Below are 56,667 nucleotides of genomic sequence, written 5' to 3'. Positions count from 1 at the left end.
TCATCGCGCCCCCGCGATCTGTGCCGGCCCCGCCGGCGTCCAAAGGTGACGGTCCACCGCGGCGAGCACGCCCGGCAGCCGTTGCATCAACGTAGCGAAATCCCCGGGCGACATCGCCTGCTGACCGTCGCACAACGCCTGCTCCGGCCGGGGATGGACTTCAATCAACAATCCATCCGCCCCGCAGGCCGCCGCCGCCAGCGACATGGGCGCGATGAGCGACGGGATGCCCGTGGCGTGTGACGGATCCACGATGACCGGCAGGTGCGTGCGCTCCTTCGCCCACGCCACCGCGGCCAGGTCCAGCGTGTTGCGCATCGCGGTCTCGAAGGTGCGGATGCCGCGCTCGCAGAGCATCACCTGCTCGTTGCCGCCCGCCAGGATGTACTCGGCCGCGTTGAGCCACTCCTGCACCGTGGCGGACAGCCCGCGCTTGAGCAGCACCGGCTTGCGCAGCTTCCCCAGCGCGCGCAGCAGCCCGAAGTTCTGCATGTTCCGCGCGCCCACCTGGAGGATGTCCGAGTGCTGCGCCATGAGGGGCAGTTGCTCGGTTTCCATCACCTCGCTGATGATGGGCAGGCCGTGGCGCCGTCCGGCGTCCACCAACAGCTTCAGCCCCGGCTCCCCCATGCCCTGGAACGCGTACGGACTGGTGCGCGGCTTGAACACGCCCCCTCGCAACAGGTGCGCCCCCGCCTGCGCCACCGCGCGGGCCGCCAGTTCCAGCTGCTCCGCGCCCTCCACCGCGCACGGCCCCGCCATCACCACGAAGCCGGGCCCACCCACCTCCACGGCCCCCACCTGGACGCGCGTGCCGGCTGGACGCGCTGCGCGAAGGACGCGGTGTGCACCCGGGTCACGCCGCCCGGCTGGGTCGTCTGGTTGCTGGCCTCCCACGGCGGCTCCCTCGCTGGAGTTACTGGAATTCAGATCCCATGGAGTTCAAGCGGTTTTGAACTCCTTGGTGCATGTATAGCCGAGATCGCTTAGAAGACAATCGAAGGTGATGTCACTCGCATCCCCCGAGGTTCAGGAGAATGGCTGATGACGCCGCTCAGTCCCGCTGAGGGCCCGCGATGGGTCGCCGGGATGATGCCCCTGCCTGGAGTGGATCCATTGGCCGGGGCGGGCAGCCTCGGCGTTCCTTCCGTGTACTGGGAGCGGCCGGTGGCGCGCGAGGCGGTGGCGGGGTGGGGCGAGGCGGGCGTGCTCGAGGCGCATGCGCCCGGCGAGTTGGCGGCGGTGCTGGGCGCGCTCGGGCACGACAGCGTGCGGTGGCTGGACGCGGTGTCTCCTCGAATGCCGGGCCCCTGGTTCGGAGGCATGCGCTTCAGTCCCACGCAGCCGGTGGAGGGCGAGTGGCGCTCGCATGGACTGGCGCGCTGGACGCTGCCGGAGGTGCTGGTGTGGCGCGAGGGCAGCGCGCTGGCGGTCGCGGTCTTCGCGCCGGAGGGGCCGGGCGCGGAGGACGTGGTGCGCTCGCGGCTGGAGCGCGTGCGAGCGGCCTTCCCTCAGTCCTACCGCCACCCGCTGGGCGCGCCGGTCGCGCTGCGCACGGCTTCGTCGCGGCCGGACTTCGAGGCGCTGGTGGACCGCGCGGTGGAGGCCATTGGCGCGGGCCAGCTGCACAAGGTGGTGCTGGCGCGGGCGTTGGAGGCGGAGGGGCCGGAGCCCTTCGACGTGGTGGACGTGCTGGCGCGGCTGCGTGAGCAGAACCCCAGATGCGCGACGTTCCTCTTCCGCGCGCCGGACGGCACGGGCTTCTTGGGCGCGACGCCGGAGACGCTGTGCCGGGTGGACGGGCGCAGGCTGGAGACGGAGGCGCTCGCGGGGTCCGCGGCGCCGGGCGGCGCGGAGGCGCTGGACGCCAGCGACAAGGACCGGCGCGAGCATGAAGCGGTGGTGCGCTACATCCTCCAGGCGCTGACGCCGGTGGCGGCGAGCGTGTCCGCGGACGCGCAGCCGTCGGTGCTCGCGCTGAAGAACGTGGTGCACCTGCGCACGGGCATCCGCGCGGAGCTGGCGGACGGCGTGGACACCGCGACGGTCGTCACGGCGCTGCACCCCACGCCGGCGGTGGGCGGCACGCCGCGCGAGCGCGCGCTGTCGTTCCTGGTGGAGCACGAGTCGCTGGACAGGGGCTGGTACGCGGGACCGGTGGGCTGGGTGGGCCCCGGGCGTGCGCATCTGGTGGTGGCGTTGCGCTCGGCGCTGGTGCGCGGGGCGAAGGCCCGGCTCTTCGTGGGCGCGGGCATCGTCGCGGGCTCCAGCGCGGAGTCCGAGTGGCGGGAGACGGAGATGAAGAGTCTGGCGATGTTGCGCGCGCTGGGGGGCCGGTGATGTCCCTGGACGCCAACCTCAACGTGCTGTGGTCGCGAGCGCTCCTGGAGGAGTTGGTGCGGGGCGGCGTGCGGCACGCGGTGGTGTGTCCGGGCTCGCGCTCCTCGGCGCTGGCGCTCGCATGCGCGCACACGCCGGGCCTGCGCGTCTGGTCCGTCATCGACGAGCGGAGCGCGGGCTTCTTCGCGCTGGGCATGGCGAAGCAGTCGCGTCAGCCGGTGGTGCTGGTCGCGACGAGCGGCTCGGCGGGCGCGCACTTCTTCCCGGCCGTCATCGAGGCGGCCATGGCCCAGGTGCCGCTGATCATCCTCACGGCGGACCGGCCGCTGGAGCTGCAGGGCTGGGGCGCGCCGCAGACGGTGCCCCAGGCTCGCTTCTACGGCGACTTCGCGAGGATGTTCGCGGACGTGGGCCTGCCCGAGGCGAGCAGCCCCGCGATCGCGCACCTGCGTGCCACGGCCGCCCGCGCCGTGAGCACCGCGTGCCGCGCGCCCCGGGGGGCCGTGCAGCTCAACGTGCCGTTCCGCGAACCGCTGGCGCCCATCGCGCAGGACTTCGGCGCGGAGAAGCTGACGGCGCTCGCGAGGGAAGGGCGGACGAGCGCGCCCCTCATCCGCATCGCGCCCTCTTCACGGGCCCCGGACGCGGCGGTGCTGGAGGACGTGCGCGCGCGCATCGCCGCCACCGAGCGCGGCGCCATCGTGTGCGGTCCCCGCGACGAGGACGACGGCTTCGCGGAGGCCATCACCGCGCTGAGCCTGGCCACGGGCTACCCGGTGCTCGCGGAGGCCACGTCGCAGGCACGCTACGGAGGCGGCCCACTGACCGTGTCGCTCTACGACGCGCTCCTGCGGCATGAGCCGTTCGCGCGGAGCCACACGCCGGAGCTGGTGCTGCGCTTCGGCGGAGGCCTGACGCCCAAGTCGCCGCAGCAGTGGCTGGACACCTCCGGCGCGGACATCACCGTCTTCAGCGACGAGGGCGCGCTGTACGATCCGGCGCACCGGGCCGCGCGGGTGGTGGAAGGCAACGCGGTGCTCGCGTGCCGCGCGCTGACGGAAGGGCTGTCGCGAGGCCCCGGCCGCTGGGCGCAGGACTTCGTCAACGCGGAGCGGGTGGCTCGCAACGCGCTGGAGAAGGCGCTCGGCGAACAGCCCGATGTCCTGACCGAGCCCCGGCTGGCGCGCGAGGTGGTGGCGGCGCTGCCGGCGAACGCGCTCTTCTTCGTGTCCAGCAGCATGCCCATCCGCGCGGTGGATGCGTTCGCGCACGGTGGCGGCGTGCCGCTGCGCGTGCTGGCGAACCGCGGCGCCAACGGCATCGACGGCATCGTGTCCAGCGCGGCGGGCATGGCCGCGGCGGCGGGAAGGCCCGCGGTGCTCCTGTCCGGCGACCTGGCGCTCCTGCATGACGTGGGCGGGCTCGTGTCCGCGGCGCGGGCGCGCGTGCCCCTGACGGTCGTGGTGCTGAACAACGACGGTGGCGGCATCTTCTCCTTCCTGCCGCTGGCGCAGGTGGCGAAGCCGGACGAGTTCGAGGCCCTCTTCGGCACGCCGCACGGCGTGGACCTGTCGCACGCGGCGGCGCTCGTGGGCGCCCGCTTCGAGCGGCCCACGACGCCCACGGCCCTGCGCGCGGCGGTGCGCTCCGGGCTGGAGGGAGGGCTCCACCTGGTGGAGGTCCAGGTGGACCGGACCACCAACGTGGATGCGCACCGACACCTCTTCGCGCGGATGGCCGCCGCACTGGGAGAAGGACCATGGGCGTGACGCTCGCTTATGACATCTGGGGTGAAGGCCCCCATACGCTCCTGGCGCTGCACGGCTTCACCGGCAGCGGCGCTACGTTCGAGCACCTGCGTCCGCTGCTCGGCCGCTCCGTGCGAGTGGTGGCGGTGGACCTGCCCGGCCACGGCCGCACGCCGCTGCCGGAGAAGGCGGGGCGCGACGGCTTCCTGGAGACGGTGGACGCGGTGATCCGCCTGGCCCGCGAGCTGGGGGGCCAGGTGGATCTGCTCGGCTATTCGCAGGGCGCGCGGGTGGCGCTGGGCGCCGCGGTGCGCGCGCCGGAGTGCTTCGGCCGGCTGATCATGGAGAGCGGCTCGCCCGGGCTGCACCGCCGCCAGGAGCGCTCCGAGCGGCGCGAGGCGGACGCGAAGCTCGTGGACTTCATCCGCGCGAAGGGCGTGGACGCCTTCGTGGAGAGGTGGGAAGCGCTGCCGCTCTTCGACGGACTGCGCCGCCTGCCGGAGCCGGAGCAGGCCGCGCTGCGCGAGCGCCGCAAGGCGTGCACGGCGCAGGGACTGGTTGGAGCGTTGGAGACCCTGGGCCTGGGCGTGCAGCCGGACTACTGGCCGGCGCTGCACCGCCAGCGGCTGCCCACGCTGCTGCTCACCGGGGAGCAGGACGTGAAGTTCACGACCCTGGCGAGGCGCATGGCGGCGGAGCTTCCGGTGGTGTGGCGCCACGCGTTCGCGGGGGTCACCCACGCCCCGCACCTGGAGGCGCCGGAGGCGTACGTGCGCGAAGTGCTCTCGTTCCTCCAGACGCCCTGGTACGAAGCGCCGCAGTTCGAACACGCCATCCTGGCGCGAGAGGCGATCCACTCGTGACAACCCTGGTGAGCACCCCTCCCGATGCGGCTCCTCCCCGGCCCACGTTGAAGACGTGGCTGATGGCCGTGCGTCCCAAGACGCTGACGGCGGGCGCGGTGCCGGTGCTGGTGGCCACGGCGCTCGCCTTCGGTGACGGGGTGGGGCGCCTGGTGCCCGCGCTCGCGGCGCTCCTGGGCGCGGTGCTGATTCAAATCGGCACCAACTTCATCAACGACTTCTATGACTACAAGAAGGGCGCGGACACCGAGGAGCGTCTGGGGCCCAAGCGCGTGACGCAGAGCGGGCTCATCGCGCCGGGCACGGTGCTGCTGGGTGGCCTCGGGTGCTTCGCGCTGGCGATGCTGGTGGGGCTGTACCTGGTGGCGGTGGGCGGCTGGCCCATCGTGGCCATCGGAGTGGCCTCGCTGGTGTGCGGTTACTCGTACACGGGGGGCCCGTTTCCGCTGGCCTACCTCGGCCTGGGCGACCTCTTCGTGCTCATCTTCTTCGGCATCGTCGCGGTGACGGGCACGTACTACGTGCAGGCCGGTGTCGTGAGCCCGGCGGCCTGGTGGGCGTCGGTGCCGGTGGGCGCCATCGGCACGTGCCTCATCGTGGTGAACAACCAGCGTGACGCGAGCACGGACGTGAAGGCCCACAAGCGGACGATGGTGGTGCGCTTCGGCCAGGGCTTCGGCAGGGCTGAGTACGTGCTGCTGCTGGTGGCCTCCTACGTCACGCCGTTCGTGCTGTTCGCCAAGGGCCATGCGAGCGCCTGGGTCTTCCTGCCGCTCCTGAGCCTGCCGCTGGTGGTGCCGCCGCTGAAGCTGATGCTGAAGGCCGAGGGCGCGGCGCTCAACCCCGCGCTGGGCGGGACGGCGAAGCTACAGATGGTGTTCGGACTGCTGTTCGCGGTCGGGCTGTACCTGCGCTGAAGGGGCGTCATGCGCATCATCGAAGCGACGCTCATCCCGCTGCACCTCACGCTGGCCCACCCCCTGAAGACGGCCAGGGGGACCTACGCCACTCGCGACGGGTTCCTCGTGCGGCTGAGGGACGAGGACGGCCACGTGGGCCAGGGTGAAGCCATGCCGCTGCCCGAGTTCGGCACGGAGTCCCTGGCCACCACGCACACCGTGCTGCGCGCGTGGCTGAGCTCCCTCAAGGGGCAGACGCTGGAGGACAGCATCGAGGGCGTCGAAGCCACGCTCGTCCCGTCCGCCAGCGAGGAGTTGCGCCAGCGCGGCGCGCGGATCCGCGGCATCGACCCGGAGGAGCCGGTCCCCGCCGCGCAGCACGGCCTGGAGCTGGCGCTGCTGGATCTGGTGGCCCAGCGCAAGGGCGTGCCCCTGTGCTGGCTGCTCGCCGAAGAAGCGCGGCAGGAGGTGCTGGTGAACGCGCTGCTGAGCGCGGAGGAACCGGAGGCCCTGGCCCAGGAAGCGCGAGCGGCGGTGGAGGAGGGCTATCAGACGCTGAAGGTGAAGGTCGCGGGCCGCTCGCTGGACGCGGACGAAGCCCGGGTCCGGGCCGTGCGCGAAGCGGCGGGTCCGCGTGTGCGCCTGCGTCTGGACGCGAACGGCGGTTGGACGGAGCCCGAAGCCAACCGCGCCCTGGATCGCCTGGGCTGGTACGACCTGGAGCTGGTGGAGCAGCCCACGCCGCCGGAGGATCTGCAGGCGCTGTGGCGGGTGCAGCGCCGAGCCCCGTGCATCATCGCCGCGGACGAGACGCTCGCCACGCCCGCCGCGGTGCGCACGCTCCTCACGATGGACCTGGGCGGCGGACCGGCGGTGGGCGCGGTGGTGATCAAGCCGATGGTGCTCGGCGGGCTGCTGCCCTCCATGGTGGTGGCGCTGCGAGCGGCCCACCTGGGCATGCACGCGTACGTCACCAGCTCCATCGACGGCGTGGTGGCCCGAGCGGGCGCCGCGCACCTGGCCTCCGCGCTGCCGTCAGGAGACCTGGCCTCCGGCCTCGCCGTGGGGCGGCTCTTCGCGGACGAACCGAAGGACCATCCGTATCAACCCCGGCGGGGGCTCGTGCGGCTGCGCGACCTGCCCGGGCTGGGACTGAACCCAGACCTGATTTGGGACCGCTAAGCCGTGAGCCGCGGCCGTTCTACTCACGGAGCTGCCTGGCCATGATCTACGACTGCCCCATCAGTGAAGGCGCGCGGCTGCGTCCCCATGCGGAAGCGCTGCGCTTCGCGGGACAGACCTGGACCTTCCGCGCGCTGGACGAAGAGGTGACGCGCTGGACGGGGGCCCTGGCCGCACGAGGCGTGGACCAGGGGCAACGCGTGGCCCTGCTGTCCACGAGCCACCCGGCGGTGACCTTCCTCTTCTGGGCGCTGGGCCGCCTGGGCGCGATATTCGCGCCGCTCAATGCCCGGCTCACCCCGGCGGAGCTGCGCCCCCTGCTGGAAGACGTCGAGCCCCGGCTCACGCTGGCACTTGGAGCCCTTCGCGACCGGCTCCCGGAAGCGGAGGTCCTGGAGACCTTCCCCAACGGAGTGGCGGCCTGCTCCGTGCCCGAGCGCGCCTGGGACGCGGACACGGCCAGGGTCATCCTCTTCACCAGCGGGACGACGGGAAGGCCCAAGGGCGCCGTGCTCATGGAAGGTGCCTTCCGAGCCTCATGCCGCGCCTCCGCCGCGAACCTGGGCGCGCACCCCGCACCGCGCTGGCTGGGCACGCTGCCCCTGTTCCATGTCGGCGGCCTGGCCATGCTCACGCGCACCGCCTACGAAGGCGGCTGCCTCCTCCTGCACGAGCGCTTCGACGCGGACGCCGTCAACCGCGCCATCGACACGGAGGGCGCGTCCCACGCCAGCTTCGTCGCCACCACGCTGGAGCGTGTGCTGGACGCGCGACAGGACCGCGGGCTGCCCGCGACCTTCCAATGCGCGCTCATCGGAGGAGGTCCCGTGCCCACGGCCCTACTCACGAGGGCACGGGCCGCGGGACTCCTGGCCCTCCAGACCTACGGCCTCACCGAGGCCTGCTCCCAGGTCACCACCGAGCGCCCCTCGGAGGCGGATGGCCGCACCGCGGGTCCGCCTCTCCCAGGACTGGAGGTCCGCATCGTCGGGACGGACGGCGAGGCGCTCGGTGAAGGCCAGGAAGGGGACGTGGAGGTCCGCGGCCCCACCCTCATGGCCCGCTATTGGCGCCAGCGCGAGGCCACGCGCGACGCCTTCCATGATGGCTGGCTGCGCACCCGCGACGTGGGCGTCCTGGACGCGAAGGGGCGCCTCACCCTCCTGTCGCGCCGCACGGACCTCATCGTGCGGGGAGGGGAGAACCTCTATCCGGCTGAAATCGAAGCCGTCCTCGCCAACCACCCGGCCATCCTGGAGTCCGCCGTCGTCGGCGTGCCGGAGCCCCAATGGGGCGAGGTCCCCGTGGCCTTCGTCGTCCTGCGCCCCGGCCACGCCTTCCCCGAAGACCTGGACGCCTGGTGCCGCCAGTCCCTCGCGCGCTTCAAGGTGCCCGCTCACTTTGTTGCAATTGAAACATTGCCTCGGAACGCCATGAGCAAGGTGGAGCGCCCCACCCTAAGGAAACTCGCCCGCTCTCATCCCCCGTATCAGTCTGGGTCCTAGCAACCCTGAATTCGTAATGGATGGGGTTCACAGGACTCGCTGAGAAGACCTGTCAGGTTGGGTTATAATATTCCGCTGTGGGGGGATCCTGAGAGGAAGCTCACGGTGAGTACCGCAGTGGAAGCAGTGAAGGTGGAAGGGCAGTCCGAGGCGAACCACATCGATGCGCGCGCAAGCAGCGCCGCTGGTGCCATGAAGTGCCCCCATCTGGGCGCCCAGTACAACCCGTTCGCGGGACCGCATGTCGAGGATCCACATCCGTTCTACGCGGAGCTGAGGCGCGACGCGCCCGTCAGCTACAACCCCATGCTGGGGATGTGGTTGGTGAGCCGTTACGAGGACATCTGCCACGTGCTCAAGGATCCGACGCGCTACTCGTCGGCGGACCTGGGCAACATGGGCTCGGTGCTGTCTCCGGCGACGCTCGCGGTGCTCGCCGAGGGCTATCCCCTGGCGGACAGCCTGATCAACTCGGATCCGCCCGCGCACACCCGGCTGCGCAAGCTGCTGGGGCGCGGCTTCTCCGCCCAGCGCATCACCGCGCAGGAAGCCCCCATCCGCGCCGTCTCCGAGGAGCTCATCCAGGCCTTCGCGCGCAAGGGGCACGCGGACCTGGTGACGGAGTTCGCGTACCCGCTGCCCGTGCGGGTCATCCTGGGCATGGCGGGCGTGCCCCAGGAGGACATGGCGGACATCAAGCGCTGGTGTGACGACTTCTTCCGGATGATCTTCACCCGCGTCCCCGCGGAAGAGCAGCCGCCGCTCGCCCGCAGCTGGGTCACCTTCCAGCACTACGTCGCCCGCCTCATCCGCGACCGGACGGACGAACCCCGCGACGACCTGATCAGCTACCTGGTCACCACCGACGCGGACGGCGAAGCGCTCACGCTGCCGGAGCTGATCATCGCCATCGCCGGAAGCATGCTGGCGGCGGGCCACGAGACCACCACCGCGCTGCTCGCCCAGTGCTGGAAGCAGGCCCTGATCCAGCCCGGCCTCTGGCAGCGGCTGCGCGAGGACCGCTCGCTGGTGCCGCACCTCATCGAGGAGACGCTGCGCTTCGACTCGGTGGCGCACGGGATGATCCGCACCACCATGGAGGACGTGGAGCTCGCGGGCGTCGCGCTGCCCAAGGGCTCGCGGCTGCTGCTGCTCTACGCGTCCGGAAGCCGTGACTCCGCGCTGCTCGCGGACGGCGACCACTTCGACATCTCCCGGCACCACCCGACGCACCTGGGCTTCGGCCGGGGCATCCACTTCTGCATCGGAGCGCCGCTCGCGCGGCTGGAGGCGCTCATCGCCACCAACCTGCTGCTGGATCAGCTCCCGGACCTGAAGCTGGAGGAGAACCCGGACTTCGGCCACACGCAGTCGCTGACCATCCGCACCATCCAGCACCTGCGCGTGAACTGGACCCCCACCGGGGCCTGAAAGCCACCCTTGAGGCTCCCGTCCCGCCCGTGGTGCCCCCACGGACGGGTCGGGTGCTTCAGCCCGCGTCTCAGCACTCCGACGCGGGGTGACCCCAGGGGTTGGTGCGCGGATACTGGCGCAGCAGCGTGCACAGGCGGTGCGCGGCGACCATCGTCGCGGACGGCCGCGGCGGCTCGGCGTGCATCGCCGTCTGGCCCAACCGGGCCGCCTGCAGTGCCAGCGCGTGCTGGACTTCGGGTGACCAGCGCTTGAATTCGAGCCATTCCATGAGCCTTCTCCTCGTTGAAGGAGCGGCCATTGAACCCCCTCCAAACCCGGAAATCACGACGCCCCGCGTCGGCCCGGGGCGTCAGTGACCTCCTGCTGACAGGCCACTCAGGCCTTCGAGGGGGTGGCGGGTCGGCCAATGAGCATCATCAGGCCGAAGGGGTTCCCCGGGTTGGTGAGCCGGTCGATTTCCCAGATGTAGTCGTCGCTCAGACCGTGGGTGAGCTCGCGCATCTCCTCCACGGAGTACGTGCGCAGACAGGACACCACGCCGTCGAACGCCGCCGCGATGGGGATGAGCGGCATGAGGTAGGTGAGGGCGAGCCGGTCCGCGCGCACGGGGCGGATGAACGGCGTCGTCAGCGGAACGTTGATCAGCGCCGCCGCCGTCATCGCGATGGCCGGCCCGCGCCGCTCCACCAGCTCCATGATGGCGATGCCCCGGCGCTGGGCCACGGCGTCCGCCAGCACCTTGCGCGCCAGGTCCGGCGGCAGGTGGTGGAACGAATTGCACATGATGCGGAAGCCCTTGTAGGTCGCGGGCACCGCCGTCGCGTCCACCGGCGTCGTCACGTAGTCGATGCGGCCCGGGTTCGCCGCCTTCGCCTTCTCGAACGCGGAGACCTCCGGGTACAGGTCCGTCAGGAGCGCCGTCGCCTGGTAGCCCTCCTGCGACTCCAGCATCTCCAGCAGCTTCGGCACCGGCCCCGCGCTGCCCGACGCCATGTCCAACAACTGCGTCTCGCCCATCGCCGCCATCGCGCCCTTGAGCCGCTTCACGAACTCCGAATAGCGGTCATCCGACAGGCTCCACACGTACGCGAGGAAGTCCGTCACCCCCCGGCGCAGCACCTTCGGGAACCAGGGCTGATCCTCTAATTCAAAAAGTTGCAGTCTGGGCATAATCGCTGGGCGCTCCAAGGGGCTCAGGGGGAGACAACTCCCGCACTGTCCCGCAGTCCCGAGCGACGTACAAGGGGCGCCTTCCAGGGGCATTGGCACACATCCGCAGTACGGGGAATCTGAACAAGCCCCTGTTTTCCTGCCGCCGCCGCGAAACTTTGAAGCCTTGCAGGAAAACACTGCGCGAAAAGCATACAGCGGACCGCGAGTGCTGATCAGCCCTGCAAGGTTTCTGGAGGGGTGCGTTTGATTATCAGGCGGTCGGAATGACGCAGGCCGGGTGTTTCTGACTCGGGGGGGCAGGCAACCAGGAACGCGTTGAAACAGCGTATCTGGAGTGGGGTTGCCGGAGATTATAGGTATTATTACTTACGACCGAGGGGGGCTTCGGTCGCTCGGTCGCTCGGTTCAAAACGGATCAGCTGGCACACAACGGGAGGGAGTAATGGCTCCGGAATCTGTTGATGTGATCGTTGTCGGAAGCGGCCCGGTGGGTGCCATGGCAGCGAACCTGCTCGGCCAGTACGGCCTGCGCACCGTGGTCATTGAGAAGGAGACCACCGCGCACACCCAGTCCCGCGCCATCAACGCGGACGACGAAGCGCAGCGCATCTTCCAGGCTGCGGGTCTCACGGGGGAACTGGGTCCGGGCTTCCACCCGTGCCTGAAGATGACCTACGTGGACGACGAGATGCGGATGCTCGCCGAGGTGGACTTCACCAAGGTGGAGCGCCCCAACGGCCACTACATCGGCGCGCTCTTCAACCAGCCCCGCCTGGAGGCCTCGCTGCACCGGGGCATGGAGCGCTTCGCGCACGTCAGCATGTGGCGCGGCCATGAAGTCGAATCCTTCATGCAGGACGACGAAGGCGTGTCCGTGCGCGTGAAGGACAACGTGTCCGGCCGCACGATGACGGTGCGTGCGCGCTACCTGCTCGCGTGCGACGGCGCCAAGAGCGGTATCCGCCGCCGGCTGGGCCTGAAGCTGGAGGGCACCACGGCGCTGGAGCACGCGCTGGCCGTCTCCGTGGAGACGCAGTCGTCCGCGCCGGACTTCACCTACTACCCCTGCGGCCCGGAGCGCGTGGGCATCGTGACGCGCACCGCGCACGACGAGATGCGCTTCGACACGGTGATCAAGCCGGGGCAGGACCTGGAGTACGTGAAGACCCCCGAGTACGTGCGCAGCATCATCGCGCCCTTCATCGACCCGGACACCGTGAAGGTGAAGAGCGTCAACCTCTACGCCTACCACAGCCGCATGGCGGAGAAGTGGCGGGTGGGGCGGGTGTTCCTGCTCGGAGACGCGGCGCACCTGATGCCGCCGTTCCTGGGGCAGGGCCTGTGCTCCGGCCTGCGTGACGCGGCGAACCTCACCTGGAAGCTGGCGCACGTGCTGGGCGGCGCGGCGGACGCGTCGCTGCTGGACACCTACGAGGTGGAGCGCCGGCCGCACGCCGCGGAGATGATGCGGATGTCGGACTCGCTGGGCTCGATGCTGGCGTCGGGCGGCCCGTTCATGGCCCGCGCGCGCAACGCCTTCATCAAGCTGCTGTACCACATGCCCGTCACCGGACCCTTCATCCGCGAGTACAAGATGAAGCCGAACCTCTTCCACGCGGAGGGGTTCCTCTTCGGAGGCAAGCGCGGCAAGTCCAAGCAGGCGGCGGAAGGCGCCTACTTCCCGCAGCCGCGCGTGGAGCACGGTGAAGAAGGGGAGCGCCCGCTGGATGACATCATCGGCCAGCGCTTCGCGGTGCTGACGCGGCCGGGTGCGCCCGCGGACGTCCAGCAGGCCGCCAAGGCGATGGCGGAGGACATCGGCGGTGTGTGGCTGTCCGTGGCCCCGGCGGCGCGCTCCGGCGCGGGCCGCTCCGGCGAGGTGGTGGACCTGGAGGGCAAGCTGGGCGAGTGGTTCGCCCAGCACGGCTCGGACCTGGTCGTCCTCCGCCCGGACCGCTACGTCTACGCGGCCACGAACAGCGCGGCCGTCGCGCAGGTCCACGCTTCCCTGAAGCAGGGCATCCGCCCGCTCACCCGCTGGGGCAACCGCGGCTCCCGGCGGGCGGCGCAGCTCGGGGCCTGAGGCCTCTCAGGCGGCGGCGGACTGGAGCAGCTGCTTCGCCTTCGCCATGCAGTCGCCGTAGAAGCGCAGGTAGATGTCCAGGGCACGGGCGCCCGTCTTCGCGATGGTCGCCGCGTGCTCGGGCTTCTGGCCGAGCAGCTTGTTGAGCATGACCTCGTTGAGCGCCGTGTGGCCCACGTCCAGCTCCACGTGCTCCTTGATGAACGACAGCGAGTTCATCACGTCCGGGCCCAGCACGGCCTTGCACTGCTCGATGAGGCGGGGCGCGAACACCACCGACAGGTTCTCAATCTCGTACTCGATGGCGACCTGGCCGCCCGGCATGGGGCCGGCGATGGTCTCCTCGTGGATTTGCCGGTACTCCTGCATGGCCTGGGTGGGGGCCTGAGCCATCAGGGCCTCCGCGTCCAGCTTGGGAAAGCGGCGCGCGTTCCAGCTGGCCACCAGGTTCTTCGTGTCCTCCACCATCATCAGGTGGTGACCGGCCTCGTGCTTGGCGTGGGTGATCAGCTTCTCGCCCACGTCCACCATCCCCGCCTTCACACACGCCTCACCGGCGCGGCGGATCCACCCGTCCACGGGCTCCGTCATGTAGACGCCCAGGGCACACAGCTGGATGAGGAAGGCCTCCAGCAGGGCGGGCTCCACGTTGGGGTCCAGCAGCGTCGTCACGTGGGGACCGGTCGCCAGCAGGTGACGGACGTCGGTGACGTGGGGGAGGTACTGCTCTTCGACGAGGGGCTTGGTCATGGGGGAATCCTCAACGGGAGTGGGCACCACGGCGCCCGATGGTGAGTTCGCTGATGTGCTCCAGGAAGTCCGGGACGAGCTTGGCGGAGATGATCCACAGGTAGGGATCCGGCCCGTCGTGCAGGCCGCACTCCTGCACGTAGTCGCCACCCTCGTCCTCGCGCAGATAGAGGAAGGAGGGGCGGTTGCGCGCGGCGTACCAGCGGCGGGCCGCGTCCAGGAGCGCCGAGTACGCGCGCGTTCCATCCCCCAGCAGGGAGAACAGGCGCGTGTTGTCCAGCAGGCGGAAGAGGTTCGCGCCCAGCTGGCCCAGCTCCACCACGGCGGCGGCGTGGGGGACGCCATCACGGCGGGCGACCAGGACGGTGCGCTCGCGCTCCATGCCGAAGCTCTTCCACTTCGCCGTGACGGGCCCCATGTCCAGCCGGTCGCGGGTGAGGTCCAACGACTGCACGTAGCACTCGGGGAACTGCTGGGCGATGGTCGCCGCCAGCAGGCTCAGCTCGCTCGCGGTGGCGGGACCCACCGTGTACGGGTGCACGCGGCCGGTCAGCTCGTTGCTGAAGGCCTTCATCTTCTGGATCTTCCGCGTGAAGGCCAGGGACGAACCGGCCTCCATCTGGCGCTGCGCGTACTTCACGTGCGCCTTGTTGATCCACGGGTTGAGGGCCTCCACGTAGGCCACCACCCAGTGGAAGTCCGGGTCGCTCTGCGGGTGCTCGAAGGTGCGCAGGTAGAGGTCGCGCATGATGGCGCCCGCCTCCTTCAACCCCTCCGGCGGCTTGCCGGGCCGCTTCGCCACCTGGTGGCCCAGCCACGCGTTGCGGTACGGCTTGGTGAAGGACAGCGTCGCTTCAATGCCGCGCTCGGACGGCCACACCGCGTTGCAGAACAGCTGCGGCACTTCCGCGGCGCGCTTCGCGAGCGACGCGAAGTTCTGCTTCAGCTCCTCGAACTCCGCCGGGGTGCTGCCGCCCAGGCTGAAGAAGCCGGAGCGGTTGAACAGGTCCCACAGCTCATCCACCAGGCCCTCGCTGGTGCGCGTGGCCGGGGACATCGTCTGGGACACGAAGCGCACCCAGCGCGCCTCGTCGGAAGAGTAGGGCAGCACGCTCAGGCCGCACAGCACGGTGCCGTCCGCGCGCAGGCCGCTGACGTAGCGGATCTCCCCGCGCACGCTCACCCGCTGGCCGTCGCCCAGCTCCAGCTCGATGAGGGGCGGCAGCAGGCCGGGGAAGAGCAGGTCCTGCGGCTGGCAGCGCATGCACAGGCCGGAGAACGACAGATCCAGCACCTCGCGGCGCATCAGCCCCTGCTCCCGCCAGAGCGGGTGGTGGAACCGGGCGTGCACGCCCTCGGGGGCGGTGACGCGGCGGTGCCAGCGGTGACGGATGCGGAACAGCTGCTCGGGCAGGGGCGTGAAGAGGCGGTCGCCCTCGGTGCGGCCAGTCTCCACGCGCAGGCGGTACGCGGAGTTGTAGCCGATGACGTCGATGTCGTACGCCGGCTCGCCGAAGTCCGGCGTGGACTCCTCCGTGCGCCACTCCAGCTGACCAGAAGAAGAGTGGAAGCGCTCCAGCACCATGCGCACCACCCGGCCCTGGCGGCGCAGCACGCCCTTGTTCCCGGACGCGCAGATGGCGGTGAAGATGGAGCGGATCCGCTCCGCGTCCGTGATGATGTCCTGCACGGGCAGCGCGGAGGCCGCCGGCACCGCCACGCCCTGGCGCAGCGCGTCCGACAGGAAGCCCAGGATCTGACGGCCCTGCTCCAGCGTCACGCCCACCAGCTGCAGCCCCACCGGCGCGTTCGGGACGTCCATGTCCGTCCGGATGAAGGCGCCATTGAGCGGACCAATCGTGGCGCCGTTGCACGCCAGGTACACCGGGAAGGTGCGCGACTCGGTCGGGTCCGCCAGCGGCTGCCGCGGGGCCACCCACACCACCGTCGGGGACAGCCGCGTCACTTCACCCAGCACCGCGTCCGGGCGGCCCACCGCGCAGGTGATGGCCGTGGGGCCGCTGCCGTGCAGCGAGTAGCCCGAGTCATCCAGGGCGGCTTCAGCGGGGGGAAGGGGAATCACGTTGCGCAACGCGTCGCCACTGCCGAATTCGATCGCATGCCGGAACTTCGAGGACGCCGGGATCCCTCCATCCATCGTCAGGACTCCCCTCTTGCGGGCAGCGCTACCGTTCGTGGTCGGCGATGTTGCGAGCACAACACTTCCTCCCTGATTCACTGGAGACGCTGACGGCTCTGGATTCTGGGAAGACATATTGAAGATCTCGGCCGTAACAGTCAAATCGAATTTATATGCCTGGGCTGTTTTTCTGTCCCCGCCCCTGACTCACCCTGGGTCGTAGTTGACCGGACGTATACGGGTTTTCCGAGGAGCAATACGGACCCAGCGTGCGCATCATTATCAGCAATGTGGCGCAGGGCTGTAACCCTCCTTCACGTGAATAAGTGGTGGCGGCCCGGGGCTGACGGGCAATGGACCCTGTCAGGGGGGGCCGTTATGGTCGGTACTTCTGGGACTGGCTGGGGAAGTGAGCCGCGAATGAGCGCAGCGCTGGATGTGAAGGGATCGCCGGCGGACGCGGGAGCCTCGTCCGGTGGCCAGGGGCTCGAGTCCGTGGACCTTCCAGACGTCTTCCAGGTGGACGTGGCGGTGTGCGTGCGGGACGCGCTGGGGCTGCTCGGCGCGACGCGGCGGCTGCGCGGCATGGAGGTGGCGCTGGAGCTCCCCGAGGATCCGGTGATCGCCCGGGTCAGCCGGCGCCGTCTGGAGCAGGTGCTCCTGTTGCTCGTCGCCCACGCGGCGGACGTGGCCCCGCCGACTGCGCCTTCCGTGCGCGTGGTGGTGGATCCGCCGGACGACTTCGGGGATACGGGCCCGCGCTTCCAGGTGGTGATGCCGGGCGTGAGCCTGTCCGAACGGGAGACGCGCTCGGTGGTGCTGTCGCCCCTGCGCGTGGGCGGCACCCAGCGGCGGCTTGCCCGCGCGCGGGAGCTGGTGGACGCCATGGGTGGCGAGCTGGCGGTGGATCGCCTGGAGGAGGGGACGGCCGTGAGCGTCGTCCTGCCGGCGCCCGGGCTCGCGAGCTTCTAGCCGCGCGTCCAAGTCCGGAAGAACGATCCTGCTTCCGGACCATTGGCTGCGATAAGCGCGGGACCCCCCGGGTGCGTCCAACCCAGGGGGACGTGCGGCCAAACTCCTTGACGACCGGGGGCGGGTTCCCGACTATCCGCCGCCTCTCAAGACCCCGGTCTCAATCAGGAGTTTGCGTTCATGGCGCCTCCCTCTGGCGAGAAGATCACCCTGCAGAACGGCAAGCTGACCGTTCCGAACAACCCGATCATCCCCTACATCGAGGGCGACGGCACTGGCCGCGACATCTGGAAGGCCTCGCAGGCCGTGTTTGACGCGGCGGTGGAGAAGGCCTACGGCGGCAAGAAGAAGATCTCCTGGTACGAAGTGCTGGCCGGCGAGAAGTCCTTCAAGCAGGTGAACAACTGGCTGCCGGACGAGACGGTCGCCGCGTTCCGCGAGTACCTGGTGGGCATCAAGGGCCCGCTGACGACGCCGGTGGGCGGTGGCATCCGCTCCCTGAACGTGGCGCTGCGCCAGATGCTGGACCTGTACGTCTGCCTGCGCCCCGTGCGCTACTTCAAGGGCGTGCCCTCTCCGGTGAAGCAGCCGGACAAGGTGGACATGGTCATCTTCCGTGAGAACACGGAAGACATCTACGCGGGCATCGAGTTCGAGGCCGGCACCGCGCAGGCGGAGAAGTTCCTGGGCTGGCTGAAGCAGGAGTTCCCCAAGGAGGCGGGCAAGATCCGCTTCCCGGCGAACGTGGGCATCGGCATCAAGCCCGTGTCCCAGGAAGGCACGGAGCGCCTGGTGCGCGCGGCCATCCAGTACGCGGTGGACCTCAAGCGCAAGAGCGTCACGCTGGTCCACAAGGGCAACATCATGAAGTTCACCGAAGGCGCGTTCCGCAAGTGGGGCTACGACCTCGCGGCGCGTGAGTTCGGTGACAAGGTCTACACCTGGGACCAGTGGGAGGCCACCAAGGCCGCCAAGGGTGAGGACGCCGCCAACGCCGAGCAGAAGGCCGCGGTGTCCGCCGGGAAGGTCATCATCAAGGACTCCATCGCGGACATCACCCTGCAGCAGGTGCTGACCCGTCCGGACGAGTTCGACGTCATCGCCACGCTCAACCTCAACGGCGACTACCTGTCGGACGCGCTCGCGGCGCAGGTGGGCGGCATCGGCATCGCGCCGGGCGGCAACATCAACTACGTCTCCGGCCACGCCGTCTTCGAGGCCACCCACGGCACCGCGCCGAAGTACGCGGACCTGGACAAGGTGAACCCGGGCTCCGTCATCCTGTCCGGCGAGATGATGCTCCGCCACATGGGCTGGCACGAGGCCGCGGACCTGATCATCAAGGGCATGGACAAGGCCATCGCCGCGCGCACCGTGACGTACGACTTCGCGCGCCTGATGAAGCTGGAGACGAAGGAGACCGTGTCCGAGGTGAAGTGCTCGGAGTTCGGTCAGGCCATCATCAAGCACATGTAGTCCCCACCCCCAAAGCAGGAGGGCGAAACCATGGCTCACAAGAAGAAGAAGATCGGCCTCATCGGTGGCGGTCAGATCGGCGGCAACCTGGCGCTGCTGGCGGTCCAGAAGAACCTTGGCGACGTGGTGCTCTACGACATCCCGGCGGCGGAGGGGTTGGTCAAGGGCAAGGCGCTGGACATCAACCAGTTGTCCGCGGTGGATGGCTACGACAGCCGCGTCACCGGCTCCACGGACTGGAAGGACGTCGCGGGCTCGGACGTGATCATCATCACGGCCGGCGTGCCCCGGAAGCCCGGCATGTCCCGCGAGGACCTGCTCGAGGTCAACCTGAAGATCATGAAGGACGTGGCGGGCAACATCAAGCAGCACGCCCCGGACGCCTTCGTCATCAACGTGGCCAACCCGCTGGACGCGATGGTGTTCGCGCTCCACAAGATCGCCGGCCTGAAGGACAACATGGTCGTGGGCATGGCGGGCGTGCTGGACACCAGCCGCTTCAAGTGCTTCGTGGCCGAGGCCCTGGGCTGCTCCATCCGTGACGTGGAGGCGCTGGTGCTCGGCGGCCACGGCGACGACATGGTCCCGCTGGTGCGCCACAGCACCGTGGGCGGCGTGCCCCTGACCCAGCTCATCGCCAAGGACAAGCTGGACGCCATCATCGACCGCACCCGCAAGGGCGGCGCGGAGCTGGTGGGCCTGTACAAGACGGGCAGCGCCTACTTCGCCCCGGCCTCCTCCTCCATCGCCATGGCGGAGAGCTTCCTCTTCGACCGCAAGCGCGTGCTGCCGGCCGCCGCCCTGCTCAAGGGCCAGTACGGCATCAACGACTTCTTCTTCGGCGTCCCCGCCCAGATTGGCGCGGGCGGCGTGGAGAAGATCATCGAGGTGGAGCTGAACGACGCGGAGAAGGCCGAGCTGAACAAGTCGTTCACCTCCGTCAAGGGCACCGTCGACCTCGTGAAGCTGTAGTCCCCGGTCGTCGGCAGGGCCCGCCGGATGCTGCTGGCGGGCCCCGCCTGATGCCGTGAATGATCCGGGCTTATCCCCCGGCCCACCGTCCTTGCGGCGGTATTTTTCCAAGTTAACTAGCGTGTTGGACTCGCACCTGGCACGGGAGCGGGGCAGCGTCGCGAAGCAGGACTTCAGCGGCCCCCCGTGAAGGCACCCCCCCGGCTGCCGGTGGTCAAGGAGACGATGATGGCGGCAGCAGCGCGATTCACGGTGGTGGGCGGCGGTCTCGCCGGGCTGATGACGACGATCAAGCTGGCGGAGGCGGGTCACCAGGTGGACGTGCTCTCGCTCGTCCCCGTCAAGCGTTCCCACTCGGTCTGCGCCCAGGGCGGCATCAACGGCGCGGTGAACACGAAGGGTGAGGGCGACCACCCGGACATCCACGTGAAGGACACGCTGCGCGGCGGCGACTTCCTCGCGGAGCAGGTGTCCGTGAAGGGCATGTGCTACGCGGCGCCCGGCATCATCTACCTGCTGGACCGCATGGGCGTGACGTTCAACCGCACGCCGGAAGGCCTGCTGGACTTCCGCCGCTTCGGCGGCACCCTGCACAACCGCACCGCGTTCGCGGGCGCCACCACCGGCCAGCAGCTGCTCTACGCGCTGGACGAGCAGGTCCGCCGCTACGAGGCGGAGGGCAAGGTCACCAAGTACGAGTACTGGGAGTGGCTGGGCACGGTGAAGGACGAGTCCGGCCGCTGCATCGGCAGCGTGGCCATGGACCTGCGCACCATGGAGATCCGCACCTTCCCGGCGGAGGCGGTGTGCCTTGCCACGGGTGGTCCGGGCATCGTCTTCGGGCGCTCCACCAACTCCATCATCAACACCGGCACCGCCGCGGGCCGCGCGTACATGGAAGGCGCGCTGTACGCCAACGGTGAGTTCATCCAGGTGCACCCCACCTCCATCCCGGGCGAGGACAAGCTGCGCCTGATGAGCGAGTCCGTGCGCGGCGAGGGCGGCCGCGTCTGGGTGCCCAAGAAGAAGGGTGACACGCGCAACCCCCGGGAGATCCCGGAGAGCGAGCGCTGGTACTTCCTGGAAGAGAAGTACCCCAAGTACAAGAACCTGGTGCCGCGCGACGTGGCGACGCGCGAGATCTTCATGGTCTGCCGCGACCTGGGCATGGGCCTGGGCGGGCGCGACGGTGTGTACCTGGACGTGACGCACATCCCGGCCAAGACGCTCGACGCGAAGATCAAGGGCGTGATGGAGATCTACGAGAAGTTCGTCGGAGATGATCCGCGCCACACGCCCATGGTCATCTTCCCGGGCATGCACTACTCGATGGGCGGCCTGCACGTCTCCTTCGAGGCTGACTCGCGCACCCAGACGCCGCTGGACGGCAGCCCGGTGAACCAGAGCACACGCATCCCCGGCCTGTATGCGGCCGGCGAGGCGGACTACGCCTTCCACGGCGCGAACCGCCTGGGCGCCAACTCGCTCCTGTCCTGCATCTACTCCGGCATGATCGGCGGCCCGGCGATGGTGGCCTTCGCCAAGAACCAGGAGACCAGCGCCGCGGCGATGCCGGAGAAGTACTTCGCGGACGCGAAGAAGTACTGGCAGGACCGCTTCGCCACCATCAAGGCGATGAACGGGCAGGAGAACCCGTACCAGATCGCCAAGGAGCTGGGCGAGGTGATGACGGAGAACTGCACCGTCGTCCGTTACAACGACCGCCTGAAGAAGACCATCGAGCGCGTCCGCGAGCTCAAGCAGCGCTGGAACAACGTCAACGTGCTGGACACGGGCGTCGTCGCCAACCGCGCGCTCTCGTACACCAACCAGGTGTGGAACATGCTGGAGCTGGGCGAAGTGATCGCCACCAGCGCGCTCCTGCGCGACGAGAGCCGCGGCGCCCACTACAAGCCGGACTTCTCCCTGCCGGAGCCCAAGGTGAAGGACCCGACCAAGGATCCGGAGTGGATGGCCCTGTGGCGCCAGCGCCACGAGAAGTGGGCGAAGACGACCATCGCCACCTACGCCGCCCAGGGCCCGCAGATCTCCTACCAGGACCTGCCCACGCCGGTGCTGGAGCCCGAGCCCCGGTGGTACGCGTAAGGCGTTCGTTTTCTTTCCGGGCCCGCGTGCTTCCAGGCGCGGGTTTCCGCCACCTGATTTGGCAGTGAAGGGAAGGGCAGCCGCACCATGGACACCGCACAGGCCAGCGCCGTCAGCTCGAAGACCATCTCCTTCCGCATCTGGCGGCAGGATGATCCGAACAAGCCCGGCCACTTCGAAGAGTTCAAGGTTCCCTATGCGAAGGGCGCCAACGTCATCTCCTGCCTGATGGAGATCCAGCGCAACCCCGTCACCGTGGAGGGCAAGAAGGTGGCCCCCGTGGTGTGGGACTCCGCGTGCCTCGAGGAGGTGTGCGGCAGCTGCGCCATGAACATCAACGGCCGGGTGCGCATGGCGTGCTCCGCCCTGGTGGACAAGCTCCAGCAGCCCATCACCCTGGAACCGATGAAGAAGTTCCCGGTGGTGCGTGACCTCACCGTGGACCGCGACCGCATGTTCGAGTCGCTCAAGCGCGTGAAGGGGTGGATCCCCGTCGACGGCACGTACAACCTGGGCCCCGGCCCGCGCCAGTCGCAGAAGGACCACTCCGTGATGTACGTGCTGTCCACGTGCATCACCTGCGGCAGCTGCCTGGAGGCGTGCCCCCAGGTGACCCTGGACAACGACTTCATCGGCGCCGCCCCCATCAGCCAGGCCCGCCTGTTCAACATGCACCCCACGGGCAAGCTGAACGCGGAGGAGCGCACCCGCGCCCTCATGGGCCCTGGCGGCATCCAGGACTGCGGCAAGGCGCAGAACTGCGTGAAGGTCTGCCCGAAGGAGATCCCCCTCACCACCTCCATCGCGGTGATGAACCGCGAGGTGAGCAAGCTGATCATCAAGGACATCTTCTTCAAGGAAGAGGAGCAGAAGGCCTCCGCCGGCCCGGGGTAACCCTCCCGGACGCCGTCCTGGCTTGCTCGCGGCCCCGTGCCTGCGCCCCCTGTCGCTGGGGTGCCGGGCGGGGCCGTGGCCATTTGGATGAAGGCCGCCTCATTCGCCCGGACACCGGGTGTTATTGCTGAGGGGCGGAGCCTGTGTCCCGTCGCGACGCTGGAGGCCAAACGGCCTTGCCATCCGTCGTTTTCTGCGCAATGAGGGCCCGCGTTGACGCCCCGTGTAGGGGTTGTCCTCGTCTCCCCTCGTCCCACCCGGAGATTCGATGAAGATCCACGAGTACCAGGGCAAGGAACTCTTCCGGAAGTATGGCGTGCCCACGCCGCGCGGCATCCTCGCGCTCTCTCCCGATGAGGCCGAGGCCGCGGCGAAGGAGCTCGCCACGCCTGTCGTCGTCGTGAAGGCGCAGATCCACGCGGGTGGCCGCGGCAAGGGCGGCGGCGTGAAGCTGGCCAAGAGCCCCGCGGAGGCCAAGGCGCTCACCCAGCAGATCCTGGGCATGATGCTCAAGACCATCCAGACCGGCCCGGAAGGGCAGAAGGTCCACAAGGTCTACATCGAGGAAGGTCTCGACATCGGCCAGGAGCTGTACCTGGGCGTGACGCTCGACCGCGCCACCAGCCGCGTCACCTTCATGGCGTCCACCGAGGGCGGCGTGGAGATTGAAGAAGTGGCGGAGAAGCACCCGGAGAAGATCCTCCGCGCCGTCGTGGACCCCGCGGTGGGCTTCGCGGACTTCCAGGGCCGCGAGCTGGCCTTCGGGCTGGGCCTGTCGGGCCCCACGGTGAACAAGTTCGTCCAGTTCTGCTCCGCGCTCTACCGGATGTACATGGAGACGGACGCGTCCCTCGTGGAGATCAACCCGCTGGTCATCCGCAAGAGCGGCGGCGTGGTGGCGCTCGACGCGAAGGTGACCTTCGACGAGAACGCGCTCTACCGGCACAAGGACCTGCTGGAGTACCGCGACCTGGCGGAGGAGGAGCCCCGCGAGACGCAGGCCAAGGAGTACGACCTGGCCTACATCGCGCTGGACGGCAACATCGGCTGCATGGTGAACGGCGCGGGTCTGGCCATGGCCACCATGGACACCATCAAGCTGGTGGGCGGCGCTCCGGCCAACTTCCTGGACGTGGGCGGCGGCGCGAGCAAGGAGAAGGTGACGGCGGCCTTCAAGCTCATCCTCGCGGATCCGCAGGTCAAGGCGGTGCTCGTCAACATCTTCGGCGGCATCATGAAGTGTGACGTCATCGCGGACGGCATCATCGCGGCGGCGAAGGAAGTGCAGCTGAAGATCCCGCTCATCGTTCGCCTGGAAGGCACCAACGTGGAGCAGGGCAAGGAGTTGCTCCGCAACTCGGGCCTCGCCATCACCCCCGCGGACAACCTGCGCCAGGCGGCCGAGAAGGCCGTGGCGGCCATCAAGTAGGGCCTTCGCTCCCTCTTTCCTGAAAGAACGCCATGAGCATCCTCGTCAACGAGAACACGAAGGTCCTCGTCCAGGGCATCACCGGCTCGGCGGGCTCGTTCCACGCCAAGCAGATGCTGGAGTACGGGACGAAGATTGTGGGCGGTGTCACGCCGGGCAAGGGCGGCACCTCCTTCGAGGGCAAGGTCCCCGTGTTCAACACGGTGGCCGACGCGGTGAAGCAGGCGGGCGCGAACACGTCCGTCATCTTCGTGCCGCCGCCCTTCGCCGCTGACTCCATCATGGAGGCCGCGGACGCGGGCATCTCCCTCATCATCACCATCACCGAGGGCATCCCGGTCAACGACATGGTACGCGCCAAGCGCTACCTGCAGGGCAAGCCGGGCGTGCGCCTCATCGGCCCGAACTGCCCGGGTGTCATCACCCCCGGCGCCAAGTGCAAGATCGGCATCATGCCGGGCCACATCCACAAGCCGGGCCGCATCGGTGTGGTGTCCCGCTCCGGCACGCTGACCTACGAGGCCGTGCACCAGCTGACGCAGCTGGGCCTGGGCCAGTCCACCGCGGTGGGCATCGGCGGCGACCCCGTCAATGGCACCAACTTCGTGGACGTGCTGAAGCTCTTCCAGGCCGACCCTGAGACGGACGCCGTCATCATGATCGGTGAGATCGGCGGCAGCGCGGAGGAAGAGGGCGCCGAGTACGTCAAGCGCGAGTTCACCAAGCCCATCGCCGGCTTCATCGCCGGTCAGTCCGCGCCCCCGGGCAAGCGCATGGGCCACGCGGGCGCCATCATCTCCGGCGGCAAGGGCACGGCCTCGGAGAAGATCAAGGCGATGGAGGCCGCGGGCATCCTGATGGCCGCCAGCCCCGCCGAGCTGGGCACCACGCTGCAGGAGGCCGTCAAGCGCGGCCCCCCGAAGCGCTAAGCCGAACCTTTCACACGACACACACACGAGGAGCCAAACACCATGGCCATCGAGCGCACGCTTTCCATCATCAAGCCCGACGGAGTGAAGAACAACCACGTCGGCGAGATCATCGCCCGGTTCGAGAAGGCGGGCCTGAAGCCCGTCGCCATCCGCCGGCAGCAGCTGTCCCAGACCGAGGCCGAGGGCTTCTACGCCGTCCACAAGGCCCGGCCGTTCTTCAAGGACCTGGTGTCCTTCATGATCTCCGGCCCGGTGGTCCTGATGGCCCTGGAGGGTGAGAACGCCGTCCTGAAGAACCGCGACCTGATGGGCGCCACGGACCCGAAGAAGGCCGACAAGGGCACCATCCGCGCGGACTTCGCCCAGAGCATCGACGCGAACACGGTCCACGGCTCGGACAGCCTGGAGAACGCGAAGAACGAGATCGCGTACTTCTTCCGCGAGACCGAGATCCAGGGCTGAGCAGCTTCCAGCCTGGTGACAGCGGCCCGGTGTCCACGCCCCACGAGGCGCGGACCCGGGCCGTCGTCTTTTCCGCGCTCCGTATCCGGTTGCCCCGCCGGACGGTCCTTGCTATCGATAATGAAAATCACAATCGGCAAGGAAGCACGCATGAGCGGCGATTCGGAGCGCGTGGCCCGTCGTGGGCCGTTCCCGGTGAAGTTGCGGTTGCTGGAAGTCCTTCGCGTGACGCGGCTGTCGCCGCACATGGTGCGCGTGACGCTGGGTGGCCCGGAGCTGGAGGGCTTCACGTCCCCTGGCGCGGATGACCACGTGAAGTGCTTCTTCGCGAAGCCTGGCGTGAAGAAGCCGAACATGCCGGTGGTGGGACCCAACGGCCTGTCCATGCCGGAGGGGCTCGAGAAGCCGGCGTCGCGCGACTACACGCCGCGCCGCTTCGACTCGAAGGCCGGGGAGCTGGACATCGACTTCGTGCTGCACGGAGAAGGCCCCGCGTCTCAGTGGGCGCAGCAGACGAAGCCCGGCGACTTCATGGGCATTGGCGGTCCGCGCAGCACGCACGACGTGGCGGACGACTTCGACTGGTACCTGCTCGCGGGGGACCAGAGCGCGCTGCCGGCCATCGCGCGGCGCCTGGAGGAGCTGCCGGCGGGCAAGCGCGCGTTCGCCTTCATCGAGGTAGCGGACGCGGCGGAGGAGCAGCCCCTCGTCAGCAAGGCGGACGTGCAGGTCACCTGGCTGCACCGGGGCACTGCGGAGGCTGGCTCCACGAAGCACCTGGAGGACGCGCTGCGCGCCTGGACCCAGCCCGCGGGGGACGGGTTCGTGTTCGTGGCGGGCGAGTCCACGTCGCTCAAGCCCATCCGGGAACACCTGGTGAACGAGCGCGGTCTGAACAAGAGCTGGATGCGGGTGACGGGCTACTGGAAGCGCGGCGTCGCCGAGCACCACGACTCGAAGGGGTAGGCAGGGAAGGGGGCGGGCACTCCTTTGACTTGCCGTGCCTTCTTGTGGGAAGCACGCCCCATTGCCTTCCGTTAGCCCCGACTGAACGATGTCCGAGCCTACCGCCACCGCCCTCCCTGTCACCGAGCCCCTGCCGGTGCCGGCCCCCGCCAAGCTGGTCGACGTGGGCAGCCTGTCGCGCGAGAAGCTCGCGCTGTTCCTGAGCGAGCAGCTGGGCGAGCGCCCGTTCCGCGCGGCGCAGCTCTACCGCTGGCTGCACCAGCGCGGCGCCACCTCGTTCGACGAGATGACGGACCTGTCCAAGGCCCTGCGCGAGAAGCTCAGGGTCAAGGCGGAGATCGTCCCGCTGGTGAAGGACCTGGAGCAGCGCAGCGTCGACGGCACCATCAAGTACCGATTCAAGACGCGCGACGGGCGCTTCATCGAGTCCGTCTACATGCCGGCGGAGGACCGCAAGACGCTCTGCGTGTCCACGCAGGTGGGCTGCGCCATGGCCTGCTCGTTCTGCATGACGGGCACGCTGGGCCTCAAGCGCAACCTCACGGCTGGAGAGATCGTCGCCCAGGTGCACGCGGTGAACCGCGAGGTGCGCCGCAACGAGAGCCTGGAGACGCTCCGTCCGCTCACGAACCTGGTGTTCATGGGCATGGGCGAGCCGCTCCACAACTTCGAGAACCTCAAGACGGCGCTCGCCATCCTCCAGTCGGAGGAGGGGCCCAACTTCAGCCACCGGCACATCACCGTCTCCACCGTGGGCCTGGTGCCCATGATTGAGCGCTTCGGCCAGGAGACGGACGTCAAGCTGGCCATCTCGCTCAACGCCAGCACGGACGAGCAGCGCAGCCAGACGATGCCGGTGAACCGCAAGTGGAACATCCAGGCGCTCCTGGATGCCTGCCGCAAGTTCCCCCTGCGCCAGGGCCGCCGCATCACCTTCGAGTACGTGCTGCTCAAAGGGTTCAACGACAGCGACGAGGACGCGCACCGGCTGAAGGAGCTGTTGCGCGACATTCCCGCGAAGGTGAACCTGATCCCGTACAACGAGAACCCCGGCCTGGGGTTCCAGACGACGGGCGAGCAGCGGGCCGAGGAGTTCCGGGCCATCCTTGCCGAGGCGCACGTCGCGGCATACATCCGGAAGAACCGGGGCCGGGACATCGCCGGGGCCTGTGGCCAGCTCGCCAATCGCGACGAGACGGCCGCGGAAGCCCCGACGTGACATAAGCACCCGAGCTTCCTTGACAATCCAGTCGGCAGAGCGCTAAGAGCGCCCCCCTCCGCACTGTTACCGTAGAAGTCACACGATTTCGCTGGAGCGATCCATGGCCGTTGTCCTCCGTCTTGCCCGCGCGGGCGCCAAGAAGATGCCGTATTACCACGTGGTTGCCACCGACTCGCGCAGCCCGCGTGACGGCAAGTTCCTGGAGCAGGTCGGTTCCTACGACCCCAACCACAGCCCCGCGAAGGTGCAGTTCAACGAGGAGCGGCTGAACTACTGGCTGAAGAGCGGCGCGCTGCCCTCCGAGACGGTCGCGGACCTGATCAAGACGGCGAAGAAGCAGGCCCCGGCGACCACCGCCTGAGCACGCCCCCGTCTGGACAAGACGTGGAGCCGCTGCTCACGTATCTGGCGAAGGCCCTGGTTGATCAACCCGACCAGGTCACTTTGCGCATCTCCGAGGCGGATGGCGGCCGGCTCTATGAGCTGAAGGTCGCCCCCGAGGACGTCGGCAAGGTCATCGGACGTGATGGGCGCACCGTGAACGCCCTCCGGACGCTGATCAACGCCGCCGCCCAGAAGCTGGGCCAGAAGGTCCGCCTGGAGATACTCGACGATCGCCGCGCTCCGGGTTCTCCCCCGGCGCCGCCTGCTCCGGACGCCGCGCAGTGAGCGCGCAGGCCTGTCTGGAGTTGGGCTACGTGGCCCGTGCGCACGGGCTGCGCGGCGAGGTGGCGGTCAGAAGCTTCGACCCCGCCTCGGAGACGCTCGGCACCGTCGAGCGTGTCTGGTTGCGCCTGCGCTCTGGCGAAGAGCGCGAGTACGCCCTGGAGACCTTCCGTCCCGCCAACAAGGAGGATCTGGTGTTCTTCGAGGGCGTGGCGTCCCGCACGGCCGCCGAGGCATTGGTGGGCGCGAAGGTGTTCGTCTACCGCGAGGACCTGGAGCCGCCCGAGGAGGGCGAGTTCTTCCAGGGCGACCTCGTGGGGTTGAACGCCGTGGACGAACAGGGCGCCTCCCTGGGCACGGTGGAGGAGGTCTGGGCCACCGGTGAAGTGCCCAACCTGGTGATCCGCGCGAAGGGCCGGCCGGAGCTGGTGGTGCCCTTCGCGGATGAGTTCGTGCCGGCGGTGGACGTGCCCGCGGGGCGCATCGTGATCCGGCCTCCGGAGTACCTGGATGCGGACGAGCCGCCGGAGGAGTCTGGAGACGGCGGGTGAGCTACCGCGTGGAGCTGCTCACGCTGTTCCCCGGGATGGTGTCCGGCTACCTGGGTGCGAGCATCCTCGGGAAGGCCCAGGAGAAGGGGCTGCTCTCCGTCACGCTCACCGACGTGCGCGACTACGCCGGGGGCAAGCACCGCGTCACCGACGACGCGCCCTACGGCGGCGGCGCCGGCATGGTGATGAAGCCCGAGCCGCTGGTGGCCGCCATCGAAGCAGCCCGGGCCCGTCAGCCCGGAGCGAAGGCGCTCCTGATGAGCCCCCGGGGGCCCACGTTCACGCAGGCCACGGCGCGGGAGCTGGCGCGGCACGAAGCCGGGCTGATCCTCGTCTGCGGCCGGTATGAAGGCGTGGACGAGCGGGTGATGCCCTTCCTGGACGGCGAACTGTCCCTGGGCGACTTCGTCCTCACTGGCGGCGAAGTGGCGGCCATGGCGGTGGTGGACGCGGTGGCGCGGCTGGTGCCGGGCGTCCTGGGCAACGAGGCGTCCTCCGTGGCGGAGAGCTTCGAGGAAAACCTCCTGGAGCACCCGCACTACACCCGGCCGCCTGTCTTCCGGGGGGCCGAGGTGCCTGCTGCCCTCCAGTCCGGCGATCACGCCCGCATTGCCCGGTGGCGCCGGTGGAAGGCCATCAAGCTCACGCAGGAGCGGCGGCCGGACCTGTTCGCGCGGCTGGTGTTCAGCAAAGCGGATCAGAAACTGCTCGCCAGGGAAGAAGAAGCGTTGTAACCCTGCGTGTTCTCGCGGAACCTTTTGTTGCAGGCTTGTTCGTCCCGGCGCTCTCTGCTAGGACGGCCCGCTCTTTTCCACGCGTCCTACGCGTCAAGTTCCGCTTTCTGGAGTCCGTCATGCGCCGCAGCCTCATCGAGCACGTCGAAAACAAGTTCCTGCGCAAGGACATCACCGCGTTCCGCACGGGTGATTCCGTTCGCGTCCACTGGAAGGTCAAGGAAGGCGAGAAGGAGCGCGTGCAGGCCTTCGAGGGCGTGGTCATCCGCAAGACCAAGGGCACGAACCGCGCGACCTTCACCGTGCGCAAGATGTCCTTCGGCGTCGGCGTGGAGCGCATCTTCCCCATCCACAGCCCGCGCTACGAGAAGATCGAGGTCCTCACCCGCGGCGACGTGAACCGCAAGCGCCTGTTCTACCTCCGCGAGCTGAAGGGCAAGGCCTCGCGCGTGGACGTGCAGGTGGATCCTGAGAAGGCCGCCGCCAAGGCCGCCAAGGCCGCCGCCGCTCAGGGCTAGTAGGTCCGCAGAAACCCTCTCGCGGCCTTCGCGGCCGCGTGAGAGAAGGAGCGTCCTTCATTGGACGCTCCTTTTTTCGTTCGGGCTAGACTGCGCGCGCCATGCACTTCGTCGAGGTCGCCATCCAGAACGTCCGTGGGTTCTCTCCCACCGGACGCTTCCCGCTGAAGACCGGGTACCTCATCCTCAAGCCGCCCACCGCGGACATGTTGCCGCTCGGGAACCTGGCGCTGTCCCTGCTGTTCGCGGATGGCCGGGGTGGGGACTCGAGCCTGGTGGGCTCGGCGGGGCGCTCCGGCAAGGCCGCGCTGACGTTCGTGGGGCAGGACGGGATGACGTACCGGATATTGCGCGAGCTGGGCGGCTCCGGATCGCTGCACCGGCTCAACCCGGCCACCAGTCAGCCGGAGCTGGTCTCCACGGACGTATCGGAGATCAACCAGTACCTGCGTGGCCAGGCGGGCCTGCCTCCGCGCACCACCTTCGAACAGGTGTACTGCCTCCAGCTGGTGATGCTGCCGTCGCGCCGGCCCCGCAAGAGCATGGCCAAGGCCGCGGCGGCCGCGGGCGCGAAGGCCTCCGGGGCCACGCCGTCGCTGGCGGCCGCCACCCAGGTGCTGCCGGCGGAGGACGTCCCGGCCGCCGAAGCGAAGGTGAAGGTGCTGGAGAAGGAGCTCGTCACCGCGAAGGCGGTGGATCAGCTCCAGTTCAAGGTGGACGAGCTGGCGTCGCTCATCTTCGAGGCGGACTCGAAACTCAAGGGCGGTGAGGGGCTCAAGGAGGCCATCTCAGCGGCGGAGACCGCCTGGCGCGCGGCGCCCTCGCCGGAGTCGCTGGGCCTGCCGCTGGACATCCTCTCGCGCGTGAAGCGCTACCCGAAGGCGGTGGCCCGGCGGGACGAGGCGCTGGCGCGGCTGGAGACGGATCGTGATCCGGAGCTGGAGGACGCGTCGCTGAAGGTGCCGCCGCTCACGAAGAACCGCTACTTCTGGGGCGGCCTGGGCGCGGGCGTGCTCTTCATGGGCCTGAGCGTGGGCCTGGGCATCGCAGCGGCGCAGCCCATGTGGCGTTACCTGGCGCTGATCAACATCCCCGCCTTCGGCACGGCCGCGCTGATGGCGCTGCGCTACGTGGACGACCTGCAGCACGCCACGCGCAAGGGCTCCAAGGACAACCGCAAGGACGCGCGGCAGAAGAAGATCCTCGACGAGTTCGAGCTCGAGGACGCGCCCGTGCGCATGGCCGTCAAGGCCCTGAACCTGGAGGACTACACGGAGATCCCCGGGGCGCTGGAGCAGAAGGATCTGCTCGGCATCCGGCTGGGGGAGCTGCAGACGCAGCTGGAGGAGTTCGAGGCCTCCGCCGAGTACCAGGGTGCCCTGCGCGATGGGCAGGAGATGCGCGCGCAGCAGGAGGAGCTCAACGCGGAGCTGACCGCCAAGGGCACCTACGTGCGCGACCTGCGCGAGGTGGAGCGAGAGCTGTCCCGGCTGAAGGAGTCCATCGCGCTGGCGAAGGCGCCCCCGGTGCAGGTGGTCGCGGCCCCCGGCCAGACGCCGGCACCGGTGGATCCGCTGGAGGACCCGTCCCCCCTGGTGCTGTCGCAGGCCGCGGACGTGCTCACGCTCGACATGCTGTCGGTGCAGGCGCTCCTGAAGGACCGCTGCGTGCAGTACCTCACCGCGCTCACGGACAAGCGCTACCAGGGCGTGGAGTGGGACCGCGAGGGCAACGCCTTCCTGCTCGCGCAGAACAGCCGCATCCCGGTGGGAGAGCTGTCCCCGAAGGACATCGACCTCTACTATCTGGCGCTGCGCCTGACGGTGGTGGAGAAGACGTGCGCCCGGGTGAAGCGCCCCTTCCTCCTGGATGACGTGCTGACGGGCATGGACGAGGCGAAGCTGCCCCTCGTCGCCCGCATGCTCAAGCACCTGGGCACGCTCACGCAGGTGCTGCACGTCACCGCCCACCCCGGCTTCGGCCAGATGTCGGACGGCACCGTTAACGTCTAGCCGCCGCGAAGAAGCACGAGGGGCGGCGGGGGCGGAATGGGGACGCGGCGGGACGTGGGGGACTTGGCGGAGGCGGAGGGCGTGCGCCTGCTGGAGTCGCAGGGCTTCCGGGTGGTGGCGCGCAACTGGACGTGCCGCTACGGCGAGCTGGACATCGTGGCGGAGCAGGGGGAGCTCATGTGCTTCGTGGAGGTGCGCATGCGCTCCACGGCGGCGTGGGGAGACCCGTCACACACCGTGTCCTTCGCCAAGCAGCGCCGGGTGGTGAAGGCCGCGCTGCACTACCTCTTCCAGAACGGCATCGACGGGCGCATGGTGCGCTTCGACGTCATCTCCGTCGTGGGCCAGGGCGAGCACGCCCGGGTGGAGCATCTGCCCGCCGCCTTCGACGCTGGCATGTAAAGGAATCCGTCCCTTGGCTGGAACGCTCTACCTCGTGGCCACGCCCATCGGGAACCTGGGGGACGTCACCGCCCGGGCCCTGGAGACGCTGCGCACCGTGGGCCTCCTCGCGTGCGAGGACACCCGGCACTCGCGAATCCTGTTGGACCACTTCGGTATCACCGGGAAGGACCTGGTGAGCCTGCCCGCCTTCGCGGAGGGGCAGCGCGCCGGGCGCATCCTGGACCGCATCGAAGCAGGGGAGGACTGCGCGCTCGTCACCGACGCGGGCAGCCCCGGCATCAGCGACCCGGGAGAGAAGCTGGTGGCGGAGGCGCTGGAGCGCGGCCTGAAGGTGGAGCCGGTGCCCGGGCCCACGGCGCTGGTGGCCGCCCTGAGCGCGTCAGGCCTGCCCACCGGGCGCTTCCACTTCCTGGGCTTCCTGCCGCGCAAGGGGCCGGAGCGCCGGGCCATGCTGGACGAGGTGGCGCCCCTGTCCGCCACCTGCGTCCTCTACGAGTCCCCGCGCCGTCTGGCGGAGACGCTGGTCGACCTGCAGGAGGCCTGGGGCGACCGCCGCGCGTGTGTGGCGCGCGAGCTGACCAAGCTGCACGAGGAGTTCGTCCGGGGCCCGCTGTCCGCGCTCGTGGCGCGCTACGCGGGCGAGGAGACCCGGGGCGAGGTGGTGGTGCTGGTGGAGGGCCGTACCGGCGAGCAGCGCTGGAGCGAGGACGAGCTGCGCCGGGCGCTGGAGTCGGGCCTGGCTCGCGGCGAGAAGCTCAAGCCGCTGAGCACGGAGCTGGCCCGCCGCGCGGGGTGGCCCGGCCAGGAGGTGTACCGGCTGGGCCTGGGACTGAAGCAGCGGTAGGGGAGGCCCGCCGCTGCTTCAGGCGGGACTTCAGAAGCTGAAGGTCGCGCCCAGGTCGAAGCGGAACGTGGTGCTCTGGATGGCCCGGAAGCGGCGGGACACCAGGTCGTAGCGCCAGTCGAACGTGGGGTTCAGCTCCGGCGAGCCCACGGCGGTGTCCACGGTGCCGTCGCCGTTCAGGTCCTGGCCAATGGCCTCGGACGTGAGCAGGTGGTCCGTGTTGTAGAGGAAGTTGCCGGAGGCGCGGATGGTGAAGGCCTCGGCGGCGCGGGCGATGACGCCCACCTGGCCACCCACCTGGAAGTAGTCGTCGGAGGTGAGCAGCTTGCGCAGCGCGGAGCTCAGCTCGTTGTAGTACCGGCCGCGGCCCACGTAGTTGCCCAGGAGCCGCACGTCCAGGGCGAACTTTTGGGACCTCGCCGCGTTCTCGAAGGGCACCAGCTCCATGCCGAAGGTGAGCGCCGTCTGCGAGGGGGCCTTGATGCCCGTCTCCTGGCGGGTCCACGGCTCTTTGTAGCAGTTGTACGGCGCACCCAGGTTGGGCCGCCCGCTGCCGAAGTTGGGCGGGGGAGTGACGGACTGGTCGCAGTTGGAGTACGCGCCAGGGCCGCGCACCGGGATGGTGTGGGACGCCTTGAAGTACGGCTCCGCCCTGCCCATCTTCCGGGAGAAGGTCGTGTAGAGCTGGTACTTGTGGACGCGGTCGCCCACGTTGCCCTTGTCGCCGTCCGGGTCCGTGTTGTCCAGGCTCGGGTCGCGCTGCTTGGCGGTGGGGGCCTCGTAGTCGATGCCGATGATCCACGTGGGCTTGGTGTCGTCCTTCTCCTGGTTGAAGAAGGCGTACGCCAGGCCGAAGTGCACGTTGCCCAGGCCGCCGCGGTAGCTCTCCTGGGGCACCTGGAACAGCCGGCCCACGCAGCCCTCGGCGGAGTAGGGCGAGCCGTCCGCGTTGTAGCAGCTGTTGGTGATGGTGGAGTTGCCCTGGTTCGTGCCGGACACGAAGTTCCAGGTCTCGTTCTGCTGGAAGACGATGGGCAGCTTGAAGCTGAACTCCAGGTCCTTCCACAGGCCGAAGGCCACGGCCAGATTCAGCCGCGCGTCCACGCCCTTGTACCAGAGCTCGTTGACCTCCGAGACGTTGGTGGCGTCACCGCCGCGAAGCTGCTCGCGGACTATCTTCGCGCGCGTCTGCGTGCGCTCGAAGCCCACGTCGAGGAAGAGGTCGAACGGATCATCATCCTCGAACGAGGAAGCAATCCGGGTGATCTCCGCCGCGCTGGCGGCGAAAGGCACGCCCAGCGTCAGCGCGGCGATGACGGCGCGAAACCTGTGCATCCACTACCTCCGACGACCACGGCCCAGGGCTGCCAGCTAGCCGTGCCGTCGGAGGAGTGTCAAGAAATGGGTGGGGCTTTACTTCCCCGCGACGGAGGTTCCCAGCAATCCATCCAGCCGCTGGACCTCGGTGTCGAAGGCGCCCTTATGGGCGGCCGCCAGGGACGCGCGGAAGGTCTTGTGCTGGTCGAAGGGGTCCAGGACCCGGTTTTCGCCCAGCATGAGCTGGTAGTGCAGGTGGGGGGCGAAGGAGTGGCCCGTGTTGCCGCTCTGGGCCAGCACCTGGCCCGCGTTCACGCGCATCCCGGCCTGGATGCTCTTGGGCAGCTCCGCCAGGTGCAGGAAGAGGGCGCGGCGGCCCTTGCCCCCGGTTTCCACCAGCTCGATGCAGTTGCCGTTGCTGCCAAAGTTCCAGTTCTTGCGCTTGATGACGCCCGCGAAGGGAGCCCGGACCGTCGTGCCCACCGGCGCGCGGAAGTCCACGCCCTTGTGGCCGCGGCCGTCGCGCAGCAGCGAGGTGATCTGCTCGTAGCTGTCGATGGGCGACTTCTCCATCCGCAGCTCCAGCTCGTCGCCGCCGGGCAGGTAGTAGCGGGCGTTCACCTCACCCGCGGGCGTGAAGCGGTAGGCGCGGTGCGTCTGGCCCGTCTTGCCGCTCACGAAGCGCACCGCGTACACCAGCGGCTCCTCGTTGGGGCGGCGCTGGAAGAGCACGTCCAGCGTGTCCCCCCGGAGGATTTCGCCGGGTACGCGGACCCACCACACCAGCGTGCGCGTCACCACCTGCGCCAGGGCGGGGCCCACGGTGGTGTCGGAGGCCTGGACGAGCGCCGTCTCCAGCGGGCCCTCGATGCGGATGGACACGCGCTCCAGGCCCGCGGCCTTCACGGGGTCGGTGGGCGCGGGCGGGGCCACGGGGGCCTGGGCCACGGTGCCGGCGTCCAGCGCGGACGCGGCCTGCGAGGCGACGTCCATGGGGACATCCGCCATGCGCTGTTTCCACCACCACACGCCACCCGCGGCCGCGCCGAGGATGACGGAGACGGCAACCACCGGTCCGAAGGGATTGCGCTTCGGTGGTCCACCGAGGGTGGGAAGATTCGGCCGCATTCAGGCTCCCTGAGGGTAAGAAGGTACGCGGGGGCCGAAACCGCCGGCGAAAAGGCGATATTTCGGCCCCCAGGCTACTCGTCCGGGCCGTCTTCCTGACCGTCCGGGGTGGTGTCGCGCAGGCCGAACTCCTTCATCTTCGTCTGGAGCGACTTGCGGCTGATCTGCAGGAGGCGCGCGGCGCGCGTGACGTTGCCGCCGGTCTCCTCCAGCTTCTTGACGATGAGGTCCCGCTCCAGCTCCGCGGCCTTCATGCGCACGATGTCCTTGAGGCCCACCTCGCCCACGGGGACGTCCAGCGTGCCCAGCGAGGCGGCGACCTGTGCCCCCGCCTGCACGCCCGCTCCCCCGCGCACCGGCTCCGGCAGGTCCTTCGCGGTGATGAGGGGGCCATCCGCGAAGAGCAGCACGCGCTCGATGAGGTTCTCCAGCTCGCGGATGTTGCCCGGCCACGCATACGCCTGGAGCAGCGCGAGCGCGTCGTCGGCGATGCCTTCGATCTTCTTGTGGAGCCGCCGGTTGTACTTGTCCACGAAGTGCTGGGCGAGCATCGGGATGTCGCCGCGGCGCTCGCGCAGCGCGGGCAGCGCGATGGGCACCACGGCCAGCCGGTAGTACAGGTCCTTGCGGAAGCGGCCTGCTTCGATCTCCGCCTGGAGGTCGCGGTTGGTGGCGGCCACCAGGCGCACGTTCACGCGCGTCGTCTTGATGCCGCCCACGCGCTCGAACTCGCCCTCCTGGAGCGCGCGCAGCAGCTTCACCTGCATCTCGACGGGGATCTCGCCAATCTCGTCCAGGAAGAGGGTGCCCTCGTCGGCCAGCTCGAAGCGGCCGGGCTTGGACGTGACGGCGCCGGTGAAGGCGCCCTTCTCGTAGCCGAACAGCTCGCTCTCCAGGAGCGTGGCCGGGATGGCGGCGCAGTTGATCTTGATGAACGGCTTGTCGCGGCGGCTGGACGCGCCGTGCAGCGCGGTGGCGATGAGCTCCTTGCCCGTGCCGCTCTCTCCGGTGATCAGCACCGTGGAGGGCGTGTCCGCGACCTTGTCGATGACCTTGTAGACGTCTTGAATCTGCGGCGACTCGCCGATGATGGCGGACCGGGCCTTGTGGTCCGCGCGCACGGAGCGCTTGGCGCTCTCGTTCGTCTTGGCGGCCTTGGCCACGACGGAGGACAGCTCCGCCTGATCGAAGGGCTTGGTGATGTAGTCGAACGCGCCCGCCTTGATGGCCTCCACCGCGGAGTCCACGGTGCCGTGCGCGGTGATGATGATCACCGGCACGTCCGGGTTGGCGCTGCGCACGGCGGCGAGGACCTCCATGCCGCCCAGCTTGGGCATCACCAGGTCGGTGACGACGATGTCCGCGCCGTTCTTGTGGAACTCGGCCAGGCCCTGCTCGCCGTTCTCCGCCACGGTGACGTCGAACCCGTCGCGGCGCAGCAGGGCGGCCAGCACCTTGCGCAGGTTCGTCTCGTCATCGATGACCAGGACCTTGGCCATGGGTCTTTCGCGCGGAGACCGCGACTTAACGGCGCGCCGGAGGAGCGGCCGGGGTGGCGCCTTCCAACGTGCAGATGGCGTCCGGGTGCTTGATGCGCAAGAGCAGTGACTCCAGCACGCGGAACGGGTGGTTCATCTTGCTGGCGCCCAGGTAGGCCGCGACCATGTCCATGGCCACCGCCAGGTCCATGTTCTCCCGGCCCGTGGACACCACCACGCCGGACTCACCGCGCAGGCGGTTGGACTGGTAGACGCCGTCGGCCGCGAGCTGGCTGATGGTCTGGATCTCCAGCACGCCCGTCTTCTCGTAGATGCGGTGCAGCTGCGAGTACAGGCGCGGCGACAGCACCACGGCGTAGGGCCCGAAGTGGCCGGCCTCGTTGAGCTTGCGCGTGGCCTCCACGATGGTCTGGAAGCCGCCGCCCGGCGCCGTCCAGTCCCCCAGCGTGGCGGTGAGGCGGCCGTTGGCCGTCATCAGGCCCTCGTAGCCCAGGCGCTGGTCGCCGTAGAAGATGAGCTCGTCCTCCTGCTGCGCGCACAGCGCGGCGGCGCCGGCGGCGGCGGACACGTCCAGCGGCATGTTGTGCGTGCGCGCCGCTTCGATGTCCCGCCAGTGCAGCAGGAAGTCCTTGTAGATGATGGGGATGGTCTTGAACTTGCGGACGTCGGTGAAGACCATCGCGGTCTCCTGCTCACCGACGATGTCCACCGCGCCCGGGGACACGCCCTGGAACTCGTCGTAGGCCACCGTCTGCACGCCCGCGCCCAGCGGCCCGTAGATGTCCAGGATGCGGCGGCCCACCAGCGAACGGCGAGCCACCTGGATCACCGTCTCGTTGAGGCGCGCCCACTCCTCTTCGCGCAGCGGGTTCTCGGCATGTCCAAGGAAGTCAGGCATCTGTGTCTCCGTCACGAGCGGCGGCAGAGGAGGGGAGAGGAGAAGGCAGGAAACAAAAGGGTTCTAACGACCGCCACCGGAGCCGCCGCTTCCACCGCCGCGGCGCAGGCTGCCGATGGTGAGCGGATGGCCGTTGGCGGAAGGCGGCGGCGCGGGGACGCCATAGATGAGCCGCTGGGGCGGCAGGGACGTCAGGGGCTCGTTCGCCAGGCGGCCCAGCGCGGGCGGGGCGGGTGGCGCCGCATGCACGGGTTCGGCGGCGGGCAAGGCGGGCTCCGAGGGGACACCCCCCACGGCGGCCTGGAAGTGGCCGGGGACGAAGGGCTTGGCGAAGTGCGCGTCCTGCCCCTTGTCGAGCATGCGGAGCATGTGGGTCGCCTCGGACACGTGCTCCTTCTCCTCCGCCGCCAGGTGGAGGAAGAAGGCCTTGACCTCCGGGAGGGAGGAGTCCTCGGCGAAGGCCTCGTACTCGTTGATGGTCTCGAGTTCGCGCGCCAGGACGGCGCGGATGCGCGCGACGTCGGACCGCTCGGTGTCGGACTTTCCGGCCATTGGGGGCGGACCCTCGCAACCCGTGGGGTGACCGTCAAGTGAAACAGCGGTCGAAGGGTTTCCTGCTGCATGCCGAAGAACGCCGGACGTAGAGTCCGCGCCTTCGTGACCGCCCCCGCGCCCGCCTCGCCCCCTCCCGCCGGCTCTCCGGCAGCCCCTCTTCCGTCCAGCCCTGAACGCAGCGCGGGAGGCCGGGGCGCGATGCTGGTGGGCATTGGCATCCTGGCGTCGCGGCTGATGGGGCTGGTGCGCGAGCGGGTCTTCGCGCACTACCTTGGCAACGCGGAGGCCGCCGCCGTCTTCAAGGCCGCGCTGCGCATCCCCAACTTCCTCCAGAACCTCTTCGGCGAAGGCGTGCTGTCGGGCTCCTTCATCCCCGTCTACGCCCAGCTCCTGGGCAAGAAGGACGCGGACGAGGCGGACCGCGTCGCGGGCGCGGTGTTCGGCCTGCTGGCCATGGCCACCGCCGTGATGGTGGCGCTGGGCATGCTGGCCACGCCGCTGTTCGTGGACCTCATCGCGCCGGGCTTCACGGGCGGCGAGCGCGACCTGGCCGTGCGGCTGGTGCGAATCCTCTTCCCGGGCACGGGCTTCCTGGTGCTGAGCGCGTGGTGCCTGGGCATCCTCAACAGCCACCGGCGCTTCCTCCTGTCCTATCTGGCGCCCGTGGTGTGGAACGTCGTCATCATCGCCACGCTGCTGGTCGTGGGCAGCCTGCACGGCACGTCCGGGGGGCGGGCCTCGGAAGAAGCCGTGACGGAGTGGCTGGCATACGGCGTGGTGCTGGGCAGCTTCCTCCAGTTCGCGGTGCAGGTGCCCACGGTGATGCGCCTGTTGGGGCACTTCCGCCCGGTGGTGTCGCTGGCCAGCGCCTCCGTGCGCCAGGTGATGAAGAACTTCGGCCCGGTGGTGCTGGGGCGCGGCGTGGTGCAGTTCAGCGCGTGGGTGGACACCGCCTTCGCGTCGCTCATCTCCAACCGCGCGCTGTCGTCGCTCCTCTACGCGCAGACCATCTACCTCATCCCGGTGAGCCTCTTCGGCATGGCGGTGTCCGCCGCGGAGCTGCCGGAGATGGCGCGCGCCACGGCGGAAGGGGATGCCCAGGCGCACGCGAAGCTGCGAAGCCGCATCGACTCGGGCTCGCGCCGCATCGCCTTCTGGGTGGTGCCCTCCGCCGTCGCGCTCTTCTTCCTCGGGGACCTGGTGAGCGGTGCGCTCCTGCAGACGGGCCGCTTTGGCGCCTCGGACTCGCGCTACCTCTGGTACCTGCTGATGGGCGCGGCGGTGGGCCTGGTGGCGTCCACCGCGGGCCGGCTCTACGCCTCCGCCTTCTACGCGCTGAAGGACCCCAAGACGCCCCTGCGCTACGCCATCGTGCGCGTGGCCCTGGGCACCGTGAAGGCCTGGTTCCTGGCGCTGTGGCTGCCGGAGCGGCTGGGCCTGCCCCGGGAGCTGGGCGCGGCGTTCCTCACCTTGTCCAGCGGCATCGTCGCCTGGGTGGAGACCACGCTCCTGCGCCGCAAGCTGCGCACCATCGTAGGGCCCGTGGGCCTGCCTTCGGGGCTGCTGCCCCGGCTGTACGGCGCGGCGGTGGTGGGCGGGCTCGTGGCCCTGGCCGTCAAACAGGGCCTCACCGGCCTTCTGGGTCCCATGCCCGGGGTGGGGGCGGAGTGGGGCGGGACCCTCCTGGTGCCGCCCCGGCTGCACCCGGTGCTGGGCCTGATGGCGACGGCGGTGCCCTTCGGCGTCGTCTACTTCGCCATCTCCGCCGCGCTGGGCGTCCCGGAGGCGGGCGCCGTCTTCCGCAAGGTGGGCCGGAAGCTGGGGCTCGCCCGGTAGACGCGGCGCGGCGCCCGGCGGGACGGCTGCCCTCCAGGCGGTGCCTGGGGGCTCAAACGGAATGCAGGACAGCCCCCTTTCCGTTGGGATAGGAGGCCGATTGTGAAGGGGATGGCCGCATGCGGCTTCCTCCGGGCATGGCGCGCGTGTAATGTCCGCCGCCTTTTTCAAGAGGCCCTGACTTCAAGGAAGTCCCGGGTCGGAAATCGTCAACGGAAGGTCTCGGCAGTGAGCGACGAGAAGAGCGGCGGAAATTCGGGCGGTCCTGGCGGTTTCGGTCCCAAGAAGCCGAAGGCCACGTTTGGCGACGTGATGCTGGGCATCCCTTCGGGGGGCCAGGGCAACGAGCGCGGCGGTGGCCGTGGCGGCCGCGATGAGAAGAGTGGGCCAGGCCGCGGTGATCGCGGTCCTCGCGACGCCCAGTCGCAGCCCCGTCCCCAGGGCGACGCGCCCCGCGGTGGCGGCGAGCGCGGCGGTGGCCGTGGCGGCGAGCGCCGGGGTGGCGGAGGAGGCGGCGGCGAGCGCCGTCCGTCCGGCCCCATGGTGGTCGTGAAGCGGGCCTCGGGCTCCATCGAGACGCGCGCCCTGGAGGGTGAGAAGCCCGCCGAGGCGACCGCGACCGCGGAGCAGACGGGCGCCGACGCGCAGGCCTCCGCGGCCTCCACGCCGGCTCCGGCCCCGCGTCCGGTGACGCCGGCCCCCGCGCCGTCCAGCCCGCTGTACGAAGAGGTCCCTGAGACCGAGTCCTTCGCGGACATGTTCGAGGCGCAGGTCAAGGACGGCGGCGCTCCCGGCCGCCGCGGCGTGCGCATTGGCGAGAAGGTCGCCGGCACCATCTTCCAGCTGGGCGCGGACACCGCGTTCGTGTCTCTGGACGGCTCCGCGAAGTCGGAGGCGATGATCGAGCTGCGCGAGCTCAAGGACGACGAGGGCATCCTGCGCTTCGGCGTGGGTGACCGCCTGGAGGCGCACGTCGTGGAGATGGGTGCCCGGGGTATCCAGCTCAGCCGCGCGCTGGCCAAGGGCAACGCGTCCTTCGCGATGCTCGCGGAGGCCCGCGCCTCCGGCATGCCGGTGGAAGGCCTGGTCCTCAGCGTGAACAAGGGTGGCGTGGAAGTCGCCATCGGTGAGACGCGCGCCTTCTGCCCCATCAGCCAGCTGGACATCCGCTTCGTGGAGAAGCCGGATCAGTTCATCGGCGAGAAGCTCCAGTTCCGCGTGACGGAAGTGCGCGACCGCAACGTCGTGCTGTCCCGCCGCTCGCTGCTGGAGGACGAGCAGCGCCGGCTGGCCACGGAGACGCGCAAGACCCTGGCCGTGGGCAAGACGGTCAAGGGCAAGGTCTCCGGCGTGCGCGACTTCGGCGTGTTCGTGGACCTGGGCGGCGTGGAGGGCATGGTCCCCGTCTCCGAGCTCTCCTACACGCGCGTCGCGCACCCCAGCGACGTGGTGAAGCAGGGCGACGACGTGGAGGTGGAGATCCTCCGGATGGAGGAGGGCCAGCCCAACTCCCCGGACAAGTCCAAGCAGAAGGAGCGCATCACCCTGTCGCTGCGTTCGCGTCAGGAGGATCCGTTCAAGAAGGCGCTGGAGGAGATCAAGGAGGGCGACCGCCTGCAGGGCAAGGTCGTCCGGCTCCAGCCCTTCGGCGCGTTCGTGGAGCTGCGCCCGGGCGTGGACGGCCTGGTGCACATCTCCGCGCTGAGCGACCGGCGCATCGCGCACCCGCGCGACGCGGTGAAGGAAGGCGAGGTCATCTGGGTCTCCGTCGAGAAGATCGACCCGAATGACAAGCGCATCGGCCTGCGCCGCATCTCCGAGGAGGAGGCCCAGCGTCCTCCCGAGGAGCGTCCCGCGAAGGAGGCCCAGGCAGCGTCGGCTTCCAAGGAGCCCTCGGCGCCCCGTCCCAAGGTGGGCGCGGTCGTCGTCGGCAAGGTGGATCGGCTGGAGCCCTACGGCGTGTTCCTCGCGTTCCCGGGCGGCAAGGGTCTCATCCCGGCCAGCGAGACGGGCACCGACCGCGGCACGGACATGCGCAAGCACTTCTCCATCGGCCAGGAGCTGAAGGTGGCGATCATCGACATCGACGCCTCCGGGAAGATCCGCCTGTCCATCCCTGGCGCCATCCGCGCGGAGGAGCGCGCCGAGGTGGAGGCGTGGCAGAAGACGCAGCAGCCGCAGGGCGCTGGCAAGAAGGGCTTCGGCACCTTCGCGGATCTGCTCAGCAAGCTGGGCAAGTAGTGACGTCACGCCTTCTCGGCGCTCGCGCGAGACAATGCGATGGGGCGCCGAGATAGGTGTTGACGGTAGCGAGAGGGTTCGGTACTTACCCTCTCGTTCTCGCCGCGGGGTGGAGCAGCCTGGTAGCTCGTCGGGCTCATAACCCGAAGGTCGCAGGTTCAAATCCTGCCCCCGCAACTTGAAAAGCCCGGGGTCGAAATGAAAGTTTCGACCCCGGGTGTTCAAAGCGAAAACAGCAGTACCGCGTCACGGTGACGCGGGGTGGAGCAGCCTGGTAGCTCGTCGGGCTCATAACCCGAAGGTCGCAGGTTCAAATCCTGCCCCCGCAACTCTGAGAGGGCCCCGGTGGAAACGCCGGGGCCCTTTCGCTTTTTCAGCGTCTGGCTTTTCCGCCCGCGGCTTTGGACGGGCGCAATGTCTCGACGGGCAGGAGCGGGTGCTCCTCGAAGTGGCCGCGCGCCGTGCGGACGAACGTGCCCACGTTCGCGGAGGCGCTCCGGCGTCCGGGGTAGATGACGCTCACGGGGATGGGAGGCGGCGCGAACGCTTCGAGGACCAGGACGAGCCGGTCTGCGAGCACGGCGTCCGCCACCTGGTACGAAAGCGTGCGCGCGATGCCGAGGCCTTGCTCCGCCGCCGCGATGGCCGCGTCCGCGCTGTTGAGGATGAGGCGGGGCTGGATGCGCACCGGCTTCTCCCTTTCGCCGAACCGCCACTCGTTCGTCGCGTCGAGGTTCTCGAAGGCGATGAGCTCATGGCGGTTCAGCTCGGCGGGCGAGCGGGGTGACCCACGCTGCTTCACGTAGTGGGGGCTGGCCACCAGCACGCGGCGGACGGTGCCGACCTTGAGGGCAATGAGGCTGCTGTCCTTCAGGTCCCCCAGGCGGACGGCCGCGTCGATGCCTTCGTCCACGAGGTGCTGGTTCCTGTCCGACAGGTGCAGGCGGACGGACAGGGCCGGATGCGCCGCGAGCAGCTTCTGGACTACGGGCAGGACGTGGAGCCGCCCGAAGACGATGGGCGCGGAGAGGTGAAGTTCGCCTCGGGGTTCGGCGTTCTCTCCCCGGACGCGGCGGTCGGCCTCATCCAGGTCCTCCAGCAGCCGCTGGCAGCTCTCCAGATAGATCTGTCCCCGTTCGGTGAGGCGCACGGAGCGCGTCGTGCGCGTGAGGAGCGCGAGCCCGAGCCGCTCCTCCAACTGGGCGATGGCCCGCGTCGCCACGGATGGAGAGATGCGGAGGAGGCGGGACGCGCCCGTGAAGCTTCCCTGCCTGGCGACGGCGACAAACGTCCGGAGCGTGAAGAGCTGGTCCATGATTCTTGCGAATTTGGCAATGAAGTCTTGCCTGTCCCGCTGATTATTTCACCTGCCTTGATGGCTATACGTGGTGCATCAAGGGAGAAAGCCATGGGCCGTTTCGCGAGACTCGCCTTCACGCCAGCGGTGAAGGCGTTGCAGGAACAGCACGGGAGCCGTGGGGCCTACGCGCGGATGGAGAGGGCAGGGGACGCACCGGACGTGCTCACGCCCGACGAGGCGGAGTTTCTGTCCCAGCGTGACAGCTTCTACATGGCCAGCATGGGCGCGAACGGCTGGCCCTACGTCCAGCACCGGGGCGGTCCGCCGGGCTTCGTCCGGGTGCTGGATCCCCACACGCTGGGCTTCGCGGACTACCGGGGGAACAAGCAGTACATCTCCGCGGGCAACGTCAGCGAGAACGACCGGGTCGCGCTCATCTTCGTGGACTACCCGAACCGTGCGCGCCTGAAGGTCCTGGCGCACGCGTCCGTCATCACCCGCGAAACGGATCCCGCCACGATGGAGCGCCTGGAGGTTCCCGGGCAGGGCGCGAAGGCCGAGCGCGGCTTCGTGCTCCGCGTGGAGGGCTTCGACTGGAATTGTCCCCAGCACATCACGCCCCGGTTCACCGAGGCGGAGCTGGACGAAATGCTGCGTCCGGTGTCGACCGAGCTTCAGACGCTCCGCGCGGAGAACCGCTCCCTGCGCGAGGAACTGGAGCGCCTGAAGCGGTCTCCGGTTTGACCCTGGACCTACGGTCGGGTAGGTTACGGTCCGGTAGGTTTGGCCATGGAGGCAAGAGCCATGAACAGCCAGTCGCCAGGCGTACGGAAGAACGGGGATGCCCTGCGGGGTGCCAGCCGCCTCGCGGTGCAGGCCACCCGGGGCGTGATGGGGCTCGTCGAGGAGGTGCACTGCACCATCGCCAGCGGGCCGTCCGTCCTGGGTAGGCCGCTGGAGCGCCCGGCGCGGGCCGTGACGGGGTGGATCTACTCGACACTCCAGGAGGCCACGCGGCACGTCGGGGCGGGGCTCGATGCCGTGCTCACGCGGCTCTCGCCGTGGCTGGGTGACAGTGCTCCGGGGCCTCAGCGGGAGGCGGTGGTCTCCGCGCTGAACGGTGTGCTGGGGGATGCGCTGGAGGCGCAGGGCAACTCGCTCGCGATTCCGATGGCGTTCCGGGTCCACGGGCAGCCGTTGTGCCTGGAGCCCGAGGCCCTGCGCGACGCGCTCCCGGAGGCAGGCAGCCGGCTGCTCGTGCTGGTTCATGGCTCCTCGATGAACGACCTTCAGTGGAGCCGGCGGGGGCATGACCATGGCGCGGCACTGGCGCGCGACCTCGGCTACACGCCTGTTTATCTCCACTACAACAGCGGGCTGCACATCTCCCGGAACGGGCGTGCGCTCTCCGCGTTGCTGGAACAGCTCGTGGCCTGCTGGCCCGTGCCGCTCGAATCGCTGACGCTCCTGGGCCACAGCATGGGGGGACTGGTGGCGCGGAGCGCGTGCCTCGCGGCGGAGGCCGAGGGCCAGGGTTGGCGCCCCCTGTTGCGTGGGCTCGTCTGCCTTGGTTCGCCCCATCACGGTTCGCCGCTGGAGCGCGGTGGAAGCTGGGTGGACGTGCTGCTGGAACTCAGTCCGTACAGCGCGCCGTTCGCGCGCCTGGGACGGATCCGCGGTGCCGGGGTCACCGACCTGCGCTTCGGCAACGTGCTCGACGCGCACTGGGAGGGGCGGGAGCGCTTCGGGTGGGGTGGGGATGCTCGTCGCGGCCTCACGCTGCCGGAGGGCGTGGCCTGCTACGCGATCGCGGCGACCACCGCGAAGGCGTTGGCGGACCGGCTGCCCGGTGACGGGCTGGTCCCGGTGGACAGCGCGCTCGGGCGGCATGCCCTGCCGGAGCTGACGCTGCGGTTCCCGGAAGCGAACCAGCGCATCATTCTGGGCGCGAACCACCTGGATCTGCTCGACCACCCGGAGGCCTACGCCGCGCTTCGAGCGTGGCTCGCTTCCTGAGCGGATCCGCGCGCTACAGCGGCTGGACGTGATCCGCGATGCGGCCCGAGGCCAGCAACTCACGCAGCTCATCGGCCATGCGGTCGCCCTCGGTCAGCACCTGTCTCCACGCGCGGATCCGATCCTCGGCCTTCATCACCGTGAAGTCAGAGCGGTCCGGGATGCGTCCACCGGGCAGCCGCGCCAGGTGCGCGGGTGACGGCGTGATGATCAGCGCGCGGCGGAAGTTGAGCGGCCCCGCGCGGCGCCACCTGAGTGACTTGTCGAACCAGCCGGGCACCACGTACGGATAGAAGTGCGGATAGAGCACCAGCCCGTCGCCCGTCCCGTAGTCGACGTCCAGGTGGTAGTCGACGACGCCGCCGTCCCGGTACGTACCCGCCGGCGCACCCGGGATGTCACGAACGCCCGCGAGCACCATCGGAATGGAGCCCGAAGCGATGAGCGCGGGGCGCAGGTTGTCGCGGGTGAGGGGACGGTGAACCGACGGCAGATCCTTGAGTCCGGCGAAGGGACTGGTGTCCCCGGCGGTGTGGAACACCACGCGCTCCATGTGGAGCCCCAGCGTCCGGCGGCTCACCGCGTTCGCGAGCGCGCCCAGCACGAAGCCCGCGAGCTGGACACGGGACTGCTCCATCGCCAGCAGGCCCTTGCACCGGGTCGTCACCACATGCAGCCGTGCCCACGGGTGCGTGATGATCTCCTCCACGCCATCCGGGCCCAGAAGTGACTCCAGCACCGTCGCGCTCACCTCGCTGACCAGCGCAGGCGGAGGCTTGGGCGGATAGCGCTGCTCCAGGTACGCGTCCGCGAAACGCCGTAGCGCGGCCACCGGGCTCTTCTGCGCCAGGCACGCCAGCCGCCAGCTCCCGATGGAACTGCCGATGAGATGCAGCGGCCGGGTGCGCGGCTGCTGGAGGAACTCGCCAAACAGCACGCGGTCGATTCCCTCCAGCCCCAGCCACTTCGGGCCACCGGAAGCGCCCGGAAGGATGTCCACGTCCTCCGCACGCAGTCCGCGCTCCCGGAGGATGCGCAGGGCGTCGGGGCCCGCAAGCAGGGTCAGGCTCTGGCTCATCGCGGGCGCGGACCCTAGCAGTCTGGCTTGGGCGGGTGCTCAGCGCTCGTCGTCCGACCGTTCCGAATCCAGCGGATGGAGTGTCACCACCTGGTGCCCGTCCTCCGGTTCGGTGCGCGCCTTCTCCAGCTCCTCTGGCGTCTGGGGCGCCCGTTCGGAGAACCCGTCGTTCTCCAGATGCCGCTGGCGCTGCTCACTGGTCTCGCCGTAGCCCTCCAGCTTCTTGCCCGCCATGGTCGTCTTCTCCTGCGAAAGGTGAACCTCAAGGCTTGGGACGACGCCCTGTGGGCGCAAGCGGTGGTCTGCCCGGACGGCCGCACGCTCCAGGAGCGGGGCTCCAGCGGGCGCTCACTCCTCCAGCGTTCCCACGGAAGGGGCCGCGCCGTCGCGCTCGCGCTGGGCCTCCAGGTAGGCGGAGAAGCCCGCCTTGGACTGGATGCGGAACACCGGGATCCGCGGCAGCACGTCGTCCGCGAAGGCGTATTGCTCGCAGACGAGGCTCGCGCGCAGGGCGCCTTCCGGGCCTCCGGTGAAGGGCTGGACCTCGTGCTGGAGGTTGCCCCGGAAGTGGACCAGCAGGCCCGGCCGGGGCCGCAGCTCGCCCTGGAGCTGGTTGTCGCGCAGCAGCCGCAGCGCGCCTCCCTGCACGCCTTTCGGAACCCGCAGGTACAGGACGCTCACGTGTTCGGGCGTCGCGTCCGGGACGCCGCTCGGTTCCTGCAAGGTCGCATCGATGTGCCGTCCCACCGGCGTGCCCGCGTCCAGCAGCAGCAGGTTCAGATAGAACGCGTTGGGACGCAGACGTGTGTCACGGCCGCCGAACCAGCGCTGCGTCCACGGCAACAACCCGCGCGCGCTGTCGTCGTCGAGGATGCGGCGCAGGTAGGCGGACAGGAACGGGAAGCGGGCCTCCAACGTCGCGCGGCCTTCTCGCGTGAAGATGAACGCGAAGCCCCGGCTCGCTCGGAACGTCCCCATCAACGGACTGCGCGCGACGAAGCGGGAGCCGAGCAGGGCATCCCCCAGGGACTCCAGCTCGGCGCGGGGCAGGGCGTCGCGGTGGGTGACGTACTCGGGCACGGACCGGACGGTAGCGCCTTCCCGGCGCGCACGAGAGGGGAACCGCCACCGCTCGCCTCCTTCCCGGCCGGGCCCTTGGCTACAGGGAGGCCTGCTTCGCGCTGGCCTTCGTCTTGCCCAGCATGTGCAGCAGCGCCTTCTCCGAGCAGTGCATGCCTTCGCCCGAGTTCGCCGCCAGCTCGTCCACGGATCGGAAGTAGCGGTCCACCACCTGGCCCCGCTCGAACAGGACGAGCACGGACGGATAGATGTACGACGCCTTCGCCACCGCGGGTGTGTTGCCCAACTGCTCGGAGGCCTCGCGCACCGCGGCCACCATGCTCTTCTTGAGCACGGTCTTCTTCACCGGGCCGCCGTCGCCGTCCTCCTTCACGCGCTCGCGGGCCCTCGCCAGCGCGCAGGCGCAGATGAGCGTGCCCGCCCAGGTGCGGAAGTCCTTGGCGCTGTAGCCGGGGCCCATCACCTGCTGGATGTACTCGTTGATGTGCCGGCGCCGCACGTCCACCACCGCGCCGTCGTCGAGCACGAACTTGAAGACGTCTCGCCCGGACACCTTCAACAACCGCCGCACGAGCGTCGCCACGCGCCGGTCCTTCAGCTCGCGGTGCTGCCGCACGCCGGACTTGCCCGGGTAGTCGAACACCACCGTGTCGCCATGCACCTTCACGTGCCGCGCCCGCAGCGTGGCCAGCCCGAAGCTGCCGTGCTCCTCCGCGTAGCGCTCGCTGCCCGGACGGATGAAGCAGGTGCCCAGGATGCGCAGCATCCCCGCGAGCACCCGCTCCCGGCCCAGCCCCCGCTTGCGCAAGTCCTTGCTCACCTGGCGCCGCATCTTCGGCAGCGCCTGCGCGAAGCCCACGATGCGCTGGTACTTCGCATCCCGCTGCTTCTGCGTGTGCGCCTCGCTGTAGCGGTACTGCCAGCGGCCCGCCCCGTCCCTGCCCACCGCTTGAAGCCGCGCGGAGGCCTTGGGCGAGATGGCCACGTCCGTCCAGGCGGGTGGCAGGCGCAGCGCGTCGATGCGCTCCCGCTCCGCTTGCGACACCGCGCGGCCCTTCGAATCCACGTAGCGGAAGCCGCGCTTCATCGTCCCCAACCGCCGGTGGCCGTCCTGCCGCAGCCGCTCCAACTGGGTCATTCCCCGGCGGGGCGGGACGCGCTCGGATTCTGAGACGGTGGCTTGGGAGGGCATCGCCTCCCTGTAGTGCGCAGTCCACGCCGGGGCGACAATCCGGTTGCCCCCTGTCGGCAGGGGGAGCAGGCGGCCAGAAAAGCCCCTGGCGGCATTTTCGGATATGGGTGCAGTCGTTTAGAGTTCGTTGCGACTCCCACCTCTCAATTTATTCCCGAGGCATGACGACCTTTCTCGACGCCCTCCTGGCGTTTCCGACCGCGATCTTCACCATCCTCCTCGGAGTGGTGCTGGCCTACTGGCTGTGCGTGATCATCGGCGCGGCGGGCATCGACATGCTGGATGGCGACTCGGCCCTGGAGGGCGGCGCCAAGGCGATGAGCGGCGCGTTCGAGGGCGGCGCCAAGGCCACCTCGGGGATCCTGGAAGGTGGCGCGAAGGCCCTCGGGGGCCATGACGTCGGCCACGCGGGGCACTCGCACCTGCACGACGCGGAGGCCGCCACCGGCCTGCTCGCGGCGCTGGGCTTCGGGGGCATCCCCGTCACCGTGTCGGTGAGCCTGGTGGTGTTCCTCTCCTGGTCGCTGTCGCTGCTCGGCGGACAGGCCACGCACTCGGCGCTCTCCATGTTGCCCTCGTGGCTCGTGAGCACGGGCCTGGGCCTCGCTTGCGCGACGGTGGGCACGGTGGTGGGCGGGCTCGCGGTGCGGCCCCTGCGCCCCATCTTCATCGCCAAGCGCGCCCCGGGCCGCGATGCGCTGATGGGCCGCGTGTGCACCATCTCCAGCGGCAGCGTGACGGCGAAGGACGGTCACGCCACTTTCGACGATGGGGCCGCGGGCCTCATCCTCAACGTCTTCTGTGACAAGCCCAATGAGCTCAAGCGCGGTCAGCCGGCGTTGATCCTCGGCTACGACGCGGAGCGGGGCGTGTACGAGGTGGAGCCGGTGGACTGGCTCCTCCCCCAGGAAATGGAGCAGCTGCGTGATCCGCTGAAGGCAGCGGCCGTCGCGCGAGCCCGCTCACATCGATGAACATTGGCGTCCTCCGGGCTCCTCCGGACGGGCGCGACAATCGGCACCGGGTGGCTTTCGCGGGGGACCCCGAGTGCTTGGAAAAAGGCCCGCCCAACGGACTTCACAGGATAGGCCATGGATCCCATCACCAGTGTGGCAATCGCCGGCGTCGCTATCATCATCTTCTTCGGCATCTTCGTCAGCGTGGCCAAGTTCTACCGGCAGGTGGATCAGGGCAAGGTGCTCATCGTCAACACGCTGAAGACGGAGCCCACGGTCACCTTCACCGGCTCCGTGGTGCTGCCCATCGTGCACCGCGCGGAGGTGATGGACATCTCGCTGAAGACGGTTGAAATCGACCGCCGCGGCAAGGAAGGCCTCATCTGCCAGGACAACATCCGCGCGGACATCAAGGTCACCTTCTTCGTGCGCGTGAACAAGACGCGTGAAGACGTGCTCAAGGTGGCCCAGTCCATCGGCTGCGCCCGCGCGTCGGATCAGGAGACGCTGGAGAACCTCTTCGAGGCCAAGTTCTCCGAGGCCCTCAAGACGGTGGGCAAGTCCTTCGACTTCGAGCAGCTCTACACCAAGCGCGACGAGATCAAGGACAAGGTGGTGGAGACCATCGGCCGCGACCTCAACGGCTACATGCTGGAGGACTGCGCCATCGACTTCCTCGAGCAGACCCCGGTGGAGATGCTCGACAAGGACAACATCCTGGACGCGCAGGGCATCCGGAAGATCACCCACCTCACCACCGAGCAGAACGTCTTCACCAACGAGCTGAAGCAGTCCGAGCGCATGGCGGTGACCAAGCGCAACGTGGAAGCCGACGAGGCCATCTTCGCCCTCGAGCGTCAGCGCGAGGAGGCGGCCGCCAAGCAGCGCCGCGAGATCGACATCATCCAGGCGCGTGAGACGGCCGAGGCCGACCGCGTGAAGAGCGAGGAGTTCGCCAAGGCGCAGCTGGCGCGCATCAAGGCGGAGGAAGAGATCGCCATCAACGAGGAGAACAAGCAGCGCCAGGTGCAGGTGGCCCAGAAGAACCGCGAGCGCGTGGTGGGCGTGGAGACCGAGCGCGTGGAGAAGGACCGCGCCCTGGAGGCCATCAACCGCGAGCGTGAGACGGAGCTGCAGCGCATCGCGAAGGAGAAGGCGCTGGAGTCGGAGAAGAAGGCCATCGCCGACGTCGTCCGTGCCCGCATCGCGGTGGAGAAGACCGTCGCCCAGGAAGAGGAGAACATCAAGGACCTGCGCGTGACGGCGGACGCCAGGCGCACCAAGGACGCGATCATCATCACCGCCCAGGCGCACGCGGAAGAGGCGTCCGTGAAGGACGTCACGGCCGCGGAAGCGAGCGCGAAGATCTCCGTGTTCCTCGCCAAGGAGAAGCTGACCCTGGCCGAGGCCGACCTGGAGGCCGCGGACAAGCAGGCCAAGGCGAAGATGCGGCTGGCCGAGGGCATCCAGGCCGAGTCCGCCGCGGCGGGCCTGGCCAGCGTGCGCGTGCGTGAAGCGGACGCGGTCGCCACGGAGAAGCTGGGCATGGCGCAGGTGCGCGTGAAGGAGGCCGAGGCCTCCGTCATCGAGAAGCAGGGCCAGGCGCAGGCGTCCGCGGTGCGCGAGAAGCTGCTCGCCGAGGCCGCGGGTGCGGAGCAGAAGGGCCTGGCCAACGCCCGCGTGCAGGAGGCCGAAGCCACCGCCATCCACAAGCGCGGCGAGGCGGAAGCGTTCGCCACGCGCGAGAAGCAGCTGGCCGAGGCCGCCGCCATCCAGGAGAAGCTGATGGCAGAGGCCCGGGGCCTGTCGGAGAAGGCCGCCGCGATGAAGGCCCTGGACGGCGTGGGCCGCGAGCACGAGGAGTACCGCCTGCGCCTCCAGAAGGAGCGCGACGTGGAGATGGCCGCCATCAACGTCCGCAAGGAGATTGCCCAGGCCCAGGCCACGGTCCTGGCCCAGGCCTTCACCAACGCGAAGTTCCAGATCGTCGGCGGCGACGGGAAGTTCTTCGAGAACTTCGTCAAGGCCGTGTCCTTCGGCAGCTCGGTGGACGGCGCGCTGGACCACGGCGAGTCGCTGAAGAAGGCGCTCGGTGGCTACCTCAACGGTGAGAAGGACCTGCCGGCGGACCTGAAGGAGATCCTCTCCAAGCCGGGCCTCAGCAACGACGCGCAGAACCTGGCCGTCGCGGCGCTGCTCAACCGGATGTCGGTGAGCCCCACGGAGTCCACCGCCGCCGGCATCAAGGCGCTGGTGCAGTCGGAAGCCGCGGCCCTCGCGCAGAAGCAGCAGGGCTGAAGCCTCCCGCCAATCGCAACTCCTTTCCGGTGAACATCCATGGCAACTGACAGCACCAAGACCCCGGGCACCCAGGTGCCTGGGGGCGAGGCGACGCTGGAGGGCGGCAGCTACGAGGTCATCCGTGCGCGCCTCCTCTCCCAGGCGGACGCGCTGGCGACCCAGGCGAACGACCTCAACGGGCGGCGCAAGGCGCTGTTCGGTGGCACGGAGCTCACCGTCATTGGCAACGAGCGGGTGCGCACGGAGAACAACTGCGTCCCCCGCGACATCGTCAGCGTCGGGAAGTACCTCCTCTTCGGCTACAACGTCTTCATCGGCCTGAAGAAGGAGACGAACGTCTCGGACGTCTTCTCGCTGCACCGCTTCGAGAAGACGGCCGAGGGCTTCGACTTGTCCGCCGTGCCTCCCACGGAGGCCGGCGGCTTCCTCGCGGACCCCCGGTTCGTGAAGGACTTCGGCGAGCTGTACAAGTACTACAAGGACGCGAAGCTGCTGCAGCTGCGGCGGCGGGACTCGCGCCTGCTCGCGGTGTTCCAGACGGGCCTGTCCGCGCGCGACCTCAAGGTCTTCCGCTTCAACGTGGACGTAGAGGGCCGCGCCACCTACGTGGACAACCAGGGCGAGCGCGACCACGTCTACCCGCCGTCGCACGACTTCGAGTGGACGGTGGCCACGCGCGAGCAGTACGTGCTGGGCCAGCACCCGCACGTCAACGTGTTGGATCAGGTCTTCGTGGAGACGGTGAAGGGCGACCTCACCGTGAAGGTGGAGGACAACACCACCACCGGCCTGGGCATCTACAGCGAGCCGGTGGAAGACCCGGACCAGTCGCTGGACGACGCGGAGTTCGCCTGGACGCAGGTGGGCGGGATCATCCTCCTGCGCATCCTGCCGTTCCGGGAGAAGGCGTACCGCTACCTCGTCTTCAACTCGCGCACCCAGCACGTGGTGCGCATCGACGCCATCGGTCAGTCCTGCGTGCGGCTGCCGGAGGACCAGGGCATCGTCTTCCCGGGCGGCTACTACCTCCAGACGGGCGACTACAAGGTCTTCGAGGGCGCGTCGGAGGGGATGGAGTTCCATCAGGCGGTGCGCTCGCCCAACGGGGAGGACGTGCTCTACGTCTTCCACCGCCGGGACGACGGCGCCTACGTGCTCTTCCCGTACAACCTGGTGCGCAAGGAGGTTCAGACGCCGCTGCAGGCGCACGGCATGAGCCTCTTCGCGGACGGCGGGCTGGTGGTGTTCCGCGCCACGTCGCAGGAGCCCACGCGCGTGCACCCCATGCAGGTGTGGCAGACGCCGTTCGTCTCCGACGAGCACGCGGCGAAGCTGCCCCCCGCGCCGGGCTACCTGGGCAAGGTGGGCAACGCGGAGCTGGTGCGCGGCATCAGCGACGCGCTGACGCTGCCGCGCGTGGCGAAGACGGACAAGCCCACGCGCCGCACCTACGAGGACCTGGTCGCCGCGGCCACTCGCGCCCTGGACGCCTACTACTGGTTGTCCCACGCGGAAGTGGGGCTCCAGGAGCCCATCGAGCTGCTGCGCCGCACCTCCGAGCTCATCATCGATGAGTTCGAGAAGGTCCTCGCGATGCGCAAGCGCGCGGAGGAGTCGCTCGCGCAGGCGCTGCAGACGCAGGAGACGCTCCTGCTCAACGCGCAGCCGGAGGGGCTCACGGACGCGGAGGGCTTCATGCGCGCGCTGGCGGACCTGCGCCGGCACCGCGGGCATCTGATTACGTTGAAGGACGTCCGCTACATGGACCTGGGGCGCGTGGACGCCCTGGAGCAGGCGGTGGTGGCCGCGTCCGACGCGGTGAGCACCGCGTGCGTGGACTTCCTCCAGAAGGGTGAAGCGCTCCAGCCCCTGGCCTCGCGGCTGGACGGGCTGCTGGAGCGGCTGGAGCCGCTGACGACGACGGCCGAGCTGGCCCCGCTGGCCGAGGACGTGGATCGCACCGCCCAGGGCCTGGAGGTGCTGGGTGAAGTGGTGGGCGGGCTCCAGGTGGGCGACCCGCTGGCCCGGGCCCGGATTCTTGAAGGCATCTCCGAGCTGTTCAGCCGCCTGAACCGCGTACGCGCGGGCCTCCAGGCGAAGCGCAAGGAGCTGTCCGGCAAGGAGAAGCGCGCGGAGTTCGGCGCGCAGTTCAAGCTGCTGGGCCAGAGCATCGAGAACGCGCTGTCGCAGGCGGACTCGCCGGAGAAGTGCGACGAGGCGCTCTCCAAGCTCACCGTGCTGCTGGAGGAACTGGAAGGCCGCTTCGGCGAGTTCGACGAGTTCCTGGGGCAGATCACCCAGAAGCGCGAGGAGCTGCTGGAGGCCTTCGGCGCGCGCAAGCAGGCGCTGGTGGACGAGCGTCAGCGCCGGGCCTCGGGCCTCTTCGGCGCGGCGGAGCGCATCCTCCAGGGCGTGCAGCGCCGGGCGAAGTCGTTCAAGGCGGACGACGAGCTCAACGCCTACTTCGCGTCCGACGCGATGATCCTCAAGCTGCGGCAGCTGGCTGAACAGCTGCTGGCGCTCCAGGACAGCGTGCGCGCGGACGAAGTGCTTTCGCGGGTGAAGTCCGCGAAGCAGGACGCCCTGCGCGCCCTGCGCGACAAGCAGGACCTGTTCGAGGGTGGCGAAGGCCTCATCAAGCTGGGGCCCTACCGCTTCCACGTCAACACGCAGCCGCTGGAGCTGACGCTCGTCCCTCGCGACGGCGCGCTGTACCTCCAGCTCACCGGCTCCGACTACACCCAGAAGGTGGAGGATCCGGAGCTGCTGAAGTACCGCGAGCTCTGGGATCAGCACCTGGTCTCCGAGACGCGCGAGGTGTACCGCGCGGAGTACCTGGCCGCGGGCCTGCTGATGGATGCGGAGGAGGGGAAGGGCGGCCTCACGCTCACTGCGCTGTACGAGGCCGGCGCGCAGGGGCAGCTGATGGAGCGCGTGCGCGCGTACGCGGCGGACCGCTTCGACGAGGGCTACGAGCGCGGTGTGCACGACGCGGACGCGACGGCGCTCCTGGAGAAGCTGCTCGCGCTGCACCAGGGCGCGGGCCTGCTGCGCTTCGCTCCGGTGCCTCGCGCCTGGGCCGCGCTGTACTGGGCGTTCGACCCGGACGACACGCTCCGCGGTGTGTTCCACCGGCGCGCGCGCAGCCTCGCGCGGCTGCGGCAGGCGTTCGACATCGGCTCGGACCTGGTGGCGCTGGGTGACGAGCTGGGCGAGCGCGTGCTCGCGTTCCTCCAGGGCCACGGCCTCACGGCTTCGCCCGCGGAGGGCCGGCAGGCGGGCCGCTACCTCGTGGAGGAGCTGGCGGTGGACCGCCCTCGCTTCACCACCAGCCGCGAGGCCCTGGCGCTGAAGGACGCCTTCCTCTCGCACCTGGACCGCCACGGTTCGCGCACCGCGTTCGATGACGACCTGCGCGGCCTGGAGAAGAACCTGCCGGAGCGCCTGCGCATCGCCCGCGCCTGGGTGGACGCGTTCCTCGCGAAGCGCGAGGGCGGCCCGGGTGACGCGGCGCACGTCGCGCTGGAAGCGGCGGTGGTGCTGCTCACCGAGCGCAAGCTGGACCGCGAGACGGCCGGCGCCATTACCGCCACGGAGGCCACGGGCCTGCTGGGCAGCCACCCGCGCGTCCAGGACCGCAAGCTGTCCCTGCGCCTGGACGAGTTCCTGTCGCGGCTGGGCGAGTTCCGTCAGGTGCGCGTGCCCGCGTACGTGGCCTACCGCTCGTACCTGCGGGACCTGCTGGACCGCGAGCGGCGCAAGCTGCGGCTGGAGGAGCTGACGCCCAAGGTGCTCACGAGCTTCGTGCGCAACCGGCTCATCGACGAGGTGTACCTGCCGCTCATCGGCGCGAACCTGGCCAAGCAGCTGGGCGCGGCGGGCGAGGGCAAGCGCACGGACCGCATGGGCATGCTGCTGCTCATGTCTCCGCCGGGCTACGGCAAGACGACGCTGATGGAGTACGTGGCCAGCCGCCTGGGCCTCACCTTCGT

The 56,667-nt window shown here is 69.4% G+C and carries 49 protein-coding genes and 2 tRNA genes (2 of these 51 only partly in view); 35 read left to right on the top strand and 16 right to left on the bottom strand.

Translation table 11 applies throughout. The annotated features are described in order from the left end of the window. Positions 1-4: the beginning of a bifunctional demethylmenaquinone methyltransferase/2-methoxy-6-polyprenyl-1,4-benzoquinol methylase UbiE gene (gene ubiE, locus D7X30_RS28645; RefSeq protein ID WP_120566149.1), read on the bottom strand. It extends 686 nt beyond the left edge of the window; only the first 4 of its 690 coding nucleotides appear in the window; its start codon is at positions 2-4; the stop codon falls past the left edge of the window. Continuing rightward, positions 1-897, bottom strand: a complete 897-nt coding sequence (gene aroF / locus D7X30_RS28640) for a 3-deoxy-7-phosphoheptulonate synthase (RefSeq protein WP_083892159.1) — start codon at positions 895-897, stop codon at positions 1-3. The genes ubiE and aroF overlap by 4 nt, the downstream gene beginning before the upstream one ends. 147 nt (positions 898-1,044) lie before the next feature. On the opposite strand from aroF, the gene D7X30_RS28635 reads away from it, so the two are divergent. From D7X30_RS28635 to D7X30_RS28605, 7 genes are all read left to right on the top strand, one after another. Then, positions 1,045-2,340, top strand: a complete 1,296-nt coding sequence (locus D7X30_RS28635; RefSeq protein WP_120566148.1) for an isochorismate synthase MenF — start codon at positions 1,045-1,047, stop codon at positions 2,338-2,340. Further along, positions 2,340-4,109: a 2-succinyl-5-enolpyruvyl-6-hydroxy-3-cyclohexene-1-carboxylic-acid synthase gene (menD, locus tag D7X30_RS28630; RefSeq protein ID WP_120566228.1), complete on the top strand. Its 1,770-nt coding sequence runs from the start codon at positions 2,340-2,342 to the stop codon at positions 4,107-4,109. Before D7X30_RS28635 ends, menD begins: the two co-directional genes overlap by 1 nt. Then, positions 4,100-4,951, top strand: a complete 852-nt coding sequence (gene menH, locus D7X30_RS28625; RefSeq protein ID WP_120566147.1) for a 2-succinyl-6-hydroxy-2,4-cyclohexadiene-1-carboxylate synthase — start codon at positions 4,100-4,102, stop codon at positions 4,949-4,951. Before menD ends, menH begins: the two co-directional genes overlap by 10 nt. An 8-nt stretch (positions 4,952-4,959) precedes the next feature. Then, a complete protein-coding gene (locus D7X30_RS28620; RefSeq protein WP_304984730.1) occupies positions 4,960-5,868 on the top strand; it encodes a 1,4-dihydroxy-2-naphthoate polyprenyltransferase in 909 nt (302 codons plus the stop codon). A 9-nt stretch (positions 5,869-5,877) separates the two neighbouring features. Beyond that, a complete protein-coding gene (menC, locus tag D7X30_RS28615; protein ID WP_120566145.1) occupies positions 5,878-7,032 on the top strand; it encodes an o-succinylbenzoate synthase in 1,155 nt (384 codons plus the stop codon). 41 nt (positions 7,033-7,073) lie between these two features. Further along, positions 7,074-8,537, top strand: coding sequence for an o-succinylbenzoate--CoA ligase (menE, locus tag D7X30_RS28610; protein WP_120566144.1), 1,464 nt, complete (start codon positions 7,074-7,076; stop codon positions 8,535-8,537). 105 nt (positions 8,538-8,642) lie between these two features. Further along, complete coding sequence (locus tag D7X30_RS28605; protein WP_120566143.1) at positions 8,643-9,968, top strand: cytochrome P450; 1,326 nt, start codon at positions 8,643-8,645, stop codon at positions 9,966-9,968. Positions 9,969-10,038: 70 nt separating this feature from the next. On the opposite strand, the gene D7X30_RS28600 is transcribed toward D7X30_RS28605, so the two are convergent. Continuing rightward, complete coding sequence (locus tag D7X30_RS28600; RefSeq protein ID WP_120525317.1) at positions 10,039-10,239, bottom strand: hypothetical protein; 201 nt, start codon at positions 10,237-10,239, stop codon at positions 10,039-10,041. 107 nt (positions 10,240-10,346) lie between these two features. Continuing rightward, positions 10,347-11,141: a class I SAM-dependent methyltransferase gene (locus tag D7X30_RS28595; protein ID WP_147443343.1), complete on the bottom strand. Its 795-nt coding sequence runs from the start codon at positions 11,139-11,141 to the stop codon at positions 10,347-10,349. A gap of 445 nt (positions 11,142-11,586) precedes the next feature. Here D7X30_RS28595 and D7X30_RS28590 point away from each other — a divergent pair, with 445 nt between their 5' ends. Then, entirely contained in the window at positions 11,587-13,227 is a 1,641-nt protein-coding gene (locus tag D7X30_RS28590) for a bifunctional 3-(3-hydroxy-phenyl)propionate/3-hydroxycinnamic acid hydroxylase (RefSeq protein WP_120566141.1), read from the top strand. A gap of 6 nt (positions 13,228-13,233) precedes the next feature. Here D7X30_RS28590 and D7X30_RS28585 read toward each other — a convergent pair whose 3' ends face one another. Together D7X30_RS28585 and D7X30_RS28580 are read right to left on the bottom strand one after the other, a co-directional pair. Beyond that, a complete protein-coding gene (locus D7X30_RS28585; protein WP_120566140.1) occupies positions 13,234-13,977 on the bottom strand; it encodes a hypothetical protein in 744 nt (247 codons plus the stop codon). A gap of 10 nt (positions 13,978-13,987) precedes the next feature. Further along, positions 13,988-16,135: a hypothetical protein gene (locus tag D7X30_RS28580; protein WP_199724567.1), complete on the bottom strand. Its 2,148-nt coding sequence runs from the start codon at positions 16,133-16,135 to the stop codon at positions 13,988-13,990. Positions 16,136-16,537: 402 nt separating this feature from the next. On the opposite strand from D7X30_RS28580, the gene D7X30_RS28575 reads away from it, so the two are divergent. The 18 genes from D7X30_RS28575 (at position 16,538) to rsmI (ending at position 33,278) form a co-directional block, all read left to right on the top strand. Beyond that, positions 16,538-17,089: an ATP-binding protein gene (locus D7X30_RS28575; RefSeq protein ID WP_120566138.1), complete on the top strand. Its 552-nt coding sequence runs from the start codon at positions 16,538-16,540 to the stop codon at positions 17,087-17,089. A 180-nt stretch (positions 17,090-17,269) separates the two neighbouring features. After that, positions 17,270-18,565: an NADP-dependent isocitrate dehydrogenase gene (icd, locus tag D7X30_RS28570; RefSeq protein WP_120566137.1), complete on the top strand. Its 1,296-nt coding sequence runs from the start codon at positions 17,270-17,272 to the stop codon at positions 18,563-18,565. A gap of 30 nt (positions 18,566-18,595) precedes the next feature. Beyond that, entirely contained in the window at positions 18,596-19,537 is a 942-nt protein-coding gene (gene mdh, locus D7X30_RS28565) for a malate dehydrogenase (protein WP_120566136.1), read from the top strand. Between the two features lie 228 nt (positions 19,538-19,765). Next, positions 19,766-21,643, top strand: a complete 1,878-nt coding sequence (gene sdhA / locus D7X30_RS28560; protein WP_120566227.1) for a succinate dehydrogenase flavoprotein subunit — start codon at positions 19,766-19,768, stop codon at positions 21,641-21,643. A gap of 87 nt (positions 21,644-21,730) precedes the next feature. Beyond that, positions 21,731-22,537 (top strand): succinate dehydrogenase iron-sulfur subunit, encoded by an 807-nt coding sequence (sdhB, locus tag D7X30_RS28555; RefSeq protein WP_014397305.1) that lies wholly within the window; start codon positions 21,731-21,733, stop codon positions 22,535-22,537. A 268-nt stretch (positions 22,538-22,805) separates the two neighbouring features. Continuing rightward, positions 22,806-23,966 (top strand): ADP-forming succinate--CoA ligase subunit beta, encoded by a 1,161-nt coding sequence (gene sucC, locus D7X30_RS28550; protein WP_120566135.1) that lies wholly within the window; start codon positions 22,806-22,808, stop codon positions 23,964-23,966. A gap of 32 nt (positions 23,967-23,998) precedes the next feature. Further along, on the top strand, positions 23,999-24,895 hold the full coding sequence (sucD, locus tag D7X30_RS28545) for a succinate--CoA ligase subunit alpha (protein ID WP_120566134.1): 897 nt from the start codon (positions 23,999-24,001) through the stop codon (positions 24,893-24,895). 42 nt (positions 24,896-24,937) lie between these two features. Next, on the top strand, positions 24,938-25,360 hold the full coding sequence (gene ndk / locus D7X30_RS28540) for a nucleoside-diphosphate kinase (protein WP_120566133.1): 423 nt from the start codon (positions 24,938-24,940) through the stop codon (positions 25,358-25,360). A 150-nt stretch (positions 25,361-25,510) separates the two neighbouring features. After that, entirely contained in the window at positions 25,511-26,326 is an 816-nt protein-coding gene (locus tag D7X30_RS28535; RefSeq protein WP_120566132.1) for a siderophore-interacting protein, read from the top strand. A gap of 88 nt (positions 26,327-26,414) precedes the next feature. Then, positions 26,415-27,545, top strand: coding sequence for a 23S rRNA (adenine(2503)-C(2))-methyltransferase RlmN (rlmN, locus tag D7X30_RS28530; protein ID WP_120566131.1), 1,131 nt, complete (start codon positions 26,415-26,417; stop codon positions 27,543-27,545). 103 nt (positions 27,546-27,648) lie between these two features. Then, positions 27,649-27,909, top strand: a complete 261-nt coding sequence (rpsP, locus tag D7X30_RS28525) for a 30S ribosomal protein S16 (RefSeq protein WP_014397299.1) — start codon at positions 27,649-27,651, stop codon at positions 27,907-27,909. 23 nt (positions 27,910-27,932) lie between these two features. After that, complete coding sequence (locus tag D7X30_RS28520) at positions 27,933-28,217, top strand: KH domain-containing protein (RefSeq protein ID WP_120566130.1); 285 nt, start codon at positions 27,933-27,935, stop codon at positions 28,215-28,217. Further along, positions 28,214-28,765, top strand: coding sequence for a ribosome maturation factor RimM (rimM, locus tag D7X30_RS28515; RefSeq protein ID WP_120566129.1), 552 nt, complete (start codon positions 28,214-28,216; stop codon positions 28,763-28,765). Before D7X30_RS28520 ends, rimM begins: the two co-directional genes overlap by 4 nt. After that, positions 28,762-29,499 (top strand): tRNA (guanosine(37)-N1)-methyltransferase TrmD, encoded by a 738-nt coding sequence (gene trmD / locus D7X30_RS28510; protein ID WP_120566128.1) that lies wholly within the window; start codon positions 28,762-28,764, stop codon positions 29,497-29,499. Before rimM ends, trmD begins: the two co-directional genes overlap by 4 nt. Positions 29,500-29,618: 119 nt before the next feature. Then, positions 29,619-30,017, top strand: coding sequence for a 50S ribosomal protein L19 (gene rplS, locus D7X30_RS28505; RefSeq protein WP_120525313.1), 399 nt, complete (start codon positions 29,619-29,621; stop codon positions 30,015-30,017). Between the two features lie 101 nt (positions 30,018-30,118). Continuing rightward, positions 30,119-32,029 carry an ATP-binding protein gene (locus tag D7X30_RS28500; protein WP_120566127.1) on the top strand — a complete coding sequence of 637 codons (1,911 nt, stop codon included), beginning with the start codon at positions 30,119-30,121 and terminating at the stop codon, positions 32,027-32,029. A gap of 36 nt (positions 32,030-32,065) precedes the next feature. Then, the gene (locus D7X30_RS28495) at positions 32,066-32,431 is read left to right on the top strand and encodes a YraN family protein (RefSeq protein WP_120566126.1); all 366 of its coding nucleotides are present in this window, start codon (positions 32,066-32,068) and stop codon (positions 32,429-32,431) included. Positions 32,432-32,444: 13 nt separating this feature from the next. Next, positions 32,445-33,278, top strand: a complete 834-nt coding sequence (gene rsmI / locus D7X30_RS28490) for a 16S rRNA (cytidine(1402)-2'-O)-methyltransferase (RefSeq protein ID WP_120566125.1) — start codon at positions 32,445-32,447, stop codon at positions 33,276-33,278. Between the two features lie 30 nt (positions 33,279-33,308). On the opposite strand, the gene D7X30_RS28485 is transcribed toward rsmI, so the two are convergent. From D7X30_RS28485 to D7X30_RS28465, 5 genes are all read right to left on the bottom strand, one after another. After that, positions 33,309-34,613, bottom strand: a complete 1,305-nt coding sequence (locus tag D7X30_RS28485; RefSeq protein ID WP_120566124.1) for a hypothetical protein — start codon at positions 34,611-34,613, stop codon at positions 33,309-33,311. 78 nt (positions 34,614-34,691) lie between these two features. Beyond that, the gene (locus D7X30_RS28480) at positions 34,692-35,723 is read right to left on the bottom strand and encodes a M23 family metallopeptidase (RefSeq protein WP_120566123.1); all 1,032 of its coding nucleotides are present in this window, start codon (positions 35,721-35,723) and stop codon (positions 34,692-34,694) included. 74 nt (positions 35,724-35,797) lie between these two features. Next, positions 35,798-37,222, bottom strand: coding sequence for a sigma-54 dependent transcriptional regulator (locus D7X30_RS28475; RefSeq protein WP_120566122.1), 1,425 nt, complete (start codon positions 37,220-37,222; stop codon positions 35,798-35,800). 25 nt (positions 37,223-37,247) lie between these two features. Next, the gene (encA, locus tag D7X30_RS28470) at positions 37,248-38,120 is read right to left on the bottom strand and encodes an encapsulin nanocompartment shell protein EncA (protein WP_120566121.1); all 873 of its coding nucleotides are present in this window, start codon (positions 38,118-38,120) and stop codon (positions 37,248-37,250) included. 63 nt (positions 38,121-38,183) lie between these two features. Then, a complete protein-coding gene (locus D7X30_RS28465) occupies positions 38,184-38,672 on the bottom strand; it encodes a ferritin family protein (RefSeq protein WP_120566120.1) in 489 nt (162 codons plus the stop codon). A 69-nt stretch (positions 38,673-38,741) separates the two neighbouring features. On the opposite strand from D7X30_RS28465, the gene murJ reads away from it, so the two are divergent. From murJ to D7X30_RS28445, 4 genes are all read left to right on the top strand, one after another. Further along, positions 38,742-40,511, top strand: coding sequence for a murein biosynthesis integral membrane protein MurJ (gene murJ / locus D7X30_RS28460; protein WP_370051730.1), 1,770 nt, complete (start codon positions 38,742-38,744; stop codon positions 40,509-40,511). 228 nt (positions 40,512-40,739) lie between these two features. Next, complete coding sequence (locus D7X30_RS28455; RefSeq protein ID WP_120566119.1) at positions 40,740-42,752, top strand: S1 RNA-binding domain-containing protein; 2,013 nt, start codon at positions 40,740-40,742, stop codon at positions 42,750-42,752. Positions 42,753-42,855: 103 nt separating this feature from the next. Then, a tRNA-Met gene (locus D7X30_RS28450) sits at positions 42,856-42,929 on the top strand. Between the two features lie 78 nt (positions 42,930-43,007). Further along, positions 43,008-43,081 (top strand) — tRNA-Met (locus D7X30_RS28445). A 44-nt stretch (positions 43,082-43,125) separates the two neighbouring features. Here the strand turns inward: D7X30_RS28445 and D7X30_RS28440 are convergent. Then, positions 43,126-44,067 (bottom strand): LysR family transcriptional regulator, encoded by a 942-nt coding sequence (locus D7X30_RS28440; RefSeq protein WP_120566118.1) that lies wholly within the window; start codon positions 44,065-44,067, stop codon positions 43,126-43,128. Between the two features lie 93 nt (positions 44,068-44,160). Between D7X30_RS28440 and D7X30_RS28435 the strand changes: the two genes are divergently transcribed. Further along, on the top strand, positions 44,161-44,796 hold the full coding sequence (locus D7X30_RS28435; RefSeq protein WP_120566117.1) for a pyridoxamine 5'-phosphate oxidase family protein: 636 nt from the start codon (positions 44,161-44,163) through the stop codon (positions 44,794-44,796). A 60-nt stretch (positions 44,797-44,856) separates the two neighbouring features. Further along, positions 44,857-46,068, top strand: a complete 1,212-nt coding sequence (locus D7X30_RS28430; protein ID WP_120566116.1) for an alpha/beta hydrolase — start codon at positions 44,857-44,859, stop codon at positions 46,066-46,068. Between the two features lie 13 nt (positions 46,069-46,081). Here the strand turns inward: D7X30_RS28430 and D7X30_RS28425 are convergent, their stop codons facing one another. The 4 genes from D7X30_RS28425 to D7X30_RS28410 all read right to left on the bottom strand — a co-directional run bounded on the left by D7X30_RS28425 (position 46,082) and on the right by D7X30_RS28410 (position 49,418). After that, positions 46,082-47,146, bottom strand: coding sequence for a patatin-like phospholipase family protein (locus D7X30_RS28425; RefSeq protein ID WP_120566115.1), 1,065 nt, complete (start codon positions 47,144-47,146; stop codon positions 46,082-46,084). A gap of 39 nt (positions 47,147-47,185) precedes the next feature. After that, on the bottom strand, positions 47,186-47,380 hold the full coding sequence (locus D7X30_RS28420) for a hypothetical protein (RefSeq protein WP_120566114.1): 195 nt from the start codon (positions 47,378-47,380) through the stop codon (positions 47,186-47,188). Positions 47,381-47,494: 114 nt separating this feature from the next. Next, positions 47,495-48,226: a 2OG-Fe(II) oxygenase gene (locus D7X30_RS28415; RefSeq protein WP_120566113.1), complete on the bottom strand. Its 732-nt coding sequence runs from the start codon at positions 48,224-48,226 to the stop codon at positions 47,495-47,497. 79 nt (positions 48,227-48,305) lie between these two features. After that, a complete protein-coding gene (locus tag D7X30_RS28410) occupies positions 48,306-49,418 on the bottom strand; it encodes a DNA topoisomerase IB (protein ID WP_233591827.1) in 1,113 nt (370 codons plus the stop codon). A gap of 161 nt (positions 49,419-49,579) precedes the next feature. Here D7X30_RS28410 and D7X30_RS28405 point away from each other — a divergent pair, with 161 nt between their 5' ends. From D7X30_RS28405 to D7X30_RS28395, 3 genes are all read left to right on the top strand, one after another. Beyond that, positions 49,580-50,392 (top strand): hypothetical protein, encoded by an 813-nt coding sequence (locus D7X30_RS28405; protein WP_120566111.1) that lies wholly within the window; start codon positions 49,580-49,582, stop codon positions 50,390-50,392. 117 nt (positions 50,393-50,509) lie between these two features. Then, the gene (locus tag D7X30_RS28400) at positions 50,510-52,672 is read left to right on the top strand and encodes a flotillin family protein (protein WP_120566110.1); all 2,163 of its coding nucleotides are present in this window, start codon (positions 50,510-50,512) and stop codon (positions 52,670-52,672) included. A 39-nt stretch (positions 52,673-52,711) separates the two neighbouring features. Next, a protein-coding gene (locus D7X30_RS28395; RefSeq protein ID WP_120566109.1) for a DNA repair ATPase crosses the window boundary here: on the top strand, positions 52,712-56,667 show its 5' portion. It continues 1,585 nt past the right edge of the window; 3,956 of the gene's 5,541 nt are visible here — the first part of the coding sequence; the start codon lies at positions 52,712-52,714; its stop codon lies off the right edge, out of view.

Origin of the sequence: Corallococcus sp. AB011P (assembly GCF_003611605.1) — a bacterium.
In the GTDB taxonomy this organism is placed as follows: Bacteria; Myxococcota; Myxococcia; order Myxococcales; family Myxococcaceae; genus Corallococcus; species Corallococcus coralloides.
Note: the sequence above shows the minus strand (reverse complement) of the source record. Positions and strands in the feature narration are given on the sequence as shown.

Excerpts from the sequence above, each read along its gene's own strand:
- D7X30_RS28575 (WP_120566138.1), top strand. The coding sequence starts at position 16,538 with ATGAGCGCAGCGCTGGATGTGAAGGGATCGCCGGCGGACGCGGGAGCC.
- D7X30_RS28480 (WP_120566123.1), bottom strand. The coding sequence starts at position 35,723 with ATGCGGCCGAATCTTCCCACCCTCGGTGGACCACCGAAGCGCAATCCC.
- ndk (WP_120566133.1), top strand. The coding sequence starts at position 24,938 with ATGGCCATCGAGCGCACGCTTTCCATCATCAAGCCCGACGGAGTGAAG.
- D7X30_RS28495 (WP_120566126.1), top strand. The coding sequence starts at position 32,066 with ATGGGGACGCGGCGGGACGTGGGGGACTTGGCGGAGGCGGAGGGCGTG.
- icd (WP_120566137.1), top strand. The coding sequence starts at position 17,270 with ATGGCGCCTCCCTCTGGCGAGAAGATCACCCTGCAGAACGGCAAGCTG.
- D7X30_RS28475 (WP_120566122.1), bottom strand. The coding sequence starts at position 37,222 with ATGGCCAAGGTCCTGGTCATCGATGACGAGACGAACCTGCGCAAGGTG.
- D7X30_RS28400 (WP_120566110.1), top strand. The coding sequence starts at position 50,510 with ATGGATCCCATCACCAGTGTGGCAATCGCCGGCGTCGCTATCATCATC.
- rpsP (WP_014397299.1), top strand. The coding sequence starts at position 27,649 with ATGGCCGTTGTCCTCCGTCTTGCCCGCGCGGGCGCCAAGAAGATGCCG.
- D7X30_RS28500 (WP_120566127.1), top strand. The coding sequence starts at position 30,119 with ATGCACTTCGTCGAGGTCGCCATCCAGAACGTCCGTGGGTTCTCTCCC.
- sucC (WP_120566135.1), top strand. The coding sequence starts at position 22,806 with ATGAAGATCCACGAGTACCAGGGCAAGGAACTCTTCCGGAAGTATGGC.
- mdh (WP_120566136.1), top strand. The coding sequence starts at position 18,596 with ATGGCTCACAAGAAGAAGAAGATCGGCCTCATCGGTGGCGGTCAGATC.
- menE (WP_120566144.1), top strand. The coding sequence starts at position 7,074 with ATGATCTACGACTGCCCCATCAGTGAAGGCGCGCGGCTGCGTCCCCAT.
- D7X30_RS28535 (WP_120566132.1), top strand. The coding sequence starts at position 25,511 with ATGAGCGGCGATTCGGAGCGCGTGGCCCGTCGTGGGCCGTTCCCGGTG.
- sucD (WP_120566134.1), top strand. The coding sequence starts at position 23,999 with ATGAGCATCCTCGTCAACGAGAACACGAAGGTCCTCGTCCAGGGCATC.
- menC (WP_120566145.1), top strand. The coding sequence starts at position 5,878 with ATGCGCATCATCGAAGCGACGCTCATCCCGCTGCACCTCACGCTGGCC.
- D7X30_RS28580 (WP_199724567.1), bottom strand. The coding sequence starts at position 16,135 with ATGGATGGAGGGATCCCGGCGTCCTCGAAGTTCCGGCATGCGATCGAA.
- D7X30_RS28595 (WP_147443343.1), bottom strand. The coding sequence starts at position 11,141 with ATGCCCAGACTGCAACTTTTTGAATTAGAGGATCAGCCCTGGTTCCCG.
- D7X30_RS28600 (WP_120525317.1), bottom strand. The coding sequence starts at position 10,239 with ATGGAATGGCTCGAATTCAAGCGCTGGTCACCCGAAGTCCAGCACGCG.
- D7X30_RS28465 (WP_120566120.1), bottom strand. The coding sequence starts at position 38,672 with ATGGCCGGAAAGTCCGACACCGAGCGGTCCGACGTCGCGCGCATCCGC.
- D7X30_RS28440 (WP_120566118.1), bottom strand. The coding sequence starts at position 44,067 with ATGGACCAGCTCTTCACGCTCCGGACGTTTGTCGCCGTCGCCAGGCAG.
- D7X30_RS28410 (WP_233591827.1), bottom strand. The coding sequence starts at position 49,418 with ATGCCCTCCCAAGCCACCGTCTCAGAATCCGAGCGCGTCCCGCCCCGC.
- D7X30_RS28420 (WP_120566114.1), bottom strand. The coding sequence starts at position 47,380 with ATGGCGGGCAAGAAGCTGGAGGGCTACGGCGAGACCAGTGAGCAGCGC.
- D7X30_RS28405 (WP_120566111.1), top strand. The coding sequence starts at position 49,580 with ATGACGACCTTTCTCGACGCCCTCCTGGCGTTTCCGACCGCGATCTTC.
- menH (WP_120566147.1), top strand. The coding sequence starts at position 4,100 with ATGGGCGTGACGCTCGCTTATGACATCTGGGGTGAAGGCCCCCATACG.
- sdhA (WP_120566227.1), top strand. The coding sequence starts at position 19,766 with ATGGCGGCAGCAGCGCGATTCACGGTGGTGGGCGGCGGTCTCGCCGGG.
- menD (WP_120566228.1), top strand. The coding sequence starts at position 2,340 with ATGTCCCTGGACGCCAACCTCAACGTGCTGTGGTCGCGAGCGCTCCTG.
- rplS (WP_120525313.1), top strand. The coding sequence starts at position 29,619 with ATGCGCCGCAGCCTCATCGAGCACGTCGAAAACAAGTTCCTGCGCAAG.
- murJ (WP_370051730.1), top strand. The coding sequence starts at position 38,742 with ATGCCGAAGAACGCCGGACGTAGAGTCCGCGCCTTCGTGACCGCCCCC.
- sdhB (WP_014397305.1), top strand. The coding sequence starts at position 21,731 with ATGGACACCGCACAGGCCAGCGCCGTCAGCTCGAAGACCATCTCCTTC.
- D7X30_RS28425 (WP_120566115.1), bottom strand. The coding sequence starts at position 47,146 with ATGAGCCAGAGCCTGACCCTGCTTGCGGGCCCCGACGCCCTGCGCATC.
- rlmN (WP_120566131.1), top strand. The coding sequence starts at position 26,415 with ATGTCCGAGCCTACCGCCACCGCCCTCCCTGTCACCGAGCCCCTGCCG.
- D7X30_RS28585 (WP_120566140.1), bottom strand. The coding sequence starts at position 13,977 with ATGACCAAGCCCCTCGTCGAAGAGCAGTACCTCCCCCACGTCACCGAC.
- D7X30_RS28590 (WP_120566141.1), top strand. The coding sequence starts at position 11,587 with ATGGCTCCGGAATCTGTTGATGTGATCGTTGTCGGAAGCGGCCCGGTG.
- D7X30_RS28635 (WP_120566148.1), top strand. The coding sequence starts at position 1,045 with ATGACGCCGCTCAGTCCCGCTGAGGGCCCGCGATGGGTCGCCGGGATG.
- D7X30_RS28430 (WP_120566116.1), top strand. The coding sequence starts at position 44,857 with ATGAACAGCCAGTCGCCAGGCGTACGGAAGAACGGGGATGCCCTGCGG.
- D7X30_RS28435 (WP_120566117.1), top strand. The coding sequence starts at position 44,161 with ATGGGCCGTTTCGCGAGACTCGCCTTCACGCCAGCGGTGAAGGCGTTG.
- D7X30_RS28485 (WP_120566124.1), bottom strand. The coding sequence starts at position 34,613 with ATGCACAGGTTTCGCGCCGTCATCGCCGCGCTGACGCTGGGCGTGCCT.
- encA (WP_120566121.1), bottom strand. The coding sequence starts at position 38,120 with ATGCCTGACTTCCTTGGACATGCCGAGAACCCGCTGCGCGAAGAGGAG.